This is a genomic window from Microbacterium resistens NBRC 103078 (genome assembly GCF_001552355.1).
Taxonomy (GTDB): Bacteria; Actinomycetota; Actinomycetes; order Actinomycetales; family Microbacteriaceae; genus Microbacterium; species Microbacterium resistens.
This window is the reverse complement of record NZ_BCRA01000003.1, coordinates 1-47,925: the sequence shown is the minus strand read 5'-3', so window position 1 is coordinate 47,925 and position 47,925 is coordinate 1. Positions and strand designations below refer to the sequence as shown.

The window sequence follows — 47,925 nt, the reverse complement described above, 5'->3', positions numbered from 1 at the left end:
CGGCGTCCTGGCGCGGGGCACGGACGGGGCGCCGATCGTGCTCTCCGACGGGCGGTCTGTGATCGACGGCGCGCCCGCGTCCGCCGTGTTCGCGCCGTCCGCGGTCCGGGTCCGCGCGGGGGGCGACGCCGCGGAGGAGGCGCGGCCGAACGCCTGGGCCGGCACCGCTGCGCTCCTCGAACCCGTTCCGGGCGGCGTCCGGATCCGCACCGCGGAGCACCCCGACATCGCCGTCGACTGCCCGGCCCCCGCCGCCGCGACGCTCGGGCTCCGGCCCGGCCTGCGGCTGGGGTTCACGATCGCCGAGACCGACGTCTCCGTGCGCTCCTCCGCCTGAGCGGTGGTACGGTTATCGACTCGTAAGGGGGTGGACGATGACGATCCCACCGATTCCCCGCACCGCAGAGGGCGGCGTGGGCGCGCGGCGGCTGCCGTCGACCGGCCTGCTCGCAGACCGTCTCGACCGCCCGATGCGGGATCTGCGGATCTCCGTCACCGACCGCTGCAACTTCCGCTGCGGCTACTGCATGCCGAAGACCGTGTTCGGGCGTGACTACGCGTTCCTGGACCGCGACGAGCTGCTGACCTTCGACGAGATCGAGCGGATCGCGCGGATCGCCGTCGCCCACGGGGTCCGCAAGCTCCGCCTCACCGGCGGCGAGCCGCTGCTGCGCAAGGGCATCGAGGAGCTCGTGGCCCGCCTCGCGGCGCTGCGCACGCCCGAGGGCGACGGGCCGGAGATCGCGCTCACGACGAACGGCTCCGCCCTGCCCGTGAAGGCCGCGGCGCTGCGCGAAGCGGGTCTCGACCGCGTGACGGTGTCCCTGGACTCGCTCGACGACGCGCTGTTCCAGGAGATCAACGACGTCCGCTTCCCCGTCGCCAGGGTCCTGGACGGGATCGACGCGGCCCTGTCCGCCGGATTCCCGACCGTCAAGCTGAACATGGTGGTCAAGCGCGGCCTGAACGACGGCGAGATCGTGGACATGGCGGCCCGCTTCAAGGGGACCCGGTGCACGCTGCGGTTCATCGAGTTCATGGACGTCGGCACCTCCAACGGCTGGTCCCTCGACGCCGTCGTTCCGTCCGCCGAGGTCGTGGACCGCATCTCGGCGGTCTTCCCGCTGGAGCCGGCGGAGGCGACGGCCCCGGGCGAGACCGCCCAACGCTGGCGCTACCGGGACGGAGAGGGCGAGATCGGCGTGATCTCGTCGGTCACGCAGGCCTTCTGCGGGACGTGCAACCGGGCCAGGATCTCCACGGACGGCAAGCTCTACACATGCCTGTTCGCCGACGAGGGGCACGACCTGCGCGCCCTGCTGCGGGGCGGGGCCGACGACGAGCGGCTGTCGGCGGCGATGGCCGGGATCTGGGGCGCGCGTGACGACCGCTACTCGGATATCCGCTCCAGCCTCACGCCGGAGCTGCGCGCCGCCCGCCAGCGGATCGAGATGAGCTACATCGGCGGCTGATCCCGGTCCTCATCGGCTCTCGAGCGGGCTCAGAGCCCCACCCACTCCGAGACGCCGTCGTCGTAGTGCTGGCGCTTCCAGATGGGGACCCCGCGCTTGATCTCCTCGACGAGCCGCTCGCACGCGGCGAAGGCCTCGGCGCGGTGCCCGGCGGACGCGGCGGCGTACAGGGCGACATCCCCGATCCGGAGATCGCCCACGCGATGCGTCGCCGCGACCCGCAGGCCCGTCTCGGCGGCGACCCGCTCGACGATCTCCGTGAGGAAGCGGGCCGCCTCGGGATGCGCGCGGTAGTCGAGCGCGCGCACCGGGCGGCCGCCGTCGTGATCGCGGACGACCCCGCGGAACGTCACGATCGCGCCGTGCGCGTCCGAGCCCACGGCGGCGTCCACCGCGGCCTCGTCGATCGGCCCCTCGGCGATCGCCGGCGCTGTCTCGGTCATGCTCGAACCCCTTCTCCGGCCGCGGCCCCCGCGACGTCCTCGACCGCGGGCGGAGCCGGATCGGCGCCGCCCTGCCCGGCCTCCACCTCGCCGCCGATCGCGACGAACGCGCGGATCCCCCCGGCGAGATAGCGGGCATCGATCCCGCGCTCCCGCAGCGTCCGCACGGCACGACGGGACCGTGGATCGCGCTCGCAGTAGACCACGACGGGCGCGGGTCCCTCCGGATCCTCGCCCGCGTCGAGGCGACCCAGCGGCAGCAGGCGGGCTCCGGGGATCCGGCGCAGCGCGGTCTCGTCGGGCTCCCGGACGTCCACGAGCCGCACGGGCTCTCCGGCGCGGATCGCGCGCAGCACCTCGGCCGCGGAGACGGCGTCGCGCTCATCGCGCTCGCCGGCCGGCGACTCCGGCTCGAGAGCCGTGATCCGAGGCGCGTCCTCGTCCGCACGGTAGGCGATCTCCCGGGTGCGCGCGGTGAGCGCGTCGTACACGAGCACACGCCCGAGCAGCGGCTCCCCGATCCCCGTCACCAGCTTGATCGCCTCCGTCGCCAGGAGGGAGCCGATCGCCGGGCACAGCGTCGGGAGGACGCCGCCGAGCTCGCAGGACAGCGCCTCGTCGCCGGAGGGCGGTTCCGGGAAGAGATCGCGGTAGGTCGGGCCGTGGCCGCGCCACGCGATGCCGACCTGGCCGTGGAATCGCAGGATGGCGCCCCACACCAGCGGCTTGCCCGCGAGATCCGCCGCGTCGTTGGCGAGGAAGCGCGTCGGGAAGTTGTCGCTGCCGTCCACGAGCAGGTCGTAGTCCTCGAGGAGGGCGGGGAGGTTGTGCGCTCCGAGCCGCTCGCGGTGAGCGTGCACGACGGTGTCCGGATCGATGGCCCGCACCGCGTCGGCGAGCGAGTCGACCTTGGCGCGCCCGAGATCCGCCACGCCGTGACTGAGCTGGCGGTGGAGGTTCGACAACTCGACGACGTCGTCGTCCACGACGCCGATCGTGCCGACCCCGGCCGCGGCCAGCATGGGCACGACGGCGCTCCCGAGTCCGCCGGCCCCGATGACGAGGACGCGCGCGGCCCGCAGCCGACGTTGCGCGTCCTCCCCGAACCCGGGGAGCATCAGCTGACGGCTGTAGCGGGTGATGCGCGCGGGGTCCAGGGCAGGACCCGGCTCGACGAGCGGGAGCATGCCCGAAGTCTACGCGGGCTTCTCCACTCTGCGGCAGAGTTCTTCCGCCATGCGAACATAAGTTTCCACGTGCGGGGTAGGATGGGGGAATGGTGAACGTGACGGTCCGGTACTTCGCGGCGGCTGCCGAGGCCGCGGGCCGGGAGCAGGAGGACATCGCGCTGCCGGAGCAGCCGACGCTCGCCGCCCTGCGCGACGTGCTCCTGGAGCGCTACGGCGACGCCATGGGCGCCGTCCTGCGATCCGGTTCGTTCCTCGTCGACGGCGTCGTCCGCCGTCGCTTGGACCACCCCGCACACGGTACCGTCGACATCCTGCCCCCTTTCGCCGGAGGATGACGCCACGACGGCACCCCCGCCCCGACGCCGGGCGACGACACGAGCGGAGACCCCATGAGCGAGCTGACCCACCTGCGCGAGGACGGATCCGCGCACATGGTCGACGTGACCGACAAGGCCGTCACGCGTCGCGAGGCCCGCGCCCAGGCCGTGCTGGTCACCACCGAGGAGGTCGTGGCGAAGATCGCCGACGGCTCGCTGCCGAAGGGCGAGGCGCTCGGCACCGCGCGGCTGGCAGGGATCATGGGCGCGAAGCAGACCTCCGCGCTGATCCCGCTGTGCCACCCGCTCCCGCTGACCAAGCTCGCCGTCGACCTCGAGCCGAGCGGCGACCGCGTGCGGATCGTCGCGACCGCCGTCACCACCGGGGTCACCGGCGTGGAGATGGAGGCGCTCACGGCGGCGAGCGTCGCTGCGCTCACCCTCTACGACATGATCAAGGCCGTCGACAACCGCGCCGTCATCACCGACGTGTGCGTCCTCGCGAAGTCCGGCGGCAAGAGCGGCGACTGGACCCGCGAGGCCGAGTGAGCCGAGCCCCGCTCATCGTGCCCGGCGGCGCGTGCGGCGCACCCACGCCCCCGCCGAGTCCGACGACAGCGCCAGCAGCGCGACGCACTGCAGCGTGGCGATGAGGAGGGTGCCGTCGAGCCCCGGGACCATCGAACCGTCGAGATAGTCGATCGCGACGGTGAGGATCCCGAGCGTGAGCAGCACGATGAGGACCGCCCGCGCCCGTCGTCCCCGCCGCAGCACGAGCACCGCCATGACCACCTGGGCCGCGACGATCCCGGCCAGAACGAGCACGATCCCCGCCGTGACGACACGGACGTCTCCCGGGGATCCGGCGAGCGCCTCCCACAGGTCCGGGTCGAGCAGGATCGTCAGAAGCTGGATCACGCCGAGCACCATCACGATCACGGCGCCGGCTGCCACCGCCAGCGGCATGCGACGGACGACGTCCTCCGGCGTAGGGGTCTCGTGCGCGGGACGCGGGGCGTCCGCGGGCGGGGTCGGGGCGGCGACCCCGGTCAGGTCCACGATCGGGAGGTTCCCGTCCGTGACGAAGCGGTCTCCTCCGCCGTTGCGGGCGTGATAGCCCGTGGTGAAGTCGTGCAGCAGCCGCACCCGCACCGCCGGGTCGGCCTCCTGCAGCGAGGACACGACGTGATCGCGCTCGACGTCGGTGTTCTCATCGATGCGATGGGTGACCTGGAGCGTGAAGAACGACAGCCCGACGTCCGTGTCGTAGGTCCCGGCCCCCAGCCAGTCCGTGCGGGCCCCGCCGGGCAGCAGCCACCCCTCCGGGGTGTGCCAGAACCGGACGTGGTGGCGCTGCTTGGGGTTGCCGGCCACCTCCTGCTGGTACGCCACGTCGTGGCGGCGACCGAAGAGCATGAGCGGTGAGACCGGCGCGGTCGGATAACTGCGCCGGGTGAGCGTGGAGGCGATGATCCCCCAGGTCGAGGCGGCCGTGATCTCGTCGGCGCGGTGCCAGCCGGCCGCGGACATCGCCGCGTCGAGCTGCGCGGCCGAACCGTCCGCGCCGAGGTTCACCGGATCCCCGAGCAGGCCGTCGGCCGTCCGGGTCCGGCCGAAGAAGTAGTCCGGGACGTACAGGTCCGACAGCATGCGGTGGAGCCGGGGAAGGGCGAGATACGCGAGGATCGCCCAGACCGGGATGAAGAGCAGCCACGCCCAGGGCGTCCGGAACCCCTGCACCGCGATCACGACGGCGAGCCACACGGCGGAGGCGGTGCCGATCAGGAACGCGACGCGATCGAACACCGTCGCCGGAGGCAGCGGCTGCTGCATCTGCACCGCCCACCGGCGGCGCGTGTGGTGGTCGTCCGTCGCGCTCATCCGCCTCTCCCCGGTGGTTCCCGTCGCCGTGCCGCTCGGCTCAGCCCGCCAGGCGCTCGCGCAGGAGCGCCAGGTCGGCGTCCTCCAGCCCGCCGGCCCGCAGATACGCGGCGGCGCCGCCGCGCTCGTCGGTCCACGCGAGCGCGGCCTCGATCGCCGCCGGGGGCGTCGCGGTCACGAGCGCTTCGATCTGCGGCACGCGCGGAACGCCCCACGACTCCGCGCGTGCGAGCATCCGCTCGGCCCAGGGGCCGGCGAGGTTCGACGCGCTGACGGCGTAGTCGGCCACCACGGCGTCGCGCTCGGCTCCGACGGCGTCCAGCAGGAGCGCGGTCGCGACCCCGGTGCGGTCCTTGCCCGCGGTGCAGTGGATGAGGACGCCGGAGCGCTCGTCGGCGGAGCGGGCGACGATCCGAGCGACCTCGGCGAAGGAGGCCGCCCCGCTCTCCAGCATCCCGACGTAGAGCCGGTCCAGCGTCGGGATCCGCTCCAGCAGAGCCCGAAGTGCCGCGGGATCGGCGAGCGCCGCCCCGGCGCCGGCCGGCATCGACATGGCCCCCTCGAGGATCGACAGCGTGACGGTGCGCAGCGCCGGGCTCTCGGGCAGCAGGTTCGGCGCGTCGCCGCGCTCGGCCTCTGTGCGGAAGTCGACGATCGTGCCGACACCCGTCGCCGCGAGGTCGTCCCGCCCCGCGTCCGTCAGGGAGGACAGCGCGTCGGATCGGTAGAGCACGCCCGACCGGGTCTCGCCGCCCGAGCGCAGCGGGGTGCCGCCGGTGTCGCGGGAGTTGTACGTTCCGTCGATGAGCGGGGCGGCGGACGACGACATGGGCACTCCTCGGCTCGGCGGCGGGCGACGCGGACGCGACGCCGCTCCCCCGAGCGTAGCGACCGCCGCCCGCCGGCGCCCGCGTCATCGCGACCACTCCCGATCGGATAAGATGGTCAGGTTGTTCCTTCCTGGTGACGTGTCCGAGCGGCCGAAGGAGCACGCTTGGAAAGCGTGTGTTGTGCAAGCAACCGAGGGTTCGAATCCCTCCGTCACCGCCAGACGTAGAAGGGGCCTCGCGAAGCGGGGCCCCTTCTACGTCTCCCCGGGCACTGCGGGATTCGGGGAGAAGCACGCCGAAGGCGAGCATCGGAGTCCCTCCGTCACCGCCGCGCTGTCCGCTCATCCGGTCACGGCGAGCCCGTCGCGGATCGCGTCGGCGACCCGATCCGCGGCCTCCACGGGGGCGAGGTGGCCGACGCCGTCGAGGATCAGGGGTTCCGACGCCCCTGGGATCGCCGCGCGGAGCCGGTGCGCCTGCTCCACCGGGATCCACGGGTCCTCCCCGCCCCACCCGATCGTGACCGGGCAGCGGATGTCCGCGAGACGTTCGACGAGCGGCCTCGTATCGGCCGGGCGGAGCGCGGCGATCTGTCGGTAGAACCCCGACTGGCCCTCGGCATCCGTCCACGGCTCGCGGAGGACGGCGAGCGCGGCGGCAGGCAGCGTCCCGTTCCCGGCGCCCGCGATGTACTCCGTCACCAGCGCGGCGTGCAGCCGCGGCGGCAGAGCGGCGAAGACGTCCGCGTGCTCGGCGACCAGCCGGAAGAACGGGGAGCCCCACGGATCGAGGGTCACCACGTCCCAGAGCGCGAGGCTCGCGTAGTCCCTGCCCTGCCGCAGGTGAGCGCCGAGCGCCACCGCTCCCCCGACGTCATGGGCGACCACGTGCGGTCGCGCGAGTCCGAAGCGGTCCAGGAGCGCGGCGAGCCGGGCGCCCTGCGTCCCGAGACCCAGCGGAACGGAGGGATCCTTCGTCGACCGGCCGTATCCGGGCATGTCCCAGAGCAGGACCGGCCGGTGCCGCGCGATGTCGATGGCCGCCGCCGCCCAGACCCGGGCCGACCACGGCGTGCCGTGGCAGAACACGACCGTGTCGGACACCGGGCCGTCGCCCAGGCGGTACGTCGCGATCGTCGCGCCGTCGAGCTCGACGAGGACCGGATCGGGCAGCGACGGGATCGTGACGACCATGACCGCACCCTACGCGCGGCCGCCGACACGCTCCCTCAGCCCACAGGCGTCCGGATCCCGAGGATCGTCGTGCCCTCGGGGGACGGCAGAGGGAAGAAGCCGAGGCGCTCGTAGAACGCGGCGGCGGCGGTGTTCTCCGGGTTCATCCCGAGATGCAGCGCCGGCACGCCTCGACGGCCGAGCTCGGCCAGCAGGGTCTGCACGAGCTGACGCCCGAGGCCGAGGCCCTGCGTCTCGGGGAGCAGGTCGATGTGCAGGTGTGCGGGGTACTCCGCCGCGTTCGGCTCCCTGCCGGGACCACGGCCGTCGGCGTAGTCGAGCAGCCGGTCCTGGCGCGTGGGCTCGGCCTCGCCGGAGCGGCGGTAGCGATCCCGACGGCTCGGCCACCACTCGTCGCGGAACCACCGTTCGAACTCGTCCGTGTCCGCCGTGGACACGATGTAGCCGATCGTCCGTGCGTCGTCGGACTCGACGACCCAGCACAGGCCGGGATCGTGCACGGCGTACGGCACCGCGAACAGGTCGCCCCACAGGGCGTCGTCCGCGAGCATGCCGGTCGCGTCCCCGCCCGAGTCCGCCGTCTTCAGGCACACCTCGACCAGGGCGTCGCGGTCGGCGGGACGATACGGACGGATGTGCGGCACGGGGGCTCCTCGGGGCGAAGAAGGCGGGGTGCGATCAGCCTATCGACCCGGCGCCGAGGGCGTCGGCGGCCCTGCGACCTCCCGGCGACGAGCCGGGTCGACCCACGCCCAGAAGGCCGCGGCGAGCACCAGCCCGACCCCGACGCCGACGAGGGCGCCGCCGACGGTGTCGCTGAACCAGTGCACGCTGAGCACCGTCCGGGAGAAGGCCATCGCGACGATCCAGACCATGCCGCCGAGCACCGCGCCACGGCCGGGGAAGAGGATCCACAGCACGACCGCGATCGTGGCGGCGTTGGCGGTGTGGCCGGACGGGAACGAGCCGAAGTCGGAGGCGACGAGCAGGTCCTCCGGTCGCGCGCGGCCCAACAGGTGCTTGATGCCCTGCACCGCCACGGCGCTGCCCGCGAAGGCGACGAGCGCGAAGAGCGCGTGACGCCATCCGCGCCGCCACAGCGCGAGACCCGCGATCGCCAGGGGGATCAGGAACGTCGCCACCCAGCCGCCGCCGATCACGTTCATCGCGAGGGCGAAGCCGACGAGCCCCGGCAGTCGCAGCCCGCCCATCGCGCCGTTCCACGCCTCGTCCAGGGCTTCCGGGAACGGCGCGGACAGCCCGACGAGGACGGCCAGGACGGCGGCCAGTCCGAGGCACGAGAGTCCCGCGATGAGGGCGGCGCGTCTGGTCATCCGCCCATTCTGCCGTCCAACGCCGTGACGGTCGTTGAGCGAGCGGAGCGAGACGACACGCGGTGACCCGATGCGGGGGCGCTTCGTCTCGTCGCCGGGCTCCTCGCTCGGCGACCAGGAAGGGCCGCCGGGCGTGCCGAGGCGTCCGCCGCGCGGTCGCGACGGACGCCTCGGTCCCGATGTCCTCAGCCCTTCGTCGACCCCGCCAGCAGTCCGCGCACGAAGTACCGCTGGAGAGCGAAGAACACGATGAGCGGGACGATGATCGACACGAAGGCCCCTGCGGTGAGCAGATGCCAGTCGTTGCCCCTCGTCCCCGTGATCTCCGCCAGCAGCTTCGTGATCGGCGCCGCGGCTCCGTCGGCGAACACGAGCGCGACGAGCAGGTCGTTCCAGACCCAGAGGAACTGGAAGATCGCCACGGACGCGATCGCCGGCATCGTCAGCGGCAGCACGATCCGGAAGAAGATCTGGCCCCGCGACGCTCCGTCCACGCGCGCGGCCTCGATGATCTCCCCCGGGATCTCGGACATGAAGTTGTGCAGCAGGTAGATCGCCAGCGGCAGGGCGAACATCGTGTGCGCCAGCCACACCTGCGCGTATCCGCCGGCAGCGCCCAGCGGGAGCGTCACCGGCAGCCCGAACAGGGTCAGCCCGCGCGAGAACGAGCTGAGCAGCGGCACGAGGGCCATCTGGATCGGCACGATCTGCAGGGCGAACACGAAGATGAACAGCGCGTTGCGTCCCTTGAAGTCGATCCACGCGAACGCGTACGCCGCCATCGAGGCGATCATGAGCGGCACGATCGTGGCCGGGATCGTGATCGCGATCGAGTTGACGAACGACTCGATCATGGTCAGCTGCGTCGTCCCCGACTGCAGCACGTCCACGTAGTTCTCGCCGGTCACCCGCGGGTTCAGGAAGAACTCCCACCACCCGCTGCTCTGGATGTCGTCCCGCGGGCGGAACGACGAGATGAACAGGCCCAGGGTCGGGATCGTCCACAGGATCGCGATCAGGATGGACGCCACCGACGCCCATGGCCGGGACAGGCGCTTGCGGGCGCGACCGGCGGAGGCGTCCAGCCCCCGACCGGTGGTGATCGCGCGCGTCGTCGTCTCCGGCGCGGTGGAGGAACTCGTCGGGGCGCTCATCGGATCTCCCGCTGCTTCTGGATCTGGCGCGCGTTGTAGATCACGATCGGCAGCACCAGGATGAAGAGGATCACGGCCAGCGCGGCGCTGCGCCCGCCCTCGAACTTGGTGAACTGGGTGTACATCTCGTTCGCCAGCACCGAGGTCTCGTAGTTGCCGCCCGTCATGGTGCGGACGATGTCGAAGACCTTCAGGGAGGCGATCGAGATCGTCGTGAGGACCACGATCAGCGCCGGCCGGATCGCCGGCACGGTCACCGAGATGAACCTCTGCCATGGGTTGGCGCCGTCGAGCTCGGCGGCTTCGAGCAGCTCCGCCGGCACGCCCTTGATGGACGCGGAGAGCACGACCATCGCGAAACCGGTCTGCACCCAGATCAGCACGACGATGAGGAACAGCGTGTTCCACGGCGGGTTCAGCAGCCACTGCTGCGGCTCTCCGCCGAACCAGACGAGGATCTGGTTCAGGAGGCCGATCTGGTCGAACTCCTTGCCGCGGTACTCGTACATGAACCGCCAGATGATGCCGGCGCCGACGAACGAGATCGCCATCGGCATGAACACGAGCACCTTGTAGATCTTCTCGCCGCGGGTGCGGTCGATGAAGACGGCGTAGGCGAGTCCGACGATCGTGGAGACCGTCGGCACGAGCAGCACCCACACCACCGTGTTGAGCACGACGCGGAGCCCGTCCGGCTGTCCGAAGATCCACAGGTAGTTGTTGAGGCCGACGAAGTCCTTGCCCGACGAGTTCATGAACGAGGCCACGAACGTCTGCAGCGTCGGAAGGATCAGGCCGACCATGAGCAGCAGCATCGCGGGCGCCATGAAGGCCACGAGCTGGATCAGATAGCCCTTGCCCTCGCGCGATCGATAGTCGAGGAGGAAGAAGAGCCCTCCGACGGCGACGGCGACGCCCATCGCCCAGTAGTAGGAGTTGAACACCCACATCACGATCAGCGGGATGAGCAGGCACATCGCCAGGCGGATGCCGGTGTAGAGCGCGCCCGATCGGGGCGCGATGTCGACGAGGAGCAGGATGATCGCCACCACCAGCGCGAACGCGATGACGACGACGACGGCCTGCAGGATCGGGTGCATCGTCCCGATCCATTGGAAGAACGCGGTCACAGGTGTCCCTTCCCCATGGTGCGAGGACCGGAAGGCGGGCCGCCCCCGTGGAGCGACCCGCCTTCGCGATCGATCAGCCCTGCGGCCAGCCCGACTCGATCTGGCTCAGGACCTCGTCCGTCGCCGTCCCGTTGATCCAGGCCACCATGCCCTTCCAGAACGTGCCCGCACCCACGGCGCCCGGCATCAGGTCGGACGCGTCGAAGCGGAACGTGGTGTCCGGGTCCTGCAGGATCTTGATGGTCTCCTGCAGGATCGGGTCCTTGGCGTTCTCCGGGTCGAGCCCGTTGTTCGCGGAGGTGACGCCGCCCAGGCTCACCCGGCTGTTGGCCCACTCGGGGCTGGACAGGTAGGCCAGCACCTTCTGCACGGCCGGCTTGTCGCTGAACGCGCCGACGATCTCCCCCGCGCCGGTCACCGACTTCTGCGCCTCGTCCACGCCCGGGAGCATGAACGCCCAGACGTCGCCGTCCTCGGCGATGGTCGTGCCCTCGGGGAAGAAGCCGGAGAGGAACGACGCCTGGTGCGTCAGCGCGCAGGAGCCGTCCGCGACCTTCGCGGCGACGTCGCCGAACGCCGTGGAGTTGATGGAGCGCACGTCGCCGAAGCCGGCGTTTACGTAGGCGGGGTTGAGCAGGATCTCGCCCACCTTGTCGAACGCGTCCTTGATCTCCGGGTCCGTGAACTTGACGTCGTTGGTGATCCACTTGTCGTAGACCTCGGTGCCGCCTTCGCGGAGCACGTAGTCCTCGATCCAGTCCGTTCCCGGCCAGCCGGTGGCGGTGCCGGACTCGAACCCGGCGCACCAGGGCGCCGAGCCGGTCTTGGACTGGATCGTCTGCGTGAGGGCGACGAGCTCGTCGAGGGTCTTCGGCGGGGTCACGCCCCACTCGGTGAACTTCGCCGGCGAGTACCAGATCCAGCCCTTGACGTTCGCCATCAGCGGCGCCCCGTAGAACGTGCCGTCGACCGTGCCGTAGTTGACCCAGTCCTCGGTCCAGTACTCGTTGGCGTTCTTCTCGACCTCTTCCGGCGCCGGCTTCAGGAAGTCGCGCGAGGCGAAGTCGGCGAACAGGCCCGGCTGCGGGAAGATGCCGATGTCCGGCGGGTTGCCGCCCTGCGCGCGCGTGCCCACCTGCGTCTCGAAGTCCTGGCTGCCCTCGTACTTGATCGTGATGCCCTCTTTGTCGGCCCACTCCTTCCAGGACTCCTGGAGCAGCTTCGCCTCGTCATCGACGATCGTGCCGTAGACGGTGACGGTGTTGTCATCGCTGCCGCCTCCGCCTCCGCCGCCTCCGGGGGCCGCCCCGGGGGCTCCGCATCCGGCGAGCGCGACTCCGGCCGCACCGAGCAGGGCCAGCGGTGCGAGCCGCCGATAGCGCTGTGACAGAGCCATGTGATCTCTCCTCTTCGAGTCTCACGATCCCCGTCGCCGGGCCCAGCGCCCGCGACGTCGTAATCAGGAACCGATTCCAGGCCAAACTACTGGCCTTTCACTCACCCGCACAATCCCGGCAACATCACAAGCCGGCAAAGTTTCCGGCCTCCCCGAACGCTCGATCCGGCCGGGCGTGGGAGCGCTCCCGCGAAATCATGCGGGAATCGTGATGGAACCGGTTCCGCATCGCGGCCGCGCGGCGCTACCCTGGCAGAGCCGCGCAGCGCGGCCGAGGAGGGCCCCATGAGCACGATCGCGGACGTCGCCGCGCGCGCCGGCGTCGCCAAGGCGACGGCGAGCCGTGCGCTCAGCGGCACGGGATACGTGGCCGAGGCGACGCGCGAGCGGGTGCGACGCGCCGCGGAGGAACTGTCGTACGTGGCCCACTCCAGCGCGACGAGCCTCGCGACCGGCCGCACCCGCGCCGTGGGCGTGGTGATGCCCTCCGTCGCGCGCTGGTACTTCGCGGAGCTGCTCGCGGGCATCCAGCACGCGCTCATCGAGAACGGTCTCGACCTGGTGCTCTACAGCGCCGTCGAGGGCAGCAGCGACCGGGCGCGCATGCTCGATCACGCGCTGTCGCGTCGCCGCTTCGACGGCCTCATTGCGGTCTGCATCCAGCCGGCGGCGCACGAGCTGGAGCGCCTGGCGGCCATGGGCCTTCCGCTCGTCACCGTCGGCCCCGTGGAGCCGGGCCTCACCGGCAGGGGCGGCATGAGCATGGTCTCGATCGACGACGCCGCCGCCGCGCGGGTCGTCACCGAGCATCTGATCGACCTCGGCCACGAGGACATCGCCTTCGTCGGCGGGATCCCGGACACCGTCCGCTCCGGGCTCGGAGACGAGATCCGCGCCGAGGGCTACCGGTCGGCGATGACGGCGGCGGGCCTGGCGGAGCGGGTGAGGGTCGTGCGCTCGGCGTCGACGATGCCCGACGCCTTCGTCGCCGCTGCGGACCTGCTCGGCGACCGCCGCCGGCGCCCGACCGCGATCGTGGGCGTGTGCGACGAGGCCGCGGTCGGGGCCATCATCGCGGCACGGCGGCTGGGGATCGCGGTGCCGTCGGAGCTCAGCGTCATCGGCATCGACGACCACGGCTTCGCGGAGATGTTCGCCCTCACCACCATCCGGCAGAGTCCCCGCGCGCAGGGCGCCGACGCCGTGCGGCTGCTGCGGATGCGTCTGGAGTCGCCCGAGGCGCGTGCGGAGCGCGTGATCGCCCCGGCGACACTGGTGGTGCGTTCCTCCACCGCCGCGCCGCGCTCCTGAGGGGCCGGCGTTCTTGGAACGCACGAAGGCCCCGGGCGAACCCGGGGCCTTCGCAGAGCTGTCGGCCGTGCGGCCGGTGCCGGGGCGACACCGCGAGGCGGTGGCGACCCGGCGGGGCTCACTTGAGGGTGACCGAAGCGCCGGCCTCCTCCAGAGCGGCCTTGGCCTTGTCGGCGGCCTCCTTGTTGGCGCCCTCCAGGACGGCCTTGGGGGCACCGTCGACGAGAGCCTTCGCCTCGCCGAGGCCGAGCGAGGTGAGCTCGCGGACGACCTTGATGACCTGGATCTTCTTGTCGCCGGCGGCCTCGAGGACCACGTCGAACGAGTCCTTCTCCTCAACGGCGGCGCCACCGTCGCCCGCGGCGGGGGCACCCGCAGCGGCAACCGCGACCGGAGCGGCAGCGGTCACGTCGAAGGTCTCCTCGAAGGCCTTCACGAACTCGGAGAGCTCGATGAGGGTGAGCTCCTTGAACGCGTCGAGCAGCTCCTCGGTGCTGAGCTTTGCCATGATGTTTCTCCTTGATTTGGGGTTCTACGACGCCGGGGCCTGGATCAGGCCGCGGACTCCTGCTTCTCGCGCAGCGCGTCGACCGTGCGGACGGCCTTCGACGGCAGAGCGTTGAAGACGAATGCCGCCTTCGTCATCGAGGCCTTCATCGCGCCGGCGAGCTTCGCCAGCAGGACTTCACGGCTCTCGAGGTCGGCGAGCTTGTTGACCTCATCCGCGCTCAGCGGGTTGCCATCGAAATAGCCGCCCTTGATCACGAGAAGAGGGTGTGCCTTGGCGAAGGCACGCAGGCCCTTCGCGACGGCGACCGGGTCGCCGTGCACGAACGCGATGGCCGAGGGACCCTTGAGGTCCTCGTCCAGCGACGAGATCCCCGCGTTGTTCGCGGCGATCTTGGTCAGCGTGTTCTTCACCACGGCGTACTCCGCGTCCTGACGGATGCTGTTGCGGAGCTCCTTGAGCTCGGCAACCGTCAGACCGCGGTACTCGGTGAGCAGAACGGCGGTCGAGTCCTCGAAGTTCTTCGTGAGCTCGGCGACCGATGCTTCCTTCTGCGCCATGGCCACTCCTTGTGTGTACGAGATGCCTCACGGAGGTGGGGCATCGACCTCGACTCCGGTGGTTCCGGGCGCTGCGGGCAAGAAAAAACGCTCCGCGCAAGCGACGGAGCGTGGCCGGTCATCCGGCGAAACGATCATGTCCCCTGCGCGGGCCCCTGCTGAGCAGTGCTTCGATCGTCATACTCGCGCACGACGATGACCGGCGGTCTTCGGTTGGCTCCACTGTACGCGATCCCCGCGTCCCCCGCCAAATCGTGCGGCCGGGCAGCGACGCGGCGGCGTGTACGGCGGGACGCGTCGGCGGGGCGGCGTACGCTCGGAGGGTGACCCCGGAACTCGAAGCGCGCATCGTCGCGGACTCGCGCGACCGGGTCGCGTGGCTGCGGGCGCGGGCGCGGGGGATCACCGCCACCGACGTCGCCGGGCTCACCAGCGAGCGCTCGATCGCCCGCGCCGCCGACGCCAAGCTCGGCGCAGGGCCCCGCTTCGTCGGCAACGCCTATACGGACCACGGACGCCGCCGCGAGCCCGAGATCGCGGCCTGGGTCGCCGCCACGCACGGGATCCTCCCCTCCTCGGCCCTCTTCCGCTCCGCGGGAGAGGCGCGCCACCTCGCCACGCCCGACGGGATCATGGTCGATGCCGAGGGCCGGATCCTCCTGGCCGAGATCAAGACCACCAACAAGTCCTGGCGGGCCATTCCCCGCACCTACCTGCGGCAGGTCTGGTGGCAGCAGCACGTCCTGGGCGCCGAGCGCACCCTGTTCGTCTGGGAGGAGCACGAGGACTTCTCCCCCGTCCACGACGAGCCGCACTGCGTATGGATCGACCGGGACGAGCGGGAGATCTCCCGGCTCGTCGGGCTGGCGACGGACCTCATCGACGAGCTGTACCGCCGGACGACCGGCCGTACGCCGCCGAGCCGGACCGCGGTGCCGGCGGAGAGCCGGCGCGAGGCCCTGCGCGAGCGGGACATGTTCCGCGCCCTCGCCCTCGCCGACTGACCCGTCGCGCAAGCGCGGGCGAAGCCCGGGCCACGCCGAGGTGGAAGAGTGGAGCGATGAACGCCCGCCGCATGGACCTCTCCTGGATCGCCGACCTCGATCCGACCGGCACGACGGTGGCGTCCTACACCTTGCTTTCCCATGCGGCGACTGTGCGGGTCCTCAACCCGGCGCACGACCGGGCCGGGAACCCGGTGTCATGGGCATCGGTCGGCAGCGCGCCGTTTCGACTCCGCAGCGACGTGCAGTGGACGGACGTGCAATCGCGCAGCGACCGGACCGACATCGAGGAACCCCTCATGGGCACCGTCGACGACGCGGTCGCCGTCGCTCTGCTCGCCCATCTCGCCCCACTCGGCCCCATTCTCGTCGCACAGTGGGAGGGATACGCGGACGCCGACGTCGACGCGCGCGGCGACGCGCTCCACGTCGAGTTCCCGCCGGAGCGACCGTGCACGGTGAGCGCCGTCCACGCCGATGACCTTCTCCGGGCGCGAAGGAGACCGATGCGTTGGTGGGATCCGGGACGCACCTGGATGGCGGGCAACGACATCTACGCCCGAAGCCTGTTCGTCAGCGGCCCGGAAGCCCTCATCTCAGGCCTCCTGGCCGACCCCGCGCTCGAGGCGTTCCGTGTGAGTACCGGCGACCAGGTCCTCCCTGAGGACCGCACATTGCGGACCCGACCGACCAGGCGCTGAGCCTCCGGGGGTCAGCTGTAGGTGCAGGTGGGCTGGGTCAGCGGGCCGAGCAGTCCCTGGGTATAGGTGAACGTCCGCTCGGTCGCCGACGTCCACGCCCCGATGCCCGTGCGGAACTTGGCCGTGAAGCTCTGGCCGAGGAGGCTTCCCAGCAGGCCGCTGAGCAGCGAGTTCGTGAACGTCGTGGTGTAGACGCCGTTCACCGGCCCCGTCGTCGGCATGCTCTGCCACTCCCCCGTGCCGATCTTCCACTGCGCATTGGAGACGGGGAAGGCGTCGTAGGGCGGGGTCGCGGACGGCCAGGTCCACGTGATCTGCACCACGTCGCCCCCGAGCAGCACGCTCCGGCACAGCGGCACCCCGGTGATCGTCGGGGGCTGGAGCACGATCGTGGTCGCGACCGCCGTCGCCCGCTCGGTGTCCGTGTACGCCGCCATCGTCTCCTGCACCGGCACCGGCGCGCCGACCCCGGCCCCGACGCCGAGCAGCGCGAGGCCGAGGACGCCGGCCAGCAGCCGCCGGGCCGCCCTCATCGCTTCCCCTCCCCGTCCCCGCCGTCGGCGGAGGCGTCCGCGTCCCGGTCACGGCGCCCCCGACGGACCGCACCGAGGACCACCGCCAGCGCGCCGCCCACGAGCAGCACCGCTCCGACCACGATCACGGCGACCGGGACGTCCGCGCCGGTCGGGGGAAGATCGGACGGAGGGCCGATGCCCGCACCCTCGCCGAACCCGTCGGCGCGGACCCGCAGCTCGGTCGACGCCGCGGCGGCGGACGCGTCCGCGGACGGCGCCAGCGACACGTCGAGTCTCACGGCGCCGACGGCGTCCGCATCGAACTCGCCGAGCGGCACCCGCACTCCGTCTCGGCGCACCTCGACGTCGCGCAGGAGCACCGTCTCGCCTCCCGGGCACACCTCGCCCTGCCAGTCGTGCAGACACAGTCGTGCGTCCACGGTCAGTCCGACGCCGCCCGTCGCGACGAGGCCGACCACGATTCGTCCCGGATCCGGGGCGTCGGCGCTGATCCGGACATCCCAGCGCAGGGCGTCCCCCGCCGACAGCCGCGAGGCCGCCTCCCAGTCCGCGGTCGACTCGAGTCGCAGATAGCGCCCCTGCACGACCTCCGTCGTCGTGGCGGCGAGCGCCGGCGCCGCGACCCCGAGGACGAGGCCGAGCGCGAGGAGCACCGCACCGGCGCCACGGAGCCGGCGGGGACGCGACGCGACACTCATGTCCGCCGGTCCCTCCGCAGGGCGCCGCCGGCGACCGCGGCGACAGCGCCCACCGCACCCACGGGCGATGTCTCACCCGCACCCGTCGCCTCGCCGTCCGCGTCCGGGTGATCGCGGCCGCCCTCGCGCGGCCAGAAGGCCCACACCACGAGCAGCGCGGCCGCCACCGTGATCCCGCCCATGACCCACGGCGAGCCGAGCGCGACGATGACGTGCGCCACGGCAGGGACGGAGCCGCGCACGATCCGCACGGTCTCCACCGTGTAGGGGGCGGGATCCTCGACGTCGTTCGCGTCCCCCTTGAGCGTGAGCACCCGGGATCCCTCGGTCGGACCGGGTGCCGTCGCGGTGACCCGGTGCGTGACCGGCAGCTCCCCGGGCCGGTCGACCGTGACCACGTCCCCCACATGGGCGTCCGCGGCGGGGATCTGCTGCACGAGGGCCACGGATCCGGCCGGGATCGCCGGGCTCATGGATCCGGTCTTGAACATCATCAGGGAGAACCCGCCCGTGACGGCGAGGATCACGAGGAGGATGCACGCGGCCCCGCCGATCGCAGCCAGGGTCAGCGCCGCCTCCCGGGTGGCGCGTCCGACGGCGCGCAGGGCGCGTCCGAACCTCATTCCCGCCTCCTCACGCCGTCGGCGTCGTCGCCGTGAACGTCCAGGTCGGCCGCACATCCCCGCCCTGGGAGGCGTTGTCGGCTTGGACGGGAAGCTCCAGCACGACGCAGAACGTCACGATGTTCGTCCCGCCGGCTTGCAGCGCGCCCGTCGCCGTGGGGAGCGGGATGTTCTGCACCCCGGTCGCCACGGCCGTCGTGGGCGTGCTCGTCGTGCACGACGGCGCGGCGGACGGATCCGTGGTGGTCGAGACCGCGACACCGACCTTGAGCGCGTTCTGCAGCGCCGCACTGGCTCCGGTCGGCGCACTCGTCCCGTCGGCGCCCGTCACCGTCACGGCGGACAGGCTCACGGTGCCGGGAACCGTCCCCTTGTTCCGGATCTGGATCCACGCGGCGCGCTTCTGCGCGGGGTAGAGACCCGTGGCCGCGAGCGGGAGCTGCACGACCGGCGTGCGCGGAGAGTCGACGAACGCCCCCAGGTCGGTGCGCGCCTCGATCGCGAAGGTGCCGGCGGTGATCGTCGAGGTCGCCGCCTCCTGGTCCGTCCAGGCGGCGAACGTCAGAGACGCGCCGACGCCGAGCACGAGACCGCCCGCGAGCAGCGCCCGCAGCCGACGGGAGCGGGCCCTCGTCCGTTCCCGTCGCCGGCGTCGCGTCGTTTCGCGTCGGCTCACGACGGACTCAGCTCGACGTGGCCGTGAACGACCAGGTCGCCGTCGCGTTCGCGCCCTGGACCAGACCGGTGCCCGCCGTCACCACGAAGCAGAGCTGCTGGGCCGCGCCCGGGGTGGCCGCGTCGGCTCCCTGGGCGAGGGCGAGGTCCGCACCGTCCGTGAAGGCGGACAGCGAGGTGCCGGACGCCACCAGGGAGCCGGTCGTCGCCGACGCGTTGCACGCGGCGCCGGCGGCGATCGCGTAGACCGAGTACGAGAGGTTCGCCTCGTTCCCGCCGGTCCCGGCGGCGACGGCGGTGGCGGTCAGGGAGGCGGGCGTCGTCGTGCCGGCGGCGAGACGCACCCAGAACGGCGCGTAGACGACATCGCCCGGCGTCAGGTTGTCGGCCAGCGGCAGGGTGAACGCCAGCGACGCCGCCGCATCCCCCTCGTCGACGTTGTGGTCGTCGTACCCGGCGGTCGCCGACGTCGTCGAGCCCTCCAGGTTGAACTGCCCGGCGCCGAACGTACCGGTCGCGAACTCGGAGTCGTTCCAGGCGGCCAGCGTGACGGCCGCGCCGACGCCGAGCACGAGCCCTCCGGCCAGCACCGCCATCACCTTGCGGCGATCGGTCTTCTTCGACATGCGTGTCTCCCCTCGGGAATCGGGTCAGCGCCCTCGCGCCCCTCATCGCCATCCTGGACGCCGGGATCCGGAACCGCAATATCGGGATACCGATCCCTCGCGGGCCGATTGGTTGACTTCTATCCACCATCGGCATATAGTTGACTTCTCTCAACCACTTTCAGGAGTTCGATGACCGCCGCCCACGCCCCAGCCACAATGTCCCACCGTCAGGTGCTCGAAGCCCTCTCCGGCCTGCTGCTGGGCATGTTCGTCTCGATGATCGCCGGCACCGTCGTGTCCACGTCGCTGCCGGTGATCGTGCACGACCTCGGCGGCGACCAGAACGCCTTCACCTGGGTCGTCACCTCGACGCTGCTCACGACGGCCATCGCCACGCCGATCTGGGGCAAGCTCGCGGACCTGTTCAACCGCAAGCTGCTCATCCAGATCGCCCTGGTCATCTTCGTGGGCGCCACCGCTGCGGCGGGCTTCTCCCAGGACGCCGGGATGCTCATCACCTTCCGTGCGGTCCAGGGACTGGGCGCCGGCGGCCTCGCCGCGCTGAGCCAGATCATCATGGCGGACATCATCAGCCCCCGAGAGCGCGGACGATACATGGGCCTGTTCGGCGCGGTCATGGCCGTCGCGACGGTCGGAGGCCCGCTGCTCGGCGGATTCCTCACCGACGTCGCCGGCTGGCGGTGGAACTTCTACGTGTCCGTGCCATTCGCGGTCGCGGCGCTGATCATCCTCCAGCTCACCCTCAAGACGCCCGCCGCCACACGACGGGCCCGGATCGACTACCTCGGCATCGTCCTGTTGTCCGCCTCGGTCGCGCTGCTGCTGATCTGGGTCACCAGCGCCGGGCAGAGCTTCGACTGGTGGAGCACCGAGACCGTCCTCATGGTAGGCGGATCGATCGTCGGCGCGGTGCTGTTCGTGATCGTCGAGCTCAAGGTCTCCGAGCCCCTGGTGCCGCTGCGGATGTTCCGCAACCGCACGTTCACGCTGTCAGTGGTCGCCTCCATCGCCATCGGCATCGCGATGTTCGGCACCTCGGTCTTCCTCAGCCAGTACATGCAGATGGCGCGCGGCGCCACCCCGACCCAGGCCGGCCTGATGACCCTGCCGATGATCGCGGGACTCCTCGGGGCGTCCATCATCGTCGGCCAGCTGATCACGCGCTACGGCCGCTGGAAGGGCTACCTGGTGGCCGGGTCGGTCCTGCTGATCGCCGGGTCGGCGCTGCTGGCGACGCTGCACTACGACACGAACTTCGTCCTCGTCTCGGTGTACATGTTCGTGCTCGGCGCCGGCGTCGGCATGACCATGCAGAACCTGGTCCTCATCGTCCAGAACACCTCGCGTCCCGAGGACCTCGGCGCCGCAAGCTCCGGGGTGACGTTCTTTCGGAGCCTCGGGGGCACGGTCGGAGTGTCCGTGATGGGCGCGGCGCTGGCGACGACCGTGTCTCAGCTGTTCAGCGACCGGGCGGCGGATCTCCAGGCGGCGATCGCGTCGCTGGGGAAGAAGGGCGCCGAGGTGGCGCAGCAGCTCGCCTCCGGAGCGCTGCCCGAGGTGCACGCGCTCCCGGAGGCGGTCCGGGTCATCGTCGAGGACATCTATGCCCAGGGCATCGCGACCTCGTTCCTCATCGGCGTGCCGCTCGCCGTCGTCAGCCTCATCGCCGTGGTCTTCCTGCCGAACACGCCGCTGACCCGTCTGACCACGCGCGAGCGGATGGCGGCCGCCGAGGCCGATCTCGCCACGGTCAGCGCCCCGCAGGCCATGGACGCGATCCCCGCGACGGGTCCGGTCCCGACCGCGAGGACCCGCGATGAGTGACCCCGCCGCCGACGAGCGCACCGAGGCCCTGCATGCGCTCGAAGCCGAGTTCGGCGAGCTGTTCTCGCGGGTCCGGCGCCTCTACCTCGCCGGTGCGGAACGGGTGGCCCCCGGGCTGTCCCCCGGCGCGTACAAGATGTTCTCCCTGATCGCGCGCCGCGGCGAGATGACCGCCTCCGAGCTGGCGGAGCGGACGCTGTCCGACAAGTCGCTGGTCAGCCGGATGGTGCGGGAACTGGAGGGGCAGGGGCTGATCCGGCGGATCCCCGACCCGCGCGACAAGCGCTCCAGCCTCCTCTCGGCGACTCCGGAGGGCTTGGACCGGCTCACGGCGGCCCGACGCCACGACGACGAACGCCTCGTCCGAGCCCTCGAGGACTGGGAGCTCGCCGACATCCGCCAGCTCACCCGCCTGTTGCGCGCCCTCTCACAGGGCGACGTGCCGTCCGCGGACTGAACGCTCGCCCGGCCCGGCCGGGTCCGCGTCAGTCCGCGGCGGGAGCCTCGGCGAGCGCGAGGACGGCGCCGAGAGCGTCGCGGCGCACGGCGATGGTCGGGCCGGCCGGGTCCACGATCACGCCGGTCAGCTCGGGGTGGCCGGCGAGCACCTTGCCGATCTGCTCACCGGAGAAGGGCATCGGCTGGTCGCCTCGCGCGAGCGCCACCACTTCGAGCGGGTGCGAGAAGACCTGGAGGAAGCGCGAGCCGTCCGCCGCCCGGGCCTCCGCGACGCCGAACTGGCCGTCCTCCCCCGGAGCGCTCACCGCGACCCAGAAGCGGGCCGTGGCCAGCGCCTCGCCGACCTTCGCCTCGGAGTCCGCCTCGCGCGGCGCGGCCAGCAGCGTCTTCAAGGTGAGGTTCGGATCCGCCTGCTCCAGGGCCTTCGCGAGGACCTCCCGCGGGAGCACCACGCGATGCGGCGCCGACGCGTTGTCGATGATGAGGCCCGCGAACGGTCCGTTCACGACCTGCTGGAGCACGGCCTGCACCGGCTGGACGACCGCGCTGGTGGCGGCGGGGTCCTGCTCGAGCTGTACGGAGTCGCGCACGGCCGCCGCCGAGCTGAAGGCCAGCATGAACGTGTTCTCGCCGTCCTTGACGATCCCGACCGAGAGCGGCTTGCCCGCCTGGAGCTGCTCGCCCGCGTCGCCCTGGACGCGCAGGAAGAGATGCCCCTGAAGCGTCTGTCGCAGCACCCCCAGCAGGACCTCGTTCGACGCACCCTCCTCCAGTTCGGCGAGCGCTTCGCGCAGGAGGACGTTGTCCTTCATCCCCGGGATCGACTCCGTCTGGGCCGGCGGGTCCACGGGAGCGAGCGGCAGTCGGCGCTGCGCGGGAACCGCAGGCGCCGCCGGAGCGGGTGCTGCGGACACGCTCGGTGCCGCGGCCTCGCCCGGCGCACCGGAGCCCGTTCCCTCCTCGGCGATGAGCCCGGACACGTCGTGCCCGGCAGGCGACCCGAGCCCCCGGAACGCCTGCACCGACACCGTGACCTCCGGGACCGCGTCCGGCGTCGGGGCGTCGGTGGCCTCGGAAGCGTCCGTGGATCCGGCCACCGTCCCGTCCCCGGGAGCGACGCCCGCGGGCGTCTCCTCCGCGGGTGCCTCGGCGGCGGTGCTGACGACGTCGTCCTGCTTCTTGCGGCGCGAGAAAAGACCCATCGGGCCAGCCTAGCCGCCGCGCCTAGAGCTTCTCGATCGGGGCGATCTTGATCAGCAGCTTCTTGGCTCCCGCGGTGTCGAACCGGACGTGGGCGACGCGCTTCGCGCCCTCGCCCGTGACCTGGTCCACCCGCCCCTCACCGAAGTCGTCGTGACGGATCCGGTCTCCCGCCGCCAGTGCGAGGTCGCCGTTGTCGCGCACCTTGCCCGTGACGCGGTTCGGGAACTTGTCCATGGCGGTCGAGAGGGGCTTCAGCCCGTCGGTCTCACGACGGGGCAGCTCCCGCGCCCCGAACCGGTCGCCGCCACGGCCCCCGGGACGCCGGGCGTTCAGCGCGCGCGACTGGGTCCCGCCGCGGGAGTTCACGTCCCCGGGCGACTGCCGCCAGTCGATGAGCTCGGCCGGGATCTCCTGGAGGAAGCGGCTGGGCATCGCCACCGACACCTCGCCGAACTGCGCCCTCGTCATCGCGAGGGACAGATGCAGGCGCTTGCGGGCACGGGTGATGCCGACGTAGAACAGGCGGCGCTCCTCCTGCGGACCGCCCGGCTCGCCGGCCGAGATCCGGTGCGGGATCAGGTCCTCCTCGACGCCGGTGACGAACACCGCGTCGTACTCGAGCCCCTTGGCGGTGTGCATCGTCATGAGCGAGACCACGCCGCTGGAATCGTCCAGGTCGTCGGCGTCGGACACGAGAGCGACCTCGGTGAGGAAGTCGGCGATCGTGCCCTCGGGGTTGTTGCGGGCGAACTCCCTCGTCACGGCGATGAGCTCGTCGAGGTTCTCCAGCCGCGCCTCGTCCTGCGGGTCCCTGCTCGCGCGCAGCGCGTCCATGTACCCGCTCTTCGACAGCAGCAGCGTCAGCCCCTCGGCGACCGACGTCGGCGCCGCGATCTCGCCCGAGGCGGGGATCATGATCTCCGTCGCCTCCCGGAGCACCGCGTCCAGCTGGGCGATCGCGGACTGGATCTTGGGACCGAAGCCGAGCTGCGCGGGATGCGCGAGGGCGTCCCGGAAGGTGAGGCCGTGCTCCTCCGCGAAACGGGCGATCGCGGTCTCGGACACCTCGCCGATCCCGCGACGGGGCTTGTTGAGGATGCGGCGGACCGCCATCTCGTCGGCCGGATTGGCCACGGCGACGAGGTAGGCGAGCGCGTCCTTGATCTCCGCCCGCTCGTAGAACTTCGTGCCGCCCATGATCTTGTAGGGCAGCGCCGAGCGGATGAAGATCTCCTCCAGCGCGCGCGACTGCGAGTTGGTGCGGTAGAACACCGCGATCTCGGAGTAGGGCGTGCCGGCGCGATGGATCGCCTCGATCTCGTCCGCGACGAACTGCGCCTCGTCGTGCTGCGAGTAGCCGGTGAAGCCGACGATCCGCTCCCCCGCTCCCCGATCGCTCCACAGCTTCTTCTCCTTGCGGTCGAAGTTGTTGCTGATGACCGCGTTCGCGGCGGAGAGGATGTTCTGGGTCGAGCGGTAGTTCTGCTCCAGCAGGATCACCTTCGCGCCCGGGAAGTCGCGCTCGAACTCGCTGATGTTGCGGATGTCGGCGCCGCGGAACGCATAGATCGACTGGTCGGAGTCGCCCACGACCGTGAGCGACGCCCCCGGCTCGGCGGGAGTCGTCTCCGGCTCGAAGATCATCATGCCGTTCGAGGCATACGGGTCCGGAGCGTCGCCCTGGACGGGCCGGGTCAGCTCGTGGATGAGGGCGTACTGGGCGTGATTGGTGTCCTGGTACTCGTCCACGAGGATGTGCCGGAACCGGCGGCGGTACGTGTCCGCCACGTGCGGGAAGGCGCGGAACAGGAAGACCGTCTGGCCGATGAGGTCGTCGAAGTCGAAGGCGTTGGCCTTCTGGAGCTGACGCTGATAGTCGGCGAACACCTCGCTGAAGACCCGTTCCGCGGGATCGGCGAGGTTCGCCTGCCGGGCGAAGGACTCCGCGTCCTGCAGCTCGTTCTTCAGCTTCGAGATCCGCGACTGGACCGCCGCCGGGGTGTATCCGTAGGCGTCGGCCTCGTGCTCCTTGACGAGACGCTTGATGAGGGCGCGGGAGTCGCCGGAGTCGTAGATGGTGAAGGCGGACGTGAAGCCGAACTGCTGCGCCTCGCGCCGCAGGATGCGCACGCACGCGGAGTGGAAGGTGGAGATCCACATCCCCCGCGCCGCGTCGCCGACGAGCTGCTGCACGCGCTCGCGCATCTCCCCCGCCGCCTTGTTGGTGAAGGTGATCGCCAGGATCTGGCTGGGCCAGGCCTCCCGCTGGCGCAGCAGGAGCGCGATCCGGCGGGTGAGCACGCTGGTCTTCCCGGAACCCGCACCGGCCACGATGAGCAGCGCGGGGCCGCGGTAGGTGACGGCGTCGAGCTGCTGCGGGTTGAGGCCGGCGAGCAGGTCGTCGGCGGGAGCGGATCCCGGCGCCTGCGAGCCGGTTCCGGGCACGATGAGAGGGGCTTCGGTCATGACCTAACGAGTCTAGGCGCCGCGTCCGACACCGGCCCCGCCCCGGCACCGGCCCCCGCCCCGGCACCGGCCAGCAACATCAAGGACTTTCAGGTCTTCGGCGAGTTGATCCGCGTCCTGAAGGCCTGAGCAGCCTCAGGACCGGAAGGCCTCCAGACCGAGGTCCGGATGGTCGACGAAGACGCCGTCGACGCCCGACGCCGCGATCCGCAGCCACTCGCCCTCGTAGTCGCCGAACGCCGGCTTGCCGCCGGGACCGCGGAAGCGCCGGTCGAGGAAGGCGTTCTCCGGCCGGCACGTCCAGGTGAAGACGACCAGCCCGCGGTCGTGCGCCTCGGCCACCGTCGCGGGTCCCTGAGCGGCCAGCAGCACCTTCTTGTCCACGCTGATCCCGTCGACCGCGCCGACGAGGGCGTCCAGCCCCGCCGGCGTGAGGGCGTCCGCATAGCTCGCGGCCAGCCGGCCGTCGCGGGCGACGAGGTCGTACGGCTTGCCGGCGGCTTCGATCAGGTAGACGTAGTCCGCCGCGACCCCCGCAGCGGGCAGGGACCCGCGGAGCTCGTCCAGGACGGTCCGCTCGAACGCCTCGATCCACAGCGGGAGGTCTCCCCCGGTCCACCCCGCCGCGACGAGATCGCGCGCGACGAGCGGGGCGGGGTCCAGGCCGATCCCGGCGAAGTAGGTCGCGTGCTTGATCTCCAGCACGACGCCGATCCGTCGGCCCTGCTCCTCAGCGGCGGCGCGCACGAGGTCCAGCACGTCGGAGAGCCGGAGGATCGGCTGGCGCCCGTCGAACGAGGCGCTCGCGGCACGCACCTTCGGCAGCCGCTCGCGGCAGCGCAGCGTGGCCAGCTCCGCCCAGGTGAAGTCCTCCGTGAACCACCCCGTCTGGGCGACTCCGTCGATCGTCTTGGTCGTGCGCCGAGCCGCGAACTCCGGGCGATCGGCCACGTCGGTGGTGCCGGAGATCTCGTTCTCGTGCCGGACCACGAGCACGCCGTCCGCCGTCGCCACGACGTCCGGCTCGACCGCGTCGACGCCGAGCGCCAGCGCCAGCTCGTACGAGGAGCGGGAGTGCTCCGGCCGGTAGCCCGGCGCACCGCGGTGGCCGATGACGAGCGGGCCCTGCGGCGCGGGTCGGATCACGCTCTCAGCGTAGGACACCCTGTTCATAGCCTGCTCCGGTATCGTTGAGGAAAGCGTTGACTAACCCCTGGGAGTGAGGCCAGTCATGAGCAATTTCGCGTTCAACAACCCGGCGTTCAAGGAGCCGGACCCGCGCAACGTCGCGACCTATCCCGGTGCTCCGGGCGCGACGCAGGGCGCGCAGACGGCGTCGATGTCTCACGCCACCATGGACGCTGCCGTGAACGCACAGCTCGACGGGATGTACGCGGCGCCGCCGGCCGGCGCGCTGGAGACCGGCCGCATGACGGTCGAGGACACCGTCTGGAAGACCGCGGGCCTGTTCGGCATCCTGCTGGTGACGGCCGCGGTCGGGTGGTTCCTGACCCTCGGCGGCATCGCCGCCCCCGTGCCGGACCCGTACAACCGCCCCGCCGTGAACCTGCTGCCGTGGGTCATCGGCGGCCTCGGCGGCTTCGTGCTCGCCATGGTGGTCACGTTCACGTCGCGCAAGAAGGTCCGCCCCGCGCTGATCTTCGCCTACGCGGCCTTCGAGGGCCTCTTCGTCGGCGGCATCTCGGCGTACTTCGAGGTCCTGTGGCCGGGCATCGTCATGCAGGCCACCGTCGCCACGGTGGCCGTCGTCGGCGTCACCCTCGCGCTCTTCGCGAGCGGCAAGATCCGCGCCTCCAAGCGCGCCACCAAGATCTTCATGGTCGCCATGTTCGGCTACCTGGCGTTCTCGGTGCTGAACCTGATCCTGATGCTCACGGGCGTCGTGAAGGACGGCTTCGGGATGCACAGCGCCCCCGGCCCCTTCGGCATCCCGTGGGGCCTCATCATCGGCGTCCTGGTCGTTCTCATGGCCGCGTACTCGCTCGTCCTGGACTTCGACCAGATCCAGCAGGGCGTCCGCAACGGCGCTCCCCGCGTCTACGGCTGGCTCGGCGGCTTCGGCATCATGGTCACCGTCGTCTGGCTGTACGTCGAGATCCTGCGCATCATCGCGATCGCTCGCGGCAACAACTGACGCGACCCGCTCCCGCGAAGGGGCCGTCCTCCACGGAGGACGGCCCCTTCGTCGTCCCGCGGGCGCGGGTCAGTCGTGCTCGCCGCGGGACTTCGCCTCCAGCAGCGCCCGTTCACGGTCGTTCCCGGCGAGCCCCGCGGCGACGGCGAACTCCGAGCGCGCCTCGTCCTCGCGTCCGAGTCTGAGCAGCATCTCCCCCCGCGTCGCGGGCAGGAGGTGGTATCCGCGCAGCGCCCCGCTCTCCACCAGCGCGTCGATGATGCGCAAGGCTGATGCGGGCCCGGTCGCCATCGCGACGGCGGCGGCACGGTTGAGTTCGATCACCGGAGAGGGCGCGAGTCGCCCGAGCGCCTCGTAGAGGAGCACGATGCGATCCCAGTCCGTCTCCTCGACCGACGACGCCACGGCGTGCGTCTCCGCGATCGCCGCCTGCAGCGCGTAGGCGCCGCGGCCACGTCCCTGTGCGTCCGCGCGGGCCAGCGCCGCCCGGCCCCGCGCGATGCGTCCGCGGTCCCACAGCGCCCGGTTCTGATCGGCGAGGAGGACGGGATCCCCGTGCGCGTCGACCCGTGCCGGGAAGCGCGCGGCGGTGAGCTCCATGAGCGCGACGAGCGCGTGCGCGTCGGGCTCGGCGGGAACGAGCTCGGCGAGCACGCGGGCCAGTCGGGTCGCCTCACGTGCGAGGTCAGGGCGCATCCACTCGGATCCGCCGGTGGCCGCGTGGCCCTCGTTGAAGATCAGGTAGAGGACCCCGAGCACTCCCCCCAGACGGGCGGCGAACTCCTCACGGGCGGGCACCTCGAACGGCACGTGCGCCGCGCCGAGCGTCTTCTTCGCACGCACGATCCGCTGCTGCACCGTGGCGGTCGGGACGAGGAAGGCGCGCGCGATCTCCTCGGTGGACAGGCCGCCGACGACCCGCAGCGTCAGCGCGACCTGCGCGTCGCGCGACAGCACCGGGTGGCACGCGACGAACACGAGGCGCAGCACGTCGTCGTCGATCGCGTCCGGATCCCACGGCGGCGCGTCCGCGGCCTCCGCCTGCTCCCGCTCCCGGTCGTGGGCCATCGCCGCGATCCGCTCGTCGTACCTCTCCCGTCGCCGCCACCCGTCCACGGCCTTGCGCTTGGCGACGGCGGTCAGCCACGCCGCGGGGTTGGTGGGGACGCCGTCGCGCGGCCACTGGGCGAGCGCGTCGACGAGCGCCTCCTGGGCGAGGTCCTCGGCCAGGCCGAAGTCGCCCACGTAACGGGTCAGGGTCGCGACGATCTTGGCGGACTCGATGCGCCAGACCGCGGCGACGGCGCGCTCCGCCGGACCGGATCCGGTGGGGTGCGCCGTCGCCTCTGCGGAATCGCTCACGGAATCCTGCTCAGTCCTGCGCCTTCTGGGCCTGCTCCTCGCGCCAGCCGGCCTCCTTCTGGATCCACTCGTTGTCCTCGGGGAAGTCCGAGAACTCGGTGACCCGACGCACCTCGAGGAAGGCGCCCGGGCCGAGCGGGGCGCGCGAGGCCCACTCCGCGGCCTCCTCCCGGGTGGCGGTCTCGATGATCCAGAAGCCGTTGAACAGCTCCTTGGTCTCGCCGTAGGGGCCGTCCGTGATCAGGGGCTTCTCCGCGCTGAAGTCCACGACGAAGCCCTCGGCCGCGTCGGTCAGCCCCTCGCCGGCCAGCAGCACGCCGGCCTTCATCATCGACTCGTTGTACCTGCCCATCGCCTCGATGACCTGCTCGAAGGGCGTGTCCTCGTACGCCTCCACGGCCTCGTCGGTGGCGCGCATGATCAGCATGAACTTCATCGTCTCTTCTCCTTCTGGGGATCCCGGGCCCCGATCGGGGTCCGCGGTGCTGGTCGGTGGGCCGCTTCTCGACCCTCTCATTCCAGACGTCGAACGAGAAGACGCCGGATCGACATCCGCGGCGAAAATTCTTCGAGGAAGGTGCTCGCCCGCTCCGGGCCTGCCCCGGGCGACGTCGCGGCCCCTCGCACCCGGCCTAGAATCGGCGCGTGGAGCCGAACCTGCTCGTGAGCGTCATCCGGGATGCCCTGCACCAGGCGGCCGACCCCGCGCTCGCTCCGGGACAGCAGGCCTACATGAAGTCGGACATGCCGTTCCTCGGCGTGCGCGTTCCCGCGGTGCGCGCGCTCACCCGGCGGGCCGCTCGGGGGACGACCGACCCCGAGACGCTCCGCACCGCGGCGTTGACGCTCTGGCGCGAGGCCGGGCATCGCGAGGAGCGCTATGCGGCCACCGAGCTCATGGGCCTGCGACCGGTCAGAGGGCGCCTCGACATGCTCGACGTGCACGAGGAGATGATCCGCACCGGTGCCTGGTGGGACCACGTCGACGAGGTCGCGCACCGACTGGCGGAGCTGCTCGACGTCCACCCCGCGGAGACGTCCGCTCTGCTGCAGACCTGGTCGCACGATCCGGACGCATGGATCCGTCGCGCCGCGATCATCTCCCAGCTCGGACGGAGGGACCGGACGGACCGCACGCTGCTCGCCGCGGTCATCGAGCCCAACATCCCCGATCCCGGGTTCTTCCTCCGCAAAGCCGTCGGGTGGGCGCTGCGGGAGTACGCGCGGACGGATCCGGAGTGGGTCCGCGCCTTCGTCGCGGATCATCCGGGGCTCTCTCCCCTGTCCCGCCGGGAGGCGCTGAAGCACCTCGGCTGACGCGCCCCGCGGGACGATCCGCTCCGCGGCGGAGCACTCAGTCGGGCGGCGGCACCGGCGGATGCAGGCGCAGCGGGCTGATCTCTGCGAGGAACGCGAAGTCACGATCCTTGTGCAGAAGCGCGGCGTCGTGCCGGATAGCGATCGCGGCAATCAGGCAATCGACCAGGCTGCGGATCGGACGACCGTTCCGGCGGGACGCGCGGAACAGCTCACCGGCCGCTCGGAAGTCCACCATCGAATCGGTCCGGAGCAGGGGCAGACCGTTGACCAGCGACTCGACGGCGTCCCCGTTGCGCGAAGAGCCTGCGAGCAGTTCCATGATCACCGGCTCCGTGATACGGATATCGGCCCCGGAGCGGATCAGGTCTTCCAGCTCGTCCACGACGGGGACCGGAGCGTCCCTGAGGTAGTCGATCCAGACCGAGGAGTCGACGAGGATCACGCCTTGTCCCAGATCACCGGAGGATCGTCGCGCATCTCATCGAGGTCGCCGTCCCATCCGGTGCCGCGAAGGCTCAGCAGAAAGTCCTTGGTCAACGGCACCCCGACGAGACGACGAAGCGCGAAGTTCACCGCTTCCTTCTTCGTCGACAGGTTATACCGCCCCATGACCTCCTTCACCAGGTCATCATCGATGTCGATATTCGTGCGGGTCATACACCAAGGATACACCTCGCATACACCAGCGACGAGGGTCACCGGGTCGTCATCGGGGCCCCTTACGCCGCCCCGTTCGCCCGCGACGCCCTCGTCCGCAGCCGGCCTCACCCGAGGGCGAGGGCGTCGACGGCGGCGCGGATCGCGTCCGCGGAGGCGTGCAGCCGCTCCTCCTCGGCGGTCGTCATCGGCGTCCGAGCGAGCGGCACCGCGCCGTCCGCGCCCACGACGGACGGCACGGACAGCGCGACGCCGCTGATCCCGTGGACGCCGTCGAGCACCGTCGACACCGGGAGCACCGCGCGCTCGTCATGCAGCACCGCCTCCGCGATCCGGGCGCAGCTCACTCCGATCGCGAGGTTCGTGGCGCCCTTCCCCCGGATCACGGCGTACGCCGCATCGCGGACCTCCACCGCGATCCGGTCCAGCTCCTGCGACGTGAACGGTTCCTCGCCCGGCCAGTCCAGGATCGGGACCGGACCGATCGTCGCCGTCGACCACAGCGGGAACTCGGTGTCGCCGTGCTCGCCGACGATGTCCGCGTGCACGCTCGCCGTGCTGACCCCGGCCCGCTGCGCGAGGCGCCAGCGCAGCCGCGAGGTGTCCAGCACGGTGCCCGACCCGAAGATCCGCTGAGGGGGCAGCCCGGTGACCCGTTGGCCGACGACCGTCATGACGTCGGCCGGGTTGGTCACGATCACGAACACCGCCTCCGGCGCGCGCTCGACGAGCGCAGGCAGGAGCGAGGAGAGGATCCGGGCGTTCGTCCCCGCGAGCTCCATCCGCGTCTGCCCCGGCTGCTGCTTGGCCCCCGCGGTCACCACGACGACATCGCTGCCGTCCACCACGGCGAGGTCGGACCCTCCGCTGACCGACGATCGGGTGAACTGGGTGCCGTGGCGAGATCCAGGACCTCGGCGTCGACCTTCTCGGTCGCGATGTCGTAGAGCGCGACCTCGGCGGCGCTGCCTCGGATCAGCGCCGCGTACGCGACGCTCACCCCCACGCTCCCCGCGCCGACCACCGTGAGCTTCGTGCGTCCGTTCGCCATGCTCTTCATCATGCCGAACCCGCTCCCGGGCGGACGATCCGACGCGGCCCCCGGGCCGGACCCGGCACCCGTGACGCGCAGAACGCGGAGGGGCGCGGACCTCGACGGTCCGCGCCCCTCCGCGTCATCGGGAGCTCACTCCCATTCGATCGTGGCCGGCGGCTTCGACGTGACGTCGAGCACCACCCGGTTGACCTCGCGGACCTCGTTCGTGATGCGGTTCGAGATCCGCGCGAGCACCTCGTACGGCAGGCGTGTCCAGTCCGCCGTCATCGCGTCCTCGCTGGAGACGGGGCGCAGCACGATCGGGTGACCGTACGTGCGGCCGTCGCCCTGCACGCCGACGGAGCGGACATCCGCGAGCAACACCACCGGGCACTGCCAGATCTCCTGGTCGAGACCGGCGAGGGTCAGCTCCTCACGCGCGATCGCGTCCGCCTCCCGGAGCACGTCCAGCCGCTCGCGCGTGACCTCGCCGATGATGCGGATGCCGAGACCCGGGCCGGGGAACGGCTGGCGACCGACGATCGCCTCGGGGATCCCGAGCTCCCGGCCGATCGCACGGACCTCGTCCTTGAACAGGGTGCGCAGCGGCTCGATGAGCTCGAAGTCGAGGTCCTCCGGAAGCCCGCCCACGTTGTGGTGCGACTTGATGTTCGCCGTGCCCGCACCACCGCCGGACTCCACGACGTCCGGGTACAGCGTGCCCTGGACGAGGAACTTGATCGGCGCGCCCTCGGCTTTGGCCTCGTCGACGAGCTCGCGCTGCACCTTCTCGAACGCGCGGATGAACTCGCGGCCGATGATCTTGCGCTTCTCCTCGGGGTCGGTGACCCCGGCGAGGTGGCCGAGGAACGTGTCGGCGGCGTCCACGGTGATCAGGCGCACCCCGGTGGAGGCGACGTAGTCCTTCTCGACCTGCTCGCGCTCGCCCTTGCGCAGCAGCCCGTGATCGACGAAGACGGCGGTGAGCTGGTCGCCGATGGCCTTGTGCACGAGCGCCGTCGAGACCGCGGAGTCGACCCCGCCGGACAGCGCCGAGATGACGCGGGCGTCGCCGACCTGCGCGCGGATCCGCTCGATCTGCTCCGCGATCACGTTGTCGCTGTTCCAGTCGGCGGGCAGGCCCGCGCCCTTGTGCAGGAAGTTCTCGATCACGGCCTGGCCGTGGTCGGAGTGCTTGACCTCGGGGTGCCACTGCACGCCGTACAGCCGACGCTGCTCGTCCGCGAAGGCGGCGACCTTCGTGGACGGCGTGGTCGCGAGGACCTCGAAGCCCTCGGGCGCCCGGGAGACCTGGTCGCCGTGGCTCATCCAGACGTTCTGCTCCGTGGGCTCGCCGCCGAGCAGGGAGCTGTCGTTGACGGGGATCATCGCATCCGTGGCCCCGTACTCGCGCAGCCCCGTGTTCGCGACCTCGCCGCCGAGCACCTGGGCCATGTACTGGAATCCGTAGCAGATGCCGAGCGTCGGCACGCCGAGCTCGAGCACGGCGGGGTCCAGCTGCGGCGCGCCGTCCTCGTAAACGGACGACGGGCCGCCCGAGAGGATGAGCGCGACCGGATTGCGGGCCGCGATCTCCTCGGCCGTCGCGGTGTGCGGCACGATCTCGCTGTAGACGCCGGCCTCGCGCACGCGGCGCGCGATCAGCTGCGCGTACTGCGCGCCGAAGTCGACGACCAGCGCGGGGCGCTGGACGGTCGCGTTGGCCGCGCCGTCGGTGGGGGTTGTCTCGGTCACCGGGCACCTTCCGTGGTGGGACGGGCGTCGGAGGCGGGATCCGACGGGGAGGGGGTCTCAGAGGACGCGTCCGCGCGGGCGGCCTCGTCCTGCTCGCGACGGGCGAGGTACGCCTTCACCTCGCGGGCGACGATCGCCTCCATGAAGAAGGACAGCAGGGGGACGACGCCGCCGAGCGCCAGCGTGATGAACCGCAGGAACGGCCAGCGCATCAGGCTCCACACCCGGAAGCAGGCGAAGAGGTAGACGACGTAGAACCATCCGTGGGCGATGAGGATCAACAGCGACAGGTTGAAGCCGTCGCCGGCCGAGGTCATCTCGCACCCCATCCCTCCGGGGACGAACAGCGAGTACCACTGGCATCCTTCTCCCGCGATCACAGGCGCGAACCAGAGCAGCCCGCCGGATCCGCCGGAGAACAGCTCGACGTGGATCGGGCTGTACTTCGCGATCATCTCGGCCAGCAGCAGGATGAGCATCACACCGGTGATGATCGACGCGATCTGGTAGAACTTCAGCGCACCGCGGATCGCCGGAAAGCTGGCGACTTTCGGTTCGGGCATGCCTCCAGTCTAGTCGCGGAGCCGCGGCCCTCCGATCGAGCATCGACCTGGTCTGGTCAGGCGGACCAGACCAGGTAAAATCGGGGCATGACCACGATCGTCAACGTCCAGGATGCCAAGACGCGTCTGTCGGAGCTGCTCCGCCGCGTCGAGGCGGGCGAACGGATCGTCATCGCCCGCGCGGGAACGCCGATCGCTCGGATCGAGGCCGCCTCGCCGCCGAAGCGGCAGCTCGATCGACCGCTGCTCCCCGAGCTGCCCCCGATCCCCACAGACTCGCTGTTCGGCGACCTGCCCGACAGCGAGCTCGCCGCCTGGGAAGGCGGGGGCGCCGGGGATCCGCTCGGCGAGACCGCGCCATGACGACGTATCTGCTGGACACCCACGTCCTCGTCTGGCTCGCCACCGACCCGGACCGGATCCCGGTCGCCGTGCGGGACGAGATGACCCGCGCCGCCGCGCTCTTCGTCTCCGCGGCCAGTGCGTTCGAGATCGCGCAGAAGGCCCGCAGCGGCCGGCTTCCGCACGGCAACCGGATCCTCACCCGGTGGGACCATCTCCTGGGCGCGCTGCTCGCCGCCGAGCTGCCGCTGAGCGTCGACCACATGAGGGCGGCCGGCGAGCTCGACTGGGAGCATCGCGACCCGTTCGACCGGATGCTCGTCGCTCAGGCGCAGCAGGAGGGGCTCCTTCTCGTCACCAAGGACGAACGGATCCTCTCGTTCCCCGAGGTCACCTGCCTGCCCTGGGCCTGAGGACGACGCCGCGGCGTCCGCGTCTCGGGCGGAATCTCACGCCGCCGCGCCGACACGACGGAGGCCGCCGGGATCGCTCCCGACGGCCTCCGTCGTCTCATGCGGCCGCGATCACCACCAGCCGTCGAGCAGGTCCCACAGCCAGTCGAGGATGTCGCGGACGACGGATCCGCCCTTGCCGCGGTTCACGTGCAGGGTCGCCGTCGCCTCGTCTCCGTCGGCCTGCGCCACCGCGAGGGTGTACGGGCCGGGGTGCGTGGAGGCCGGAACGGTGAGCCGGGCCGTGAAGGAGCCGTCGGCGCCGACCTCGATCGTGCCGAGGTCGACCGTGGTGCCCTTCTTGCCCCGCAGCGTCGCCGTGACGGTCTCCCCCGCCGCGTAGCCGGAGCCGCGCACGGTCACCGCCTTGCCCGCGCCGACCTTCGAGGAGTCGAGCGCGATGGTGCCGGCGAACTCCTCCGGCTCCGTGTCGGCGATGGTGATCGGCACGGAGGCGGTCGTCCCGGTCCCCGCGACGGCGATCGAGAGCGACTGCGCGCCCGTCACGCCCTCGGGCACCGTGAACGTCAGCGTGGCGCGGCCCGCCTCATCCGACGCGTCCACCACCGTCGTGTCCACCGGAGCGGTCGCGACGACGGATCCGGCGAGGGACAACGACACCTCGCCGGGCGCCGGCTCACCCGCGCTGAAGGCGAGCGACGACAGCGAGACCGTGACCTGGTCGCCCGCCGTGTAGCCGTCCTCGTCCGCGGGGCTGACCGCGAAACCGACCGCGCGCTGGGCGAGGTCCGGAGACGCCGTGCCGTTCGTCGCGAACCAGTCGACCATCGAGGCCAGGTCCACCTTTCCGGTGTCCTTCTTGTCCGTGCCCTGGGCGAGCGTGAAGAAGCTGTCGCCGCCCGCCGCGAGGAACGAGTTCGCCGCCACGGTGTACGACGCCTCCGGGTCGATCGGCGCCCCGTCGAGCGTGATGCCCGTGATCCGGGACCCGGCCGCGGCGGCGGGGTCGTAGGTGTACGTCAGCCCCTTCGAGACCCCGAGCTTCAGGAACGGACGGGCCGCCCCTTCCGGCTGCCACTGCTCCTCCAGCACGCTCTTGAGCTGCGCGCCCGTGAGGGACAGGGTCACGAGGGTGTTGGCGAACGGCTGCACCGTGGCCGCCTCGCGGTAGGTGACGTTGCCGTCCGGATCCCCGTCGCCCGACGAGGCGTAGGACAGGTTCGCGCGGATGCCGCCCGGGTTCATCAGCGCGATCTGCGCTCCGGTCGCCTCCTTCTGCACGTCCGCCACGAAGTTGCCGATCGTCGACTCCCCGCCGCGGTTCTCCGTCTTGCCGTCGCTCTGGCGTGCGCGGTTGAAGTCCGCCGTGATGTCGCCGACCTTGACCGCGCCGAGCTCGTCGGCCATGGCCTTCGCCTCGTCGACGATGGCCTGGACCTCCGGCACGGCCGGGTACAGCGGCTGCTTGTCCTTGGTGAGCGGCTTCACCTCGTTGGTGATCGAGATCAGCTCCTTGGTGGTCGCGTCGACCTTGATGTCCATCAGGCCGACGTTCTCCCCGTACTGACCGGCGGACACGACGGGACGCCCGTCGATCACGTGGTTGTACGCGAGGTGCGTGTGCGCCGAGACGATCGCGTTCACGTCCGGGCCGACCCCGTACACGATCTCCCCGAGGCGGGAGTCCGGCGTGATGCTCGAGGCTTCGACCGTGGTCGCCCCCTCGTGCACGAGGAGGATGATGACATCCGCCTCCCCGTTGGCGGGGTCTCCGTCCTTCAGGTCCGCCGCGGCGTCGTTGACGGAGTCGACGATGCTGCGCACCTCGAGCTCGGCGATGCCGTCGGGCGACACCAGCGTGTCGAGGTCCTCGGTCACCGCACCGACGAACCCGACCTTCACGCCCTGCACGTCCTTGACCCAGCTGGGTGCCAGAGCGGGCTCACCCGTCTCCGTCAGGAACACGTTCGCGCTCAGATACTCCCACTCCGCACGATCCTGCACCCGATCACGCAGATCAGCCCACCCCTGATCGAACTCGTGATTGCCCGCCGCACTCACATCCAGACCCGCCGCATTCAACGCATCGATCGTCGGATTGTCATCCTGAATGAACGACGTGAACGTCGACGCCCCGATCAGATCCCCCGCCGCAGCGAAGATCGTATTCGGATTCTCCGACCGGAACTGCTGCACAGCCCCCGCCAACACCGCAGCCCCCGCCGACGCACCATCCGCCTCGATCCGACCATGGAAGTCATTCACCGTCACCACATCGATGTCGATGGGAGGGATCTCGGTGGACACTCCCACGAGGATCGGGTCGTGGTCGCTGGAGCGGAAGGGCGTGCCGGCCTCCGTGGCCGGGTATGCGTACCCGCGGTCGCCCCACTCCGGCGAGTTGATGCTCCAGACCGCTGTGCCCGTGATGGACGGAGCGAGCGACGGCGAGGCGATCACGTGGTCGAGCGACCCCAGCTCGCCGTCGTACGTGTACGTGAACTGCCCCGGGGCCTGTGCGGGGACGAGGTCGGTCCAGCCCGCCTGGGCGAACACGTCGATCGGGTCCTCCTTGCCGTAGGCGTTGAAGTCGCCGATGAGCAGCATGTCCTCGCTGCCCGCACGGGCCTTCAGGTCCTCGGTGAAGGCCAGCAGCGACTGCGCCTGCGCGACCCGGTCGGCGTTGAAGAAGCCCTGACCGTCGGCCGGCTCGGGTCCGGCGTTCTTCGGCGGCGACTTCGACTTGAAGTGGTTGGCGACGACCGTCACGATCCGCCCGTCCACGTCGAAGGCCTGCGCGATGGGCTCGCGGGCGTTGCCCCACACGGTCTCGTCCACGACCGTGGCGCTGTCCCCCTGGGGGGTCGCCGCAGCCTTCTTGTAGATGATGGCGCTGGAGATGTAGTCCGTGATCGCCGGATTGTCGAGCGCGGCGGGGGTGCGCACGTAGTCCCACACCTCGGAGCCCGCGTCCGCGTTGAGCCCGGCGACGAGGTCGGCGAGAGCCGCGTCGAGCGGCTTGCCGAGCTTCGGGCCGTTCTCGATCTCCATGAGCGCCACGATCTCGGCGTCCAGGCCGTTGATGGCGGAGACGATCTTCGACTTCTGGATCGCGAACTGCTCCGCCGTGGCGGCGCCGCGCGCGTCCGGGTTCTCGCTCGTCAGCGTCGTGAAGTAGTTGTAGACGTTGAACGACGCGACCTGCAGGTCGCCGCCCACCTCCGGCGCCGCCTCGGGGCGCGGGTTGAGCGTCGTGAAGGTCGGCTTGTGGCTCGCGTCGCTCGCGTCGTCGATCGGCACGACCGGCTGGAGCCGCCAGTCGTCGAACCCGTACTGGAGGATGCTGCCCTCGGCGGGGAACGTCACGGCGTCGCCGTTTCGCACCACGGTGTCGGCCGTGAAGTACGGCTGGTCACCCGGGTGCCCCTGGTTCGTGACCTGCAGCGACCATCCGTCGTCGAGGAGGATCCGGTGCGCACGGTTGGCCGCCGCGATCGCGTTCGCCTCGTCGCCGGGACGCGTGGTCTCCGTGCTCTTGACGAGGGGCGCCTCACCCGCGCTCAGCCACAGGGTCCCGTAGTTGTAGAGCTGGTGGCTGGACGCGAGCCGGTACGCGCCGGCCGGGGCCACGAGCATGTTCTCGTACGCCTCGCGGTCGGCGCCGAGCACCGTGTCGGGCAGGGCCACCGGTGCCGGGGTGTCGACGCCCGCGGTCACCACAGCGACGTCCGAGACGGCCGCGGGGGTGATCTGGGTCTGGCCGAAGTACTCCGAGACGGAGCCGGTGACCGAGACGAGATCGCCCATCGCGAGCTCGGGGGCGAGCGCGTCGAGGAAGACGAAGATCCCGTCCGAGGCGCCCTCGGTCTTCACCTCGCCGCCGGTGCCCTCGGTCTGGATGACGATCCCGCGGTAGCCGCCCGTGCGGTAGTCGCCCGTGACGATGCCCTGCACGGTCACCGCCTGGCCGTCGAACGGCGAGACGTCTCCGGTGCCCTGCACCTCAGCGATCGTCGCCTCCGTCGGATCCGTGCCCGGGCCGGGATCGGTGCCACCGGAGTTCTCCGGGGTGATCGTCGCCGAGAGCGAGAAGTCCGCACGGTTGTCGTCCGTGTCGGTGCCGTCCGTCCGGTTCAGCGACTTCACGTCGGTGTTGCCGGCCGGGGGCGTCGCCGCCGCGCCCTCGAAGGTGTTCGAGGTGCCGTAGCCGAGCAGGTCGATGACGCCGGGAGCCCCGACGACCGAGCCCGTCGGGAGTGCGACGGCGGTCGTGCCCTCGACCAGGGCCAGCGTTCCCGTCGTTCCGGAGGGATTGAGGTTGCCGGTCGCGTCGGGAGCCGGCAGGGCCGCGCCGTTCGCGCCGTTGCTGCCGCCCTGGACCAGGTAGTGCCCGCCCGCCGGGATCTCCCCCGTCAGCGGCACCACGCCGTTGGCGTTGCCCGTCCCGGTGGCGGACCGGTACTGGAGCGACAGGCCGTCCAGGGAGACGGCGGCTCCGGTGGGGTTGTACAGCTCGACGAACTTGTTCGTGAAGGCGGCGCCGGCGCTGCCGCCGGACAGGTACGCCTCGTTGATCACGACGCCGGTGCCCGCGGTGTCGGCATAGGCCGGGGCGGCGACCAGGGCGCCGGCCCCGAGGGCGAAGACGGTGCTCGCGGCGAGGACGCCGAGACGGGCGGCGTGCGCGCGGGACGGGGCGCGAAGCCGGTGCTGCGAGACGGGAACGTCGCGGTTCTCGTCGGGGACGGACATCATCAGGGCTGTCTCCTCGGATACGGGACGGCGGATTCCGGTGAACCCCCCGGTGACGGATCGCGCACTTCGACGGGCGCGACGGCGCACGACCCTGACACTAGAGGCGGTCTCCGACACCGCTCAAGGATGTTGGCCAACTCGTCATCTGCTGCTCATCTGCGCGCCGCCGTGACGCCCGCGGACACGACGACGGCGACCGGATCGCTCCGGTCGCCGTCGTCGTGTCGGTCGGGTCAGGCCCGCCGGCGGAGCCGCACGAGGCCGCCGAGACCGAGCAGGGCCGCAGCGAGCAGGACGAACGGAACCGGGTCCGCGCCGGTCGGCGGCAGCACGTCCACCGGAGGAGCCGGCGGCGCCGGCGGGACGACCGGTGCGGCGGGGACGATCGTGATCGGCACCTGCACCTCCGTGCCCGTGCTCTCCACCCGGACCGTCAGCGCCTGCTCCCCGGACACGCCCGCCGGCAGCGTCAGCGCGAGGCTCGCCCGGCCGACCTCGTCGGTCGTGTCGACGATCGCGGTGTCGATCTCCGCGGTCGCGAGCAGCGTGTCTCCCAGCGAGACCGTCACCGGCCCCGGCGCGGGCTCGCCCGCACTGAACGCGAGCGAGGACAGGTCGACAGTGGCGGGCCCGCCCTCCGCGAAGCCGCTCTCACCGGCGCCGCCCAGGACCACGCCGACCGCGCGCTGAGCGAGGTCGGGCTCGGCGGTGCCGTTGTCGCGGAACCAGTTCACGAGCAGTTCCAGATCGATCTGCCCGGTGTCCTTCCGGTCGGCGCCCTCGGCGAAGGTGACGAAGTTGTCGCCTCCCGCCGCGAGGAAGGAGTTCGCCGCGACGGTGTAGACGGCGGCGGGATCCAGCGGTGCGCCGTCGAGCGTCACCGTGCGGATGTGCGCTCCTGCCGCGGCGGCGGGGTCGTAAGTGTACTGCAGCCCCTTCGAGACGCCGAGCTTGAGGAACGGGCGGCTCGCGTCGGCGGGCTGCCACTGCTCCTCGAGGATCCGGACGATCTGCGCGCCGGTGAGCTGCACCGTGACCATCGAGTTCGCGAAGGGCTGCACGGTCGCGGCCTCGCGGAAGGTGACGTCGCCGTCGGCGTCCCCCTCGCCGGATCCGGCGAACGCGATGTCGGCCCGGATCCCGCCCGGGTTCATCAGGGCGATGTCGGCGCCGGTCGCCTCCTTCTGGGCATCGGCGATGAAGTTGCCGATCGTCGACTCCCCGCCCCGGTTCTCCGAGCCGTCGGACTGCCGGGCCCGGTTGAGGTCGGCGGTCACCTCACCCACCTTCTCGGCGCCGAGCACGTCGGCCTCCTCCGTGGCCTTGTCGACGATGGCCTGGACCTCGGGGACCGCCGGGTACTGGGGCACGTCGTCGACGACGAGCGGGAGGACCTCGTTCGTGATCGACAGGAGCTCCTTCGTCTCCGGGTCCACCTGCAGGTTCATCCGTCCGACGTTCTCGCCGTACTGGCCCGCGGACACGACGGGACGCCCGTCGATCACGTGGTTGTACGCGAGGTGCGTGTGCGCCGAGACGATCGCGTTCACGTCCGGGCCGACCCCGTACACGATCTCCCCGAGCGGGGAATCGGGCGTGATGCTGTCGAGCTCGGTGGTGGCGGCACCCTCGTGCACGAGGAGGATGATGACGTCCGCCTCGCCGTTGGCCGCGTCGCCGTCCTTCAGCGCGGCGGCCGCGTCGTTCACCGCCTCGGGGATGCTCCGGACCTCCAGCTCGGCGATCCCGTCCGGGGACACGAGGGTCGGGAGGTCCTCGGTGACGGCGCCGACGAAGCCGACCTTGACGCCGTCGAGCTCCTTGACCCAGCTGGGCGCCAGAGCGGGCTCACCCGTCTCCGTCAGGAACACGTTCGCGCTCAGATACTCCCACTCCGCACGATCCTGCACCCGATCACGCAGATCAGCCCACCCCTGATCGAACTCGTGATTGCCCGCCGCACTCACATCCAGACCCGCCGCATTCAACGCATCGATCGTCGGATTGTCATCCTGAATGAACGACGTGAACGTCGACGCCCCGATCAGATCCCCCGCCGCAGCGAAGATCGTATTCGGATTCTCCGACCGGAACTGCTGCACAGCCCCCGCCAACACCGCAGCCCCCGCCGACGCACCATCCGCCTCGATCCGACCATGGAAGTCATTCACCGTCACCACATCGATGCTGACGGGTTCCCCCGCGGCGAGCGCCGGCGCGGCGCCGCCTCCGAAGGCCAGGACACCGGCGACGGCGATGCCCGCCGCAGCCAGTCGCGCGGCTCGGCGCCGGCGCAGGGACGCCGCGGTCGCGGCTTCGGACGGGAACGGCATCGGCATGGCTCCTCCAGATCGCACGGTGCGGATCGTGCACCGGCACCCGGGTCGGAGCCGGTGGCGCGGGCCGCCCGCCAGGGCGCGAGCGGCATCCGAGTGTGAGCTTACGGAGAGCCCGGACGGTTCACAACGGTCTCCCAGGTTCGTTCACGATCCCGCCATCCTCCGCCCGGTCATGGTGTCCGGCACGGAGTCGGGTGCCGACCGGTCCGGAGACGGCGGCCCCCGGTCAGGCCGTGCGGTCCTCGAACTCCTCGACCTCGCGCTCCCAGGCATCCTTGGCCAGCCGATACCAGAGGTAGAAGGCGAACCCCGCGAACACCGCCCACTCGGCGGCGTAGAAGACGTTGAGCCAGTTGACCGGGGACTGCTCGATCGGTGCCGGGGAGTCGATGTCCGCGAGCCCGCCGCGCGCCTCGATGGCGGCGAGGAACACCCGGTAGACGGACAGGTCCTCCACGTCGTGCCACTGCCCGAGGAGCATCGCCGGCGACATCCGCGTCATGCGGTGCGGGTCGGTCCGCGGCGGAGGCACCGCGCCCTCGTCCGTGATGATGCGCCCGGTGAGCTCGACGACCGAGCCGTCGGCCTCGGCCTCCAGCCGCTCCACGGCCTTCCGCGCGCTCGCCTCATCGGGAGCCCAGCCGATCGCGACCGCCAGCGAGGTCTTCTCCTCGGCGTCGGCGATCCGCAGCTGCCCCGTGACCCAGTACCCCTCGACGCCGTCGTTGATCCGGTCGGTCACCAGGAGGAAGTCGCCGGGGACCCAGCTCCCGCGGGTCTCCACGCGCTGGCCGATCGAGGGCCCGGGCAGGTACGCGCCGGGCTCGACCACGTCGCCCAGCGGCAGGACCTCCTCCGTCGCGCCGGGAGGAGTCGGATCCGTGTCGATCGCGCGCCCGAGCTGCCACTGCCCGAGCCAGGCGAACACCCCCGCGACGACGAGGCACAGCACGAGCATCCCGATCCACCGTCCGCGGAGCATGACCTCGCGCAGCGTGGGCGGGAACTCCTCCGCGGGCGCGTCCGGGATCGGGGAACTCGTCACGACGGGATCAGACCCGCTCGTACGGGGCCAGGACGACCTCGACGCGCTGGAACTCCTTGAGGTCCGAGTACCCGGTCGTCGCCATGGACTTGCGCAGCGCCCCGATGAGGTTCGCCGTGCCGTCGGCCACGGGGGCGGGACCGTACAGGATCTCCTCGAGCGGGGCGACGCCGTCCACGGCGACGCGACGGCCGCGCGGCAGCTTGGGGTGGTGCGCCTCGGGACCCCAGTGGTAGCCGAGACCGGGGGCGTCGGTGGCGCGGGCCAGCGCGACGCCGAGCATGACGGCGTCGGCGCCCATCGCGAGCGCCTTGACGATGTCACCGGACGTCCCGACCCCGCCGTCCGCGATCACGTGCACGTAGCGGCCGCCCGACTCGTCGAGGTAGTCGCGACGAGCGGCGGCGACGTCGGAGACGGCGGTCGCCATCGGCGCGTGGATGCCGAGCGTGGCCCGCGTCGTCGACGCCGCCCCTCCCCCGAAGCCGACGAGCACGCCCGCCGCCCCCGTGCGCATGAGGTGCAGCGCGGCGGTGTAGGTCGCAGCGCCGCCGACGATCACCGGCACGTCGAGGTCGTAGATGAACTTCTTGAGGTTCAGGGGTGCGGCGACGCTGGAGACGTGCTCGGCGGACACGGTCGTGCCGCGGATCACGAAGAGGTCGACCCCGGCGGCGACGACCGTCTCGTAGTGCTCCTGGATGCGCTGCGGGGTGAGCGAACCGGCCACGGTCACGCCGCCGGCGCGGATCTCCGCCAGACGCTGCGTGATGAGCTCGGGCTTGATGGGCTCGTCGTACAGCTCCTGCATGCGGACGGTGGCGTGCGCCTCGTCGAGCCCTGCGATCTCCTGGAACAGCGGCTCGGGGTCCTCGTACCGGGTCCACAGTCCCTCGAGGTCGAGCACGCCGAGCCCGCCCAGGCGCCCCAGCGCGATCGCCGTCTGCGGGCTGATGACGGAGTCCATGGGCGCCCCGAGGACCGGGATCTCGAACGGGAACGCGTCGATGGTCCACGCCGTCGACACATCCTCCGGGTTGCGGGTCCGGCGGGACGGAACCACCGCGATGTCGTCGAACGTGTAGGCACGGCGCGCGCGCTTGCCTCGGCCGATCTCGATGTCCATGGTCACTCTCCCACCCTACCCGCGATGCCCGACGCCGCCGTGTCCGCGCGGCAGGGCGGACACGGGCGCGAGCGACGGGGTTCCGGGAAGGGCCGTGACCGGAATCCGGACGGATCAGGCCAGGGCGCCCGAGGTCGGCACGGGGTTCGCGAACAGGTCGAGCACGGGGCAGTGCTCCTCGACCACGGCGCGGAGGCGCTCGTAGTCCTCGACCGCGTCGGGACCGGTGATGTCGACACGGACGCGGACGTCGTGGAAGCCGGCACGGCCGGACTCGTCGATCCCGAAGAGCTTGCGCACGTCGAGGTCACCCTCCGCGGTGATCTCGATGTCGTCGATCGTCAGCCCCAGCGCCTGCGCGTAGAGACGGAAGACCACGACCTGACACGAGACGAGGGCGCCGAGCGCGTACTCGACGGGACTCGCGGCGGCGTCGTCACCGGCGAGGGCCGCCGGCTCGTCCACGAGGAAGCGGTGCTTGCCCGCACGGATCTCGGTGCCCACCGATCCCACGCCGCGTCCCACGACGCGGTAGGTCAGCGCCGCGCTGCGCAGGTCGGCGGCGATCCTCTCGTTCCAGGCGGCGCCCGCGGTGCCGAGACGCTGCGCGCGCTCCTCGGCCGAGATCTCGGGGATGAGCGTGGTGGGGTCCTGGGTGATCGTCATGGCCCGACGCTAGCCGCGCCGCCCGGCCGGACGTCACGACGGCGTCACCGTGCGCAACACCGCGTCATGCGGCGTCATGCGCGACCCTCGGATCGCGGGCGCCCCCTTCGCTGCGCCGCCCCGGCCGTCGCGCCGCCGCGGAGTCTTCGGTCAGCGGATCTGGACGATTCCCGTCGACTCGCCCCAGGCTCGATCGGCGGTCAGCACGGAGACGTCCAGGCGTTCCGCGAGGGCGAGGCACAATCGGTCTCCCAGAGACAGCCCCGACCCCCGCCTCCACGCTTCCGCCGCCGCCTCAGCGTCGTCGACGGTCACGGGCTCCACCCGCAGGGAGTAGCTGAGCAGGAGGCTGCGCGCGATCTCCCAGTCTCCCCCGCCCGCGCGCACCTTCTGCGCGACCTCCGACCAGTTGGCGGCGCCGATGACGCCCCCATCGAGTTCCGATTCGACACGATCCGCGCCGTCCTCTCCCTGGAGGAACGCGAGGACGGCGGACGCATCCAGCACAGTCACGCAGCGTCCTCGTCGCGGGCTGCCGCACGACGTTCGGCGATGAGGCTCTCCGCCAGGTCGGCTCCCGCCAACTGCCTTCTCAGAATCGCCTTGGCCTGCTCTCGTGTCGCCAGCACGACCCCGTTGTCGGCCTCGATGAACAGCAGGGGCGTGCCGAGGTCCCAGTGCAGCTTCGCGCGGAGCTCGGCGGGCACGACGAGCCTGCCGCGATCTCCCATCGTGCTGGCAAAGGTGGTACGCATGTGATCAATGTACCACCGTGGTTCCCTCAGCGGGCACGATGGCTCAGCGGATCTGGACGATTCCCGCGGATGCGCCGCGCCCCTCCTCGTGGTCGACGGGGGGCGCGGCGGGAGGGCGCGGGCGGGCTCAGCGGGCGCGAGCGACCCGCCGCTCGTCCCAGACCGGCTCATCGGCCTCGAACACCGTGCCGTCCTCGCCGAACACGAGGAACCGGTCGAACGAGCGGGCGAACCAGCGGTCGTGCGTCACGGCGACGACGGTGCCCTCGAACCGCGCGATCGCGGCTTCCAGTGCCTCGGCGGACTCCAGATCCAGGTTGTCGGTCGGCTCGTCCAGGAGCAGCAGCGTCGCCCCCGACAGCTCGAGCAGCAGCACCTGGAAGCGCGCCTGCTGCCCGCCGGATAGCTGGTCGAACTCCTGCTGCGCCTGACGCACCAGGCCGTAGCGGTCCAGCGCCGAGCTGGCGGCGTCCCGGGGCAGGCCGGTGCGGCGTTCGTCGCCGCGATGCAGGATCTCCAGCAGCGTCCGCCCCGCGAACTCGGGGTGCGCGTGCGTCTGGGCGAAGAGGCCGGGCACCACGCGGGCGCCGAGCGTCGCGGTCCCGGTGTGGGCGACCGGGTCGAGCCGCTCCGCCGTCGAGGTCAGGTGTCCGAGCGTCGGATCCGGATCGCTCCCGCCGCGCGCGAGGAGCCGGAGGAAGTGCGACTTGCCGGATCCGTTCGACCCCAGGACCGCGATCCGGTCGCCGAACCAGATCTCGGCGTCGAACGGCCGCATCAGCCCGGTGAGCTCCAGCGCCGTGCAGACGATCGCCCGCTTTCCGGTGCGGGCGCCGCGCAGCCGCATGTCGAACTCCTGCGCGGGCGGGCGCTCCTCGGGCGGGCCCGCCTCCTCGAACTTGCGCAGGCGCGTCTGGGCGGCCTGATACCGCGACGCGAAGCCGTCGTTCGCCGACGCCTTCACCTTCAGCGTCGCGACCAGGGTCCGCAGCTTCTCGTGCTGCTCGTCCCAGCGCCGGCGCAGCTCGTCGAGCCGGTCCATCCGGTCCGCGCGAGCCTGGTGGTAGGTGGCGAAGCCGCCGCCGTGCACCCAGGCGGTCGCCCCCGCTCCCCCGGGCTCCAGCGTCACGATCCGATCCGCGGCCCGGGCGAGCAGCTCGCGGTCGTGCGAGACCAGGAGCACGGTCTTCGGCGTCTGTCGCAGCTGCTCCTCGAGCCAGCGCTTGCCCGGGACGTCCAGGTAGTTGTCCGGCTCGTCCAGCAGCAGCACGTCGTCCGGACCGCGAAGGAGCGCCTCCAGCGCCAGCCGCTTCTGCTCGCCGCCCGACAGCGTGGCGAGGTCGCGGAACCGGGCGCGCTCGAACGGGATCCCGAGCGCGGCCATCGTGCACTGGTCCCAGACGGTCTCGTGCTCGTATCCGCCGGCGTCGGCGTAGTCGGCGATCACAGAGGCGTAACGCATCTGCGTGTCGTGCGTGTCGTCCTCGATGAGCGCGTTCTCGGCCGCGTCCAGCGCCTCCGCAGCCGTCCGGATCCTCGCCGGCGCGACGCGCACGAGCAGGTCGTGCACGGTCTCGCCCTCCCGGCCGTGTCCGATGAACTGGTCCATGACGCCCAGCGATCCGTCGATGGTGACCACGCCGGAGTCCGGGGCCTGCTCGCCGCGGATCACGCGCAGCAGCGTCGTCTTGCCCGCGCCGTTGGGGCCGATCAGCGCGCTCGTCGATCCGGCGCCGACACGGAATCCGGCCTCGTCCAGCAGGGGGCGTCCGTCCGGCAGGGCGAGCGAGATGCCGGCGACGTCGATGTGTCCCACGGGGGTCTTTCCTTCCGCCCGCGTCCGGTCGGAAGGCGAGCCTTCCAGAATATCAGCGCCGCCCGCCGTTTCGGGGCGCGTCCCGGTGCCCCGGTCCCCCTTCCCCCGCCCCACGCCCCCGCCCGGTGCCCCAAACCCAGCCCCGCTCCCTCCCCGATCCCCCGGGTTCGGGGCGCGTGGCGGGGGCGAAGGGGCTCATCACGGGCCCCGATGCCCCGTTGTGCGCCCCGAAACCGCGGGACGCGGGGCGCGGGGGTCGGAGCGGGGGCGGGGGTCAGGCGGG

The 47,925-nt window shown here is 71.5% G+C and carries 46 protein-coding genes, 1 tRNA gene and 2 pseudogenes; 14 read left to right on the top strand and 35 right to left on the bottom strand.

Going from position 1 to position 47,925, the window contains the following annotated elements:
* Both MR1_RS19955 and moaA read left to right on the top strand, forming a co-directional pair.
* Positions 1-337 (top strand): annotated as a pseudogene (locus MR1_RS19955) (hypothetical protein); the annotation flags it as partial.
* A 37-nt stretch (positions 338-374) separates the two neighbouring features.
* Positions 375-1,472: a GTP 3',8-cyclase MoaA gene (gene moaA / locus MR1_RS00620; protein WP_067242370.1), complete on the top strand. Its 1,098-nt coding sequence runs from the start codon at positions 375-377 to the stop codon at positions 1,470-1,472.
* Positions 1,473-1,501: 29 nt separating this feature from the next.
* Here the strand turns inward: moaA and MR1_RS00615 are convergent, their stop codons facing one another.
* Both MR1_RS00615 and MR1_RS00610 read right to left on the bottom strand, forming a co-directional pair.
* Entirely contained in the window at positions 1,502-1,915 is a 414-nt protein-coding gene (locus MR1_RS00615) for a molybdenum cofactor biosynthesis protein MoaE (RefSeq protein WP_067242367.1), read from the bottom strand.
* Positions 1,912-3,102: a ThiF family adenylyltransferase gene (locus MR1_RS00610; RefSeq protein ID WP_084344249.1), complete on the bottom strand. Its 1,191-nt coding sequence runs from the start codon at positions 3,100-3,102 to the stop codon at positions 1,912-1,914. Before MR1_RS00610 ends, MR1_RS00615 begins: the two co-directional genes overlap by 4 nt.
* Positions 3,103-3,191: 89 nt before the next feature.
* Between MR1_RS00610 and MR1_RS00605 the strand changes: the two genes are divergently transcribed.
* Both MR1_RS00605 and moaC read left to right on the top strand, forming a co-directional pair.
* Positions 3,192-3,440: a MoaD/ThiS family protein gene (locus MR1_RS00605; protein WP_067242365.1), complete on the top strand. Its 249-nt coding sequence runs from the start codon at positions 3,192-3,194 to the stop codon at positions 3,438-3,440.
* Between the two features lie 54 nt (positions 3,441-3,494).
* Positions 3,495-3,971 (top strand): cyclic pyranopterin monophosphate synthase MoaC, encoded by a 477-nt coding sequence (moaC, locus tag MR1_RS00600; protein ID WP_067242360.1) that lies wholly within the window; start codon positions 3,495-3,497, stop codon positions 3,969-3,971.
* Between the two features lie 12 nt (positions 3,972-3,983).
* Here moaC and MR1_RS00595 read toward each other — a convergent pair whose 3' ends face one another.
* Both MR1_RS00595 and MR1_RS00590 read right to left on the bottom strand, forming a co-directional pair.
* Positions 3,984-5,303, bottom strand: a complete 1,320-nt coding sequence (locus MR1_RS00595; protein ID WP_067242358.1) for an LssY C-terminal domain-containing protein — start codon at positions 5,301-5,303, stop codon at positions 3,984-3,986.
* 40 nt (positions 5,304-5,343) lie between these two features.
* The gene (locus MR1_RS00590; RefSeq protein WP_067242355.1) at positions 5,344-6,132 is read right to left on the bottom strand and encodes a tyrosine-protein phosphatase; all 789 of its coding nucleotides are present in this window, start codon (positions 6,130-6,132) and stop codon (positions 5,344-5,346) included.
* 133 nt (positions 6,133-6,265) lie between these two features.
* Between MR1_RS00590 and MR1_RS00585 the strand changes: the two genes are divergently transcribed.
* Positions 6,266-6,353, top strand: a tRNA-Ser gene (locus MR1_RS00585).
* A gap of 121 nt (positions 6,354-6,474) precedes the next feature.
* Here the strand turns inward: MR1_RS00585 and MR1_RS00580 are convergent.
* From MR1_RS00580 to MR1_RS00555, 6 genes are all read right to left on the bottom strand, one after another.
* Positions 6,475-7,326: an alpha/beta fold hydrolase gene (locus tag MR1_RS00580; RefSeq protein WP_067242351.1), complete on the bottom strand. Its 852-nt coding sequence runs from the start codon at positions 7,324-7,326 to the stop codon at positions 6,475-6,477.
* A gap of 35 nt (positions 7,327-7,361) precedes the next feature.
* Complete coding sequence (locus tag MR1_RS00575) at positions 7,362-7,970, bottom strand: GNAT family N-acetyltransferase (protein WP_067242347.1); 609 nt, start codon at positions 7,968-7,970, stop codon at positions 7,362-7,364.
* Positions 7,971-8,009: 39 nt separating this feature from the next.
* On the bottom strand, positions 8,010-8,660 hold the full coding sequence (locus MR1_RS00570; RefSeq protein ID WP_084344248.1) for a phosphatase PAP2 family protein: 651 nt from the start codon (positions 8,658-8,660) through the stop codon (positions 8,010-8,012).
* A 185-nt stretch (positions 8,661-8,845) separates the two neighbouring features.
* The gene (locus MR1_RS00565) at positions 8,846-9,814 is read right to left on the bottom strand and encodes a carbohydrate ABC transporter permease (RefSeq protein ID WP_067242344.1); all 969 of its coding nucleotides are present in this window, start codon (positions 9,812-9,814) and stop codon (positions 8,846-8,848) included.
* Complete coding sequence (locus tag MR1_RS00560) at positions 9,811-10,944, bottom strand: carbohydrate ABC transporter permease (RefSeq protein ID WP_067242340.1); 1,134 nt, start codon at positions 10,942-10,944, stop codon at positions 9,811-9,813. Before MR1_RS00560 ends, MR1_RS00565 begins: the two co-directional genes overlap by 4 nt.
* 73 nt (positions 10,945-11,017) lie before the next feature.
* A complete protein-coding gene (locus tag MR1_RS00555; RefSeq protein WP_067242337.1) occupies positions 11,018-12,340 on the bottom strand; it encodes an ABC transporter substrate-binding protein in 1,323 nt (440 codons plus the stop codon).
* Positions 12,341-12,625: 285 nt separating this feature from the next.
* Between MR1_RS00555 and MR1_RS00550 the strand changes: the two genes are divergently transcribed.
* The gene (locus MR1_RS00550) at positions 12,626-13,651 is read left to right on the top strand and encodes a LacI family DNA-binding transcriptional regulator (RefSeq protein ID WP_067242334.1); all 1,026 of its coding nucleotides are present in this window, start codon (positions 12,626-12,628) and stop codon (positions 13,649-13,651) included.
* A 118-nt stretch (positions 13,652-13,769) separates the two neighbouring features.
* Here the strand turns inward: MR1_RS00550 and rplL are convergent, their stop codons facing one another.
* Positions 13,770-14,159: a 50S ribosomal protein L7/L12 gene (rplL, locus tag MR1_RS00545; protein ID WP_067242331.1), complete on the bottom strand. Its 390-nt coding sequence runs from the start codon at positions 14,157-14,159 to the stop codon at positions 13,770-13,772.
* 44 nt (positions 14,160-14,203) lie between these two features.
* Positions 14,204-14,719: a 50S ribosomal protein L10 gene (gene rplJ, locus MR1_RS00540; protein ID WP_067242328.1), complete on the bottom strand. Its 516-nt coding sequence runs from the start codon at positions 14,717-14,719 to the stop codon at positions 14,204-14,206.
* Positions 14,720-15,042: 323 nt separating this feature from the next.
* Between rplJ and MR1_RS00535 the strand changes: the two genes are divergently transcribed.
* Both MR1_RS00535 and MR1_RS00530 read left to right on the top strand, forming a co-directional pair.
* Positions 15,043-15,723 (top strand): YqaJ viral recombinase family protein, encoded by a 681-nt coding sequence (locus MR1_RS00535; RefSeq protein ID WP_067242325.1) that lies wholly within the window; start codon positions 15,043-15,045, stop codon positions 15,721-15,723.
* A gap of 56 nt (positions 15,724-15,779) precedes the next feature.
* Entirely contained in the window at positions 15,780-16,424 is a 645-nt protein-coding gene (locus tag MR1_RS00530; protein ID WP_067242322.1) for a hypothetical protein, read from the top strand.
* Between the two features lie 11 nt (positions 16,425-16,435).
* Here the strand turns inward: MR1_RS00530 and MR1_RS00525 are convergent, their stop codons facing one another.
* The 5 genes from MR1_RS00525 to MR1_RS00505 are packed head-to-tail and all read right to left on the bottom strand — an operon-like array spanning position 16,436 to position 19,582.
* Positions 16,436-16,957, bottom strand: coding sequence for a hypothetical protein (locus MR1_RS00525; RefSeq protein ID WP_067242318.1), 522 nt, complete (start codon positions 16,955-16,957; stop codon positions 16,436-16,438).
* On the bottom strand, positions 16,954-17,658 hold the full coding sequence (locus MR1_RS00520) for a hypothetical protein (RefSeq protein WP_067242315.1): 705 nt from the start codon (positions 17,656-17,658) through the stop codon (positions 16,954-16,956). Before MR1_RS00520 ends, MR1_RS00525 begins: the two co-directional genes overlap by 4 nt.
* Positions 17,655-18,281: a S24/S26 family peptidase gene (locus tag MR1_RS00515; RefSeq protein WP_174522496.1), complete on the bottom strand. Its 627-nt coding sequence runs from the start codon at positions 18,279-18,281 to the stop codon at positions 17,655-17,657. The genes MR1_RS00520 and MR1_RS00515 overlap by 4 nt, the downstream gene beginning before the upstream one ends.
* Before the next feature lie 10 nt (positions 18,282-18,291).
* Entirely contained in the window at positions 18,292-18,957 is a 666-nt protein-coding gene (locus MR1_RS00510; RefSeq protein WP_067242312.1) for a SipW-dependent-type signal peptide-containing protein, read from the bottom strand.
* Between the two features lie 7 nt (positions 18,958-18,964).
* Complete coding sequence (locus MR1_RS00505; protein ID WP_067242309.1) at positions 18,965-19,582, bottom strand: SipW-dependent-type signal peptide-containing protein; 618 nt, start codon at positions 19,580-19,582, stop codon at positions 18,965-18,967.
* A 171-nt stretch (positions 19,583-19,753) separates the two neighbouring features.
* On the opposite strand from MR1_RS00505, the gene MR1_RS00500 reads away from it, so the two are divergent.
* Positions 19,754-21,409, top strand: coding sequence for an MDR family MFS transporter (locus MR1_RS00500; RefSeq protein ID WP_067242304.1), 1,656 nt, complete (start codon positions 19,754-19,756; stop codon positions 21,407-21,409).
* Entirely contained in the window at positions 21,402-21,866 is a 465-nt protein-coding gene (locus MR1_RS00495; protein ID WP_067242301.1) for a MarR family winged helix-turn-helix transcriptional regulator, read from the top strand. Before MR1_RS00500 ends, MR1_RS00495 begins: the two co-directional genes overlap by 8 nt.
* 28 nt (positions 21,867-21,894) lie before the next feature.
* On the opposite strand, the gene MR1_RS00490 is transcribed toward MR1_RS00495, so the two are convergent.
* From MR1_RS00490 to MR1_RS00480, 3 genes are all read right to left on the bottom strand, one after another.
* On the bottom strand, positions 21,895-23,070 hold the full coding sequence (locus MR1_RS00490; protein WP_067242299.1) for an SseB family protein: 1,176 nt from the start codon (positions 23,068-23,070) through the stop codon (positions 21,895-21,897).
* A 22-nt stretch (positions 23,071-23,092) separates the two neighbouring features.
* On the bottom strand, positions 23,093-25,537 hold the full coding sequence (locus MR1_RS00485) for an ATP-dependent helicase (protein ID WP_067242296.1): 2,445 nt from the start codon (positions 25,535-25,537) through the stop codon (positions 23,093-23,095).
* A gap of 135 nt (positions 25,538-25,672) precedes the next feature.
* Complete coding sequence (locus MR1_RS00480) at positions 25,673-26,710, bottom strand: glycerophosphodiester phosphodiesterase family protein (protein ID WP_067242292.1); 1,038 nt, start codon at positions 26,708-26,710, stop codon at positions 25,673-25,675.
* A 58-nt stretch (positions 26,711-26,768) separates the two neighbouring features.
* Between MR1_RS00480 and MR1_RS00475 the strand changes: the two genes are divergently transcribed.
* Positions 26,769-27,692, top strand: coding sequence for a Bax inhibitor-1/YccA family protein (locus tag MR1_RS00475; protein WP_067242288.1), 924 nt, complete (start codon positions 26,769-26,771; stop codon positions 27,690-27,692).
* Positions 27,693-27,761: 69 nt separating this feature from the next.
* Here the strand turns inward: MR1_RS00475 and MR1_RS00470 are convergent, their stop codons facing one another.
* Together MR1_RS00470 and MR1_RS00465 are read right to left on the bottom strand one after the other, a co-directional pair.
* Positions 27,762-29,054 carry an RNA polymerase sigma factor gene (locus MR1_RS00470; protein ID WP_067242285.1) on the bottom strand — a complete coding sequence of 431 codons (1,293 nt, stop codon included), beginning with the start codon at positions 29,052-29,054 and terminating at the stop codon, positions 27,762-27,764.
* Between the two features lie 10 nt (positions 29,055-29,064).
* Positions 29,065-29,490 (bottom strand): YciI family protein, encoded by a 426-nt coding sequence (locus MR1_RS00465; protein WP_067242282.1) that lies wholly within the window; start codon positions 29,488-29,490, stop codon positions 29,065-29,067.
* A 209-nt stretch (positions 29,491-29,699) separates the two neighbouring features.
* Between MR1_RS00465 and MR1_RS00460 the strand changes: the two genes are divergently transcribed.
* Positions 29,700-30,371, top strand: coding sequence for a DNA alkylation repair protein (locus MR1_RS00460; RefSeq protein WP_067242279.1), 672 nt, complete (start codon positions 29,700-29,702; stop codon positions 30,369-30,371).
* A gap of 37 nt (positions 30,372-30,408) precedes the next feature.
* Here the strand turns inward: MR1_RS00460 and vapC are convergent, their stop codons facing one another.
* The 5 genes and pseudogenes from vapC to MR1_RS00435 all read right to left on the bottom strand — a co-directional run bounded on the left by vapC (position 30,409) and on the right by MR1_RS00435 (position 34,385).
* On the bottom strand, positions 30,409-30,816 hold the full coding sequence (gene vapC / locus MR1_RS00455; RefSeq protein WP_067242276.1) for a type II toxin-antitoxin system VapC family toxin: 408 nt from the start codon (positions 30,814-30,816) through the stop codon (positions 30,409-30,411).
* Complete coding sequence (locus tag MR1_RS00450; protein ID WP_067242273.1) at positions 30,813-31,031, bottom strand: type II toxin-antitoxin system VapB family antitoxin; 219 nt, start codon at positions 31,029-31,031, stop codon at positions 30,813-30,815. The genes vapC and MR1_RS00450 overlap by 4 nt, the downstream gene beginning before the upstream one ends.
* A gap of 107 nt (positions 31,032-31,138) precedes the next feature.
* Positions 31,139-32,082, bottom strand: a pseudogene (locus tag MR1_RS00445) (L-lactate dehydrogenase).
* 135 nt (positions 32,083-32,217) lie between these two features.
* Positions 32,218-33,822 carry a glutamine-hydrolyzing GMP synthase gene (gene guaA / locus MR1_RS00440; RefSeq protein WP_067242270.1) on the bottom strand — a complete coding sequence of 535 codons (1,605 nt, stop codon included), beginning with the start codon at positions 33,820-33,822 and terminating at the stop codon, positions 32,218-32,220.
* The gene (locus MR1_RS00435; protein ID WP_067242267.1) at positions 33,819-34,385 is read right to left on the bottom strand and encodes a DUF3817 domain-containing protein; all 567 of its coding nucleotides are present in this window, start codon (positions 34,383-34,385) and stop codon (positions 33,819-33,821) included. The genes guaA and MR1_RS00435 overlap by 4 nt, the downstream gene beginning before the upstream one ends.
* Positions 34,386-34,472: 87 nt before the next feature.
* Between MR1_RS00435 and MR1_RS00430 the strand changes: the two genes are divergently transcribed.
* Both MR1_RS00430 and MR1_RS00425 read left to right on the top strand, forming a co-directional pair.
* Positions 34,473-34,748 carry a type II toxin-antitoxin system Phd/YefM family antitoxin gene (locus tag MR1_RS00430; RefSeq protein WP_067242264.1) on the top strand — a complete coding sequence of 92 codons (276 nt, stop codon included), beginning with the start codon at positions 34,473-34,475 and terminating at the stop codon, positions 34,746-34,748.
* Positions 34,745-35,140, top strand: coding sequence for a type II toxin-antitoxin system VapC family toxin (locus MR1_RS00425; RefSeq protein WP_067242261.1), 396 nt, complete (start codon positions 34,745-34,747; stop codon positions 35,138-35,140). Before MR1_RS00430 ends, MR1_RS00425 begins: the two co-directional genes overlap by 4 nt.
* A gap of 111 nt (positions 35,141-35,251) precedes the next feature.
* Here MR1_RS00425 and MR1_RS00420 read toward each other — a convergent pair whose 3' ends face one another.
* The 8 genes from MR1_RS00420 to MR1_RS00385 form a co-directional block, all read right to left on the bottom strand.
* The gene (locus MR1_RS00420; protein ID WP_067242259.1) at positions 35,252-39,895 is read right to left on the bottom strand and encodes an ExeM/NucH family extracellular endonuclease; all 4,644 of its coding nucleotides are present in this window, start codon (positions 39,893-39,895) and stop codon (positions 35,252-35,254) included.
* 233 nt (positions 39,896-40,128) lie between these two features.
* On the bottom strand, positions 40,129-42,228 hold the full coding sequence (locus tag MR1_RS00415; protein ID WP_255218055.1) for a bifunctional metallophosphatase/5'-nucleotidase: 2,100 nt from the start codon (positions 42,226-42,228) through the stop codon (positions 40,129-40,131).
* Positions 42,229-42,460: 232 nt separating this feature from the next.
* Positions 42,461-43,216 carry an SURF1 family protein gene (locus MR1_RS00410; RefSeq protein WP_084344250.1) on the bottom strand — a complete coding sequence of 252 codons (756 nt, stop codon included), beginning with the start codon at positions 43,214-43,216 and terminating at the stop codon, positions 42,461-42,463.
* Between the two features lie 70 nt (positions 43,217-43,286).
* Complete coding sequence (locus tag MR1_RS00405; protein ID WP_067242253.1) at positions 43,287-44,405, bottom strand: GuaB3 family IMP dehydrogenase-related protein; 1,119 nt, start codon at positions 44,403-44,405, stop codon at positions 43,287-43,289.
* Positions 44,406-44,519: 114 nt separating this feature from the next.
* Positions 44,520-45,071, bottom strand: coding sequence for an OsmC family protein (locus tag MR1_RS00400; RefSeq protein WP_067242250.1), 552 nt, complete (start codon positions 45,069-45,071; stop codon positions 44,520-44,522).
* Between the two features lie 150 nt (positions 45,072-45,221).
* Positions 45,222-45,584, bottom strand: coding sequence for a type II toxin-antitoxin system VapC family toxin (locus tag MR1_RS00395; protein WP_067242247.1), 363 nt, complete (start codon positions 45,582-45,584; stop codon positions 45,222-45,224).
* Complete coding sequence (locus MR1_RS00390; protein WP_067242244.1) at positions 45,581-45,826, bottom strand: AbrB/MazE/SpoVT family DNA-binding domain-containing protein; 246 nt, start codon at positions 45,824-45,826, stop codon at positions 45,581-45,583. The genes MR1_RS00395 and MR1_RS00390 overlap by 4 nt, the downstream gene beginning before the upstream one ends.
* 127 nt (positions 45,827-45,953) lie before the next feature.
* Entirely contained in the window at positions 45,954-47,642 is a 1,689-nt protein-coding gene (locus tag MR1_RS00385) for an ABC-F family ATP-binding cassette domain-containing protein (protein WP_067242241.1), read from the bottom strand.
* Between the last annotated feature and the right edge of the window lie 283 nt (positions 47,643-47,925).

Coding starts and splice junctions, on each gene's coding strand:
- moaA (WP_067242370.1), top strand. CDS start 375: ATGACGATCCCACCGATTCCCCGCACCGCAGAGGGCGGCGTGGGCGCG.
- MR1_RS00615 (WP_067242367.1), bottom strand. CDS start 1,915: ATGACCGAGACAGCGCCGGCGATCGCCGAGGGGCCGATCGACGAGGCC.
- MR1_RS00610 (WP_084344249.1), bottom strand. CDS start 3,102: ATGCTCCCGCTCGTCGAGCCGGGTCCTGCCCTGGACCCCGCGCGCATC.
- MR1_RS00605 (WP_067242365.1), top strand. CDS start 3,192: ATGGTGAACGTGACGGTCCGGTACTTCGCGGCGGCTGCCGAGGCCGCG.
- moaC (WP_067242360.1), top strand. CDS start 3,495: ATGAGCGAGCTGACCCACCTGCGCGAGGACGGATCCGCGCACATGGTC.
- MR1_RS00595 (WP_067242358.1), bottom strand. CDS start 5,303: ATGAGCGCGACGGACGACCACCACACGCGCCGCCGGTGGGCGGTGCAG.
- MR1_RS00590 (WP_067242355.1), bottom strand. CDS start 6,132: ATGTCGTCGTCCGCCGCCCCGCTCATCGACGGAACGTACAACTCCCGC.
- MR1_RS00580 (WP_067242351.1), bottom strand. CDS start 7,326: ATGGTCGTCACGATCCCGTCGCTGCCCGATCCGGTCCTCGTCGAGCTC.
- MR1_RS00570 (WP_084344248.1), bottom strand. CDS start 8,660: ATGACCAGACGCGCCGCCCTCATCGCGGGACTCTCGTGCCTCGGACTG.
- MR1_RS00565 (WP_067242344.1), bottom strand. CDS start 9,814: ATGAGCGCCCCGACGAGTTCCTCCACCGCGCCGGAGACGACGACGCGC.
- MR1_RS00555 (WP_067242337.1), bottom strand. CDS start 12,340: ATGGCTCTGTCACAGCGCTATCGGCGGCTCGCACCGCTGGCCCTGCTC.
- MR1_RS00550 (WP_067242334.1), top strand. CDS start 12,626: ATGAGCACGATCGCGGACGTCGCCGCGCGCGCCGGCGTCGCCAAGGCG.
- rplL (WP_067242331.1), bottom strand. CDS start 14,159: ATGGCAAAGCTCAGCACCGAGGAGCTGCTCGACGCGTTCAAGGAGCTC.
- rplJ (WP_067242328.1), bottom strand. CDS start 14,719: ATGGCGCAGAAGGAAGCATCGGTCGCCGAGCTCACGAAGAACTTCGAG.
- MR1_RS00530 (WP_067242322.1), top strand. CDS start 15,780: ATGAACGCCCGCCGCATGGACCTCTCCTGGATCGCCGACCTCGATCCG.
- MR1_RS00525 (WP_067242318.1), bottom strand. CDS start 16,957: ATGAGGGCGGCCCGGCGGCTGCTGGCCGGCGTCCTCGGCCTCGCGCTG.
- MR1_RS00520 (WP_067242315.1), bottom strand. CDS start 17,658: ATGAGTGTCGCGTCGCGTCCCCGCCGGCTCCGTGGCGCCGGTGCGGTG.
- MR1_RS00515 (WP_174522496.1), bottom strand. CDS start 18,281: ATGAGGTTCGGACGCGCCCTGCGCGCCGTCGGACGCGCCACCCGGGAG.
- MR1_RS00505 (WP_067242309.1), bottom strand. CDS start 19,582: ATGTCGAAGAAGACCGATCGCCGCAAGGTGATGGCGGTGCTGGCCGGA.
- MR1_RS00500 (WP_067242304.1), top strand. CDS start 19,754: ATGACCGCCGCCCACGCCCCAGCCACAATGTCCCACCGTCAGGTGCTC.
- MR1_RS00495 (WP_067242301.1), top strand. CDS start 21,402: ATGAGTGACCCCGCCGCCGACGAGCGCACCGAGGCCCTGCATGCGCTC.
- MR1_RS00490 (WP_067242299.1), bottom strand. CDS start 23,070: ATGGGTCTTTTCTCGCGCCGCAAGAAGCAGGACGACGTCGTCAGCACC.
- MR1_RS00485 (WP_067242296.1), bottom strand. CDS start 25,537: ATGACCGAAGCCCCTCTCATCGTGCCCGGAACCGGCTCGCAGGCGCCG.
- MR1_RS00480 (WP_067242292.1), bottom strand. CDS start 26,710: ATGAACAGGGTGTCCTACGCTGAGAGCGTGATCCGACCCGCGCCGCAG.
- MR1_RS00475 (WP_067242288.1), top strand. CDS start 26,769: ATGAGCAATTTCGCGTTCAACAACCCGGCGTTCAAGGAGCCGGACCCG.
- MR1_RS00465 (WP_067242282.1), bottom strand. CDS start 29,490: ATGAAGTTCATGCTGATCATGCGCGCCACCGACGAGGCCGTGGAGGCG.
- MR1_RS00450 (WP_067242273.1), bottom strand. CDS start 31,031: ATGACCCGCACGAATATCGACATCGATGATGACCTGGTGAAGGAGGTC.
- MR1_RS00435 (WP_067242267.1), bottom strand. CDS start 34,385: ATGCCCGAACCGAAAGTCGCCAGCTTTCCGGCGATCCGCGGTGCGCTG.
- MR1_RS00430 (WP_067242264.1), top strand. CDS start 34,473: ATGACCACGATCGTCAACGTCCAGGATGCCAAGACGCGTCTGTCGGAG.
- MR1_RS00425 (WP_067242261.1), top strand. CDS start 34,745: ATGACGACGTATCTGCTGGACACCCACGTCCTCGTCTGGCTCGCCACC.
- MR1_RS00420 (WP_067242259.1), bottom strand. CDS start 39,895: ATGATGTCCGTCCCCGACGAGAACCGCGACGTTCCCGTCTCGCAGCAC.
- MR1_RS00415 (WP_255218055.1), bottom strand. CDS start 42,228: ATGCCGTTCCCGTCCGAAGCCGCGACCGCGGCGTCCCTGCGCCGGCGC.
- MR1_RS00410 (WP_084344250.1), bottom strand. CDS start 43,216: ATGCTCCGCGGACGGTGGATCGGGATGCTCGTGCTGTGCCTCGTCGTC.
- MR1_RS00405 (WP_067242253.1), bottom strand. CDS start 44,405: ATGGACATCGAGATCGGCCGAGGCAAGCGCGCGCGCCGTGCCTACACG.
- MR1_RS00400 (WP_067242250.1), bottom strand. CDS start 45,071: ATGACGATCACCCAGGACCCCACCACGCTCATCCCCGAGATCTCGGCC.
- MR1_RS00390 (WP_067242244.1), bottom strand. CDS start 45,826: ATGCGTACCACCTTTGCCAGCACGATGGGAGATCGCGGCAGGCTCGTC.